Genomic DNA, 57,671 nt, shown 5'->3' on the forward strand with positions numbered 1-57,671 from the left:
TCCATCATCGGAAGACCTCGACCCCTATCCGGCCAACGACGCGCCCACCCCCGCTACACCCTCAAATGCGATGAGCCTGTTAAGGCTGCCGAGGCTGTAACTACGATCTACGGTGGAAAGCCGCCTGCGGTTTCGCTGCTACGGCCGGTGGTTTCGTCCAACCAAACTCCTGCCTCAAAACGTGAGGCAGGCCACAAGATACGTCAGTTGACCGATATTCCGCTGGCGCAGCGGAGCCTAAGCTCGCCGTATGAACAACCCCCAATTCAACTACGATCAGAGCAACGACGCTCTCATCGGAAGTGCGGAAAGCAATTCCCCCTCCACGCGAAGCCTCGGCTTCGCCGTACTGTTCGCGTTAGTTTACGCCACCGCCTTAGTGCCACCGGTGTACATCGCGTTATCTAAACAGCACGCCCTGATTGCCGCCATACCAGGGACGATGTGGTATTTGATACTGGTTTCGGCCGCGGCAATTGTGATCGCCTTCGCGCTGTGGGTCACCGAGGGCCGGCGGGGAGGCTTGGACTGATGATCATCACCTTCGGCGTTCTCATTGCCTTTTTCTTGCTCTTGGTCGTCGTACTGCAGACATCGAAGCGCCGCAGCGCCGTTTCCTCATTCAGCAATTACGCAGTCGGAGAGCGCTCGTTTTCCAGCTGGTTCGTCTCAATGGCATACACGAACTCGTGGTGGCCCGGATCGACGTTCACCGCTTTCGTTGGACTCGCAATAACAAGTGGCGTGATCGGGCTCTATGCGCTCGTTTATTCAGTGCTCGGTGTGCTTGCGATGTACTTCATCGCTCGCCCCGTTTGGAGAATGGGCAAGAAGTTCGACTTGCGCACCCAGGCCGACCTGCTCTCGTTACGCTTCAATAGCAAACCACTGAAGCTGATAGCCAGCGCCATTAGCGTGGTGGCCCTCCTGCCCTGGCTGATCCTTGGACTCATCGCGATGGGAGGAGTCATCCAATGGGCGTCGCTGGGCCACCTTTCAATCGCAGAGTCGATCCTCATCGGCATCGCCGTTCTCGTCGTCCGTCAGTTCTGGACGGTCCAGATGGGCATGCGGGGCCTGATCATTACCGACATGGTCCAGGGGATTGTCGCCTATGTCGGCTCCGCGGTGCTGTGCCTGGGTCTCATAATCTTCTATTTCGGTGGAATCGGAAATCTCGCGCAGCTAAGCGATGCGCAACTGAGCCTGCCGGACTTCAGTTCTCCGAGCGGTGGCTGGTACTACTTCGGCATAGTCGCGGCCGGCATCATCGGCAGTCTGTGCTGGCCGATGATCTTCACTCGGATCTATGCCGCCGGGAGCGTGCGAGAGGTTAAGAAGGGCTCGCTCCAGACCATGATCATCGGCTTTGTGTTCTACGTGCTGCTGATGGTTTTTGCGCTCTGTGCTGCGTCGTCGCCTCTTGCGGCGAAGGACCCGGCATCCGCCTTCTTCGCCATCTCCCAGGACGCCGGCGGCACCTGGCTGCTTGCCTTCGCCCTGCTGATCGTTTTTGCCGCCAGCATGGGCTTTGTCGATGGTGTTGTCCAGACCATAGGTACGCAGTTCGCCAACGACATCGTCGGCGTCATCCGCCCACTTGGCGACAAACAGGAACTCTACATCGCCAAGTGTGCAATGGCGGTGGCCGTTACCGGTGCTGCGATCGTGGCCTATCAAATCTACGACGAGCCGAACCTCGTAAGCGTCGCCCAGCTCTCCTACCAGGCGATCATTCAGCTGGCTGTGCCGATCTTCGTCGGGCTTATCTGGCGACGGGGAAACAAGACCGGAGCAGTCTCAGGGCTCATCGCGGGTATTGCCGTCGCGGTCGCCCTGACGATCCCGTACCTCAGTGTCGGCGGCGCTGTGCCTTGGCTCGGAGGGTTCGGTTCCGGCTTGGTGGGACTCGTGGTCAACCTAATCGTTTACGTCGCTGTCAGCCACTTTCGGCCGAGCAACCGTGCAGAGCTTGAGCGTGTATCGGAGCTGTTCAAGGAGGCCCGCTCCCGGACTGCCCTGACAGGGTCCCCGACTGCACGGATCGGGACCTCTGAAGTGAACACGTCTGAGGCGATCACCGACCCGGTCTGAACGGCTTCATCCTGCAGCCGCTTCTTCGACTCAAGCCGACCCTGATAGCAAGGCCATCCTGTGCCGAGGGGTGCACCAGTCACGGGGTCTTGATGCCGAAGCGGTCTTCCAACTGTGAACAATTCCAACTCCGCTGCGCGACAGAACGCACGGGAAACTGATTTCTCGAGAGAATGTGAAAGAACATGACTACCACAGAAGAGCGTACGGCTATCTCTGGATCCGACGCGATCTGCTACACGACGGCCACCGAAGCCATCGATCTTTTCCGTCGGCGTGAACTATCGCCCGTCGAGCTACTAGAGTCTGTGATCGACCGCTTTGAGGCAGTCAATCCGAAGGTAAATGCGGTGACAGCCACCCACTTCGAACGAGCGAGGGAGCAGGCGAGGGCCGCCGAGAAGCGCTACTTCAAGGGCGAAGAGACCCGTCCTCTCGAGGGCATCCCTACAGCGATCAAAGACCTGCACCCGATCGAGGGTGAGGTCGTCACCTGGGGGTCGCGAGTCTACGAAGGAGTTCGGGCCGAAGTGACGGTGCCTACCGTGCAGCGCCTGCTTGACGCCGGCGCGATTGTGCACATGCAGACGACCACTCCGGAGTTCGGACACGCTGGTCACACCCACTCGCCCCTGTGGGGCACCACACGCAACCCTTGGAACCTCGAATGCAGCCCGGGTGGGTCCTCCGGAGGATCTGGTGTCGCCGTCGCTACGGGAATGACGACGATCGCGGACGGTACTGACGGCGGCGGATCAATCCGCATCCCAGCTTCGTTGAACGGCATCTTCGGGCTTAAGCCGTCTTTCGGGCGCAACCCTTCTGGGCTTCTTCCCTCTAATTTGGAGGAATTTCTGCACTTCGGGCCGCTCACCCGCAGCGTCGCGGACGCGGCATTGATGCAGAACGTCATGTCCGGTCCGCACCCCCGCGACATCTCCACGGTGCGCCCCAAGCAGACGTTGCCCACGACCTTCGCCGCTGACACGCTGCGCGACTGGAAGATCGCCTTCTCACCGGACCTGGGCTACTACGAGGTTGACGATGAGGTCGCCGCGAACACCCTGGCCGCAGTCGAAACCTTCCGGGAACTCGGATGTCGGGTTGACGAGATCGACCTGGGCTGGGACATGTCCGCCTACGACGCCTGGATGGTCCATTGGGAGGCGATGTTCGCAGCTGCCTGCGGTGAACTTCTGCCGCGATGGGGCTACGAAATGGATCCATTCACTCGTGGGCTGCTGGAGCGGGGCCTCAACCATTCGGCTGTGCGAGACATTCGCACTCAGTACGTGCGGACCGAGATGTACAACAAGCTCGGACCCGTTCTCGAGGAGTACGACGTGCTGATCTGTCCGACTGTCGCTGCTTCAGCGCTGAAAGCCGAGCACGCCAACGACGATCGGGACTTCAAAATCAACCGCAAACCAGTCGATCCCTATGTGCAATGGTCGCTGACCTATCCGTTCAACCTGCTCAGCCAATGTCCTGTTGCCTCGGTGCCGTCGGGTTTCAGCTCAACTGGGGTGCCAACCGGCCTGCAGATCGTCGGCAAGACCTATGACGAGCTCAGCGTAATTACGGCTGCTGCTGCTTTCGAATCAGCCCGCCCATGGCGATCCCACGTTCCCTCGGTTTAGCAGCCATGACGACCTCGACCTTCCGTCGGCCCTTGCCAATGGAAGGTCGAGGTCTTGGTGCGCTGCCCTATCACGGGCGATCTAACCGACTAAATCTTCCTCGCCTTAGCGGACCCCCAAATCCGGATGACGGTGAACAACCGAAAACACAAGATCTAGCACAATCGGGAGGGCAGCTTGGAAGGACAAGAAGCAAAGAGTGACAAATACTTCGACGGTATGGCCATTCGGGAGAAGGTGATGGGAAAGATGCACGTCCAGCAAGCATTTGACCAAGCCAGCGATTTCTCCCGTCCCGTTCAAGAACTCGTTACGGAGTTCGCTTGGGGGGAAATTTGGAGCAGACCAGGACTGGACCTGAAAACGCGCAGTATGCTCAACGTCGCCATGTTGACAGCACTTAATCGGTCCACCGAATTGGCAGGACACGTTCGTGGAGCGCTGAATAACGGTGTGACAGAAGACCAAATTCAAGAAGTTCTGTTGCAGGCTCTTATCTATTGCGGTGCCCCGGCTGCACTGGAATCTTTCCGAATCGCAGAACAGGCTATTTCGGCGCATAAGGAACTAAATATTTCCCTCCATGGCCAGTGACGCTCGTTGGTATGAGCTGGTCAAGGACATCTGGAGTGGCTTTGACTTCCGGACACCGAGTTTCGCCAACTCAGCCCGGGAACCTCTGTCCTCTCGTCGATAACGGTGCCGTATTTGTCTTGCCAGCTGACTCGATGAGTCCCGCGGCGACGAGTCTGGTCCGGTACTTGGCCGCCAGCGTCGGCCGCGAACCGGTCCATCAGGTCGGAAGCTGTTGACGTGTTCTCGTCCACGGCCACGGCGCGCTGGAACTCCAGGTCCTTGCGGAGGCCGTGGAGAGGGCCGCTTCAATCATCACGCGTTCGTTGCGGTGGACGGCTGCCCCAACGGCTGATCATTCTTGCAGTTCGGCGTGTCAGACCCGTCTCACGGGCGGCACCGTGCCGGAGAGGTCAGCAAGCAGCAGGTCAGCCCGGGCGCCGGGGGCGATCCGTCCGCGGTCGGTGAGTCCGGCGGCGTCGGCCGGTCCTGTTGTCAACAAGCGCGCGGCTGAAGGCAGCCCTACGGCATCGGCCAGCCGGGGGAGTGCGCACAGCATGCTCGCGGGCAGGTAGTCCGAGGCGATCGTATCGCATATGCCGGCTGCGACGAGCTCAAGGGCGGAGGCGTTGCCCACGTGTGATCCGCCGCGCAGGACGTTCGGCGCTCCCGTCACGACTGGCAGGCCGAGGCTTCGGGCGGCAGCGGCTGCTTCCCGGGTGGTCGGGAACTCGGCGACGGAGGCGCCTGCCGCGTATGCTGCGGCCACCTCGCCGGCACTGGAGAGATCGTGGGCCAGCACGGGCAGTCCGGGGCGGGTGCGGGCCAGCACGGGCAGCCGGTCCAGTCGCTGCTGGTCGCTGTTATCTGATGGGCTGACGTCTGGATGGCACTGCCATGCGACCATCATCCGGCTGGCCGCGGTGTCATTTGGTGCTAGTCGGTCCAGCACGTCCCAGCCTGCCGGACTGTGCGCTTCCAGACGCAGCACCAGCCGGTGGTCTCCCAGGAGGCGGTTCCGGGCCAGCAGTTGCTGGACCAGTGCCCGGGCGGGCCGGTGTCCCGCGCGCGTCCTTGGGTGGAGGCGAACGCCACCCCGTGGTTTGCCGTGGTAATGCCGGCTCCGGTCAACTCGCCGGCGGCGGCGGTCAAGGCGACGTCGCTTGGCATTGCCGTCCCGGGCCTGGGTAGAGCGGTGCGCTCGATGACGTCGCTATGCAGGTCAACCAGTCCGGGCATGAGGACCAGTCCCCGTCCGTCCCTGTCAGGCTGTCGCTCCCGGATCCGATGATCCGGTTGGAGATAGGGCCCGTGGTTTGGCGTGCAGGAGTGTGGAACCGAGAGATCGATCTGATCGAGCTGTACCTGCACTGGGACGCGGGCCGCTCAGAGAGCGGGCGCGATGTCGCTGGGCATGGACCGCAAGACGGGACAGAAGTATCTGGCCCCGGCAGAGGCGGAAGGTCTCGCGCCCGGGCTCGGACTCGCTGCAGGGGAGTGGGGGGAGTTCGCCGAGCACTGGGCCGGGCGGTCCTTCACTTCGCTGGCGTAGATGCGCGCCGGGCTATGCGGTAGGTAGGTGTCGAATCGGAAGGTGCCCCTGCAGCCTTCTCGCCATACGGTGTGCTCTGGAACGATTGGTCGTCCAGATTTCCGCGGACAGTCCGTAGCCGCTGTCCTTCGTCAGTCAGAGTCCCTCAGTTTCAACGGCATGATGGCTGCGACGGGTCCGTAGGTTTCATGCCTGACCACACGCATGGAATTGTCGACGCTGGCGAACTCCGTCGATACCCTAGGCGCCGGTCCCGCGGACGAGCAGCTTCGGTGGCATCAGACGCGCCGGAACAGGTCGGCTTCGAAACGGTATGCGTCTCCGCGATAGTTGTTTACGCCGAGTAGCACCGGGGTGCCGTCTGCCGTGTAGGCGATCTCGGCTCCGACGAGCACCGGAGCGCCGATCGAGGTTCCGAGCAGCCTTGCCAGGGTTGCGTCGGCTATGGCGGCCGTGACGCTGTAGGCGCTGCGGTGGATGTTGATTCCGCATTTCTCGCGCAGCGTCTCATAGAGGGATACGTCGGTGAGATCTGCCGTGGAGAGTGCGGCGGCGCGGCTTTCGGGGAGGACGACGACGTCGAAGCAAACCGGTGTGCCGTCCATACCCCGCAGTCGATCGATTTGAATCACTGGCGATGTGGGTGCGATTCGGAGTTTTTCGGCTTCATCCAGTGTTGCAGGACGAACGTCCTGCCGCAGCACGCGTGCAGTGGCCCGCAGTCCACGGGCTCGTGCCATTTCGGTGAATGATTGCAGGGTGCTCGGTGGCTCCCCGACCACTTGTGAGGGAACGAACCAGCCGCGCTGAGCCGACCGGCGCAGCCGCCCATCCTTCTCCAGGGCGCCAAGTGCTGCGCGGAGTGTGGCGCGACTGACTCCGATCTTTGCGGAGAGGTCGCGTTCGCCGGGCAGTCTGGAGCCCGGGGCGTAAACGCCGGAGTCCAGGTCGTTGGAGAGATCGGCGTACGCCTCGGCTGATGCTGCGGGAAGGGTCATAACCAGAGAGTACCACATTGCTCAACTGGTCTGAATATTTCGATATCTGGTTTTTATCTGGTATAACTGGTTCGGTGGTGGTAGCGTTCAATACGGCTCGGTTGATTGTCATCAGCCGCAGGTAAATCCCTACGACCACAACGGAGTGACTATGTTCTCGAAGAAGGTGCGTACCGCGGCGGCGGCGCTGCTAGGTTCCGTGGCTCTTCTCGCCATGACTGCTTGCGTCCCAGGGGCCGGCGGCGGGGGGCCAACAGCACCTGCTGCTGTGTCGTCGGATGTGGCAGGGGCGGGCAAAGTGACGTTGAAACTGTCAGATTTCTGGGGCTCGGCAGAGGAAAAATGGGTACAAACCCTCATCACGGATTTCGAAACCAAATACCCGAATGTCACTATTGAGCGCACCCGTGAAGACTGGGGGCAGCTTACAAGTACGTTGAACCTGCAGCTTCAGGACCCCAACGGTCCGGATATCGCCTCGGCAAACAACGGCTGGTCATCGCTGGGCACACTGGCCAAGGGAAACCTTGTCCGGAACCTGGACGCCTATGCGCAGTTGTACGGGTGGGGCGACAAGGTCCCGGCGACCATAGCGCGTCAGAACCAGTTCACCACGGACTTCAGGGCAATCGGCGAGGGGTCCTGGTTCGCCACGCCACTCGCCAGAGCTTCATTGATCGGCATTTACTACAACGCCGACAAGCTGAAAGCACTCGGCATCAAGGCTCCGGCCACGCTGGCCGAGCTCGAATCGGCTGCGGCCAAGGTCAAGGAAGGCGGCGAAGTCCCGTTTAGCTACAGCGGTCTGGACGGTAACACGGCAGCATTGCTCGGCCTCCAGTCGCTTTTTGGGGCGCAGGGGAGCATCAACGATTTCGTTTACGGAAAGTCAAAGGTCGACGCCAGCTCCGCCGGTATTGAAAAGGCCGCCACGACCCTGCAGACGTGGGGAAAGAACGGCTGGTTGTCGCCGAATTTCGAAGGCCTTGACTACCAGACCTCGCTGGCGAATTTCCTCGATGGGAAGGGAGTCTTCCGCTTCGAGTACACCGGAGCCCTGGGCCTGTCGGGCGATCAGTTGAACAAGTTCGGCTACATGCAGCTTCCCCAGGTGAATGGCAACTCCACCGTCGGCATCGGTGCTGCCCCCGGCGCGATGGTGATCTCAGCCAAGTCTCAGCATCCCGACGTTGCTGCGGCGTTCCTGGACTTCCTGATGTCCAAGAAGGCCAGTCAGACAGCGGTAGATCTTGGTCTCGTGCCGATGCTCAATTCAGGCCTGTCGACCCCGGACACACTGAGTCTGAAAGGCGAAGCTACCGCTACGGCAAAACTCGACTCCGGGGATGGTTACGTCCCGTATTTCGACTGGTCGAGCCCGACGATGCTTGACACCCTCACCCAGAACACCCAGCTGCTGCTTGCGGGCAAGACCACCCCGGAACAGTTCACGAAGGCCGTGGACACCGACCGCGACGCATTCCTGGCCTCCCACGGATCCTAAAACGATGACCATGACCAAAGCCCGGGCCGCACGGCCCGCCGTCGGTGCCGTACGCCGCCCGCGCAAATCGTCCGCGCGCCGACGGACCCGCCTCACAGGGCTCTTGTTCGCGGCTCCTGGCCTGCTGCTCTACGCCGCGGTGGTGCTGTGGCCGATGCTGCAGTCGCTCCAATACTCGTTCTACAAGTGGGACGGCGTCACCGCCGCGGTCTGGGTAGGATTGCAAAACTACACCACCTTTTTTACCGACCCGGTGCTGCAGTCCACCCTGGGGAACGTGCTGGTACTGCTGTTCTTTTTCTCACTGCTTCCAATCGCCCTCGGCCTCGTCTCCGCTGCGCTCATCACACAGGCAAAGCAGCGGGGAATGGCAGTGTTCCGCTGGATTTTCTTTCTGCCACAGGTCATGACGAGCGTGGTGATCGCCTTGCTGTTCAAGCGCATGTATGCCCCTGAAGGCCCGATCAATGAAGCACTGCGGGCCATTGGCCTGGACACGTTGGCGAAGAACTGGCTGGGTGATTTCACGTGGGCGCTGCCGGCAGTCGGACTCATCGGCACCTGGGTGACTTTCGGTTTCTGCATGGTGCTTTTCATTTCCGGGGCGGCGTCCATCTCCCCGGATCTTTATGAAGCGGCGCGCATGGACGGGGCCGGACCGATCAGGGAGTTCTTCTCGGTAACCGTGCCGGGCCTGCGGGGCCAGATCGCTGTGGCGCTCACCCTGACAGTAACGGCGGCGCTCCGCGCGTTCGACCTGATCTGGATCACAACGCGCGGTGGCCCGGGGACATCGACACAGACCCCGGCCGTGGCACTCTACAAGGCAGCGTTCGTCAATCCGAACGTGGGCCAAGCTGCAGCTATCGGAGTCGTCATGGCAATCCTGTGCCTCGCCATTGCCTTGGCCATCACCCGTGTGTCTGAGAAGGAGTAACCATGTTCAACCGCATGAACAAGACCTGGAAGTACTTCGTCCTCGTCCTGATGGCACTGGCAGTGCTGTGGCCTGTAGCTACCTTTGTTGCGGCAGCCCTCAGCCCGGACCGGGCAGGTCGTCCCTCTGCCGACCTGCGATGGGCAAACTTCGTCACTGCGTGGAACGACGCAGACTTTGCCAGGTCCATGACTGTTTCGGCAGTGATCACCCTGACCGTCGTGGTTGTGGGTGTTCTGCTGGCACTTCTTGGTGGGTACGCGTTCGGCGTGCTCGGCGTGGCCGGCAACCGGGTCCTGTTCCCATTGATTCTTCTGGGAATGATGGTCTCTCTTGAAGTGATCATCGTGCCGCTGTACTACCAGTTCCGTTCCTTCGGTCTCACCGACAACCTCCTGGGCGTGATCCTCATCCAGCTGGGCATGGGCGTTCCCTTCGGGGTGTTCTGGATGAGGGCTGCGTTCCGGTCCCTCCCGCGGGCCGTCTTCGAATCAGCCGAGCTCGACGGGGCCGGACCGTTCCGCGTGCTGTGGTCCATAGCCGCTCCGAACATCATGCCCGCCGTGTACACGCTGATCCTGCTCAGCTTCATGTGGACATGGAACGACTACTTCCTCTCGCTGGTGTTCCTCCACGGAGAAAACCAGACGGCGACCGTTGCCCTCGGAGTGTTTCAGGGCAAATACGTCACGCAAATAAACCTCATGGCCGCGGGCGGCCTCATCGTCGCAGCACCGGTCCTCATCCTCTACGCCATCTTCCAGCGCAAGTTCATCTCCGGAATGCTCGCCGGAGCCATCAAAGAGTAACCGCGGCTGCGCTTGGACCACCACCGAACAAAGGCAACAACCAGATGCAATTGACTCCGCAGATCCTGCCCGACGCCAACTCCATCGGCACCATCATCGCTGACCTCATCCTCGAACGCATGGAGAGGAAGGCCGGGCGCCCGTTCCTGCTCGGTTGCCCGAGCGGTCGAACCGCGGCACCCGTCTATGCAGCGCTCGCCCGGAAGGCCGGCAAAGGGGCGGACCTCTCCAAGCTGACCATCGTCATGATGGACGACTACGTACTCCCGGACGGGGACGGCAGCTTGCGGATCGTCGACCCCGAAGCGTCATACTCATGTCTGGGCTTCGCCCGGCGCGAGATCCTGGCGCCCATCGCAAAGGCATGCGCCGACGCCGGCACAACCCCGCCCACCGAAATCTGGACGGCAAATCCTTCGGATCCTGGCGAGTACGATTCACGTATCGAAGCAGCCGGTGGCATCGACCTGTTTCTGCTGGCATCCGGTGACACCGATGGGCACGTCGCCTTCAACCAGCCCGGAACCCCGCGGAACGCACGCACCCATATCGTCGAACTTGGTGAGGCGACCCGTCGGGACAACATGAACACGTTCCCGGAATTCACGGATCTCCGCATGGTTCCCCGCCACGGAGTCACGGTCGGTGTCGACACCATCGCGCGCCTCTCTACAGAGGTTGTCATGATCCTCTGCGGCCAAAACAAGCGGGAGGCATATTCCCGAATAGCCAACGCCCACCAATACGAGCCCGACTGGCCAGCCACCATTGCCACCGAATGCCGAAACGCGGCATTTCTCGTAGACCACGACGCCGCAACCGTTCGCGTCTGAACCCGCTGCCACCCAGCCATTCAACAACCAAGGAAGTACACAGTCATGTCAGCAATCAAGCTTGTATACATCGGTGGAGGTTCCTCCCGCGGCGCAGGAACCGTCGCGTCAATCCTTGAGCACGGAGAGGAGTTCGACGGTTCAGAGATCGTCATCCAGGATGTCAATCCCGAACGGCTCAAAGCCGTGGAGACCATCGGCAACAAGATCGCCAAGGCCAAAGGCCTGGACATCACCATCAGCTCCACCACGGATCGTCGTGAAGCACTGACCGACGCCGACGCGGTGCTGGCCAGCTTCCGGCCCGGGGACTTCAATGCGCGGGCGTTGGATGAACGCATTCCCCTTAAGCATGGCGTCATTGGGCAGGAAACCCAGGGTCCTGGCGGGTTCTTCATGTCGCTTCGCTCGATCCACATCTACGAAGACATCATCCGTGACCTGGACGCCGTTGCGCCCAACGCGATCATCTTCAACTACACCAACCCGATCAACATCGTCTCCCAAGCCGTAACCCGCTTCACCGACCGGACGATCTGGTCCATGTGCGAAGGACCGATCGTTTTCCCGAACACCGTGCTGAACGCTGCCGGGCTTGACCCGAAACGCGCGAACATCATCATGGCCGGCGTGAACCACAACTGCTGGTCCACCGAACACACGTACGACGGCGAAGACCTCATGCCGCTTCTGGACCAGGCCTGGCACGCGCGCAAGGACGATCCAAGCTTGGGAATTCACGAGAAACGAATGCTCCACCTCGCGGTGACCATGCGCTCCGTGCCGGCGGACTACTTCCAGTACTACTATTTCCGCGAGGAAATCCTTCGCCAGCTGCAGGGCGCCCCCACCACCAGGGCCGAGGACCTGCTGGCCGCCCTTCCGGGCTACTGGGAACACTACGAGGAGCAGTCCCACAGGGACGTCCCCCGGCTGGACCCGAAGCGGTCACGTGGCGGCATCCACGAGCTGGAGCTAGCAATCGACGTCATGAGTGCCTATTACAACGACAAACCCGCCAGCCTTCCCGTGAACCTGCCCAACATCGGTGGCGCACTGCCGGGCTTCGACGAGGACGTTGTCGTGGAAATGTGGTGCAACGTCGACGGCAAGGGCGTCACCCCACTCCCGCAGCGTCCGCTGCCGCACGCTGTCCGTGGAATCGTGCAGCAGCTCGCCGAATACCAGTACCTGGCCGCCGAGGCTGCCTGGAAGGGCACCCGCGCAGACGGAATTCGTGCCCTTGCAGCGAACCCCATGGTCCCAACCCTCCGGGTAGCGGAGGAGCTCTATGACGAAATGGCATACGCCCACCGCGCCTACCTGCCCCAGCGACTCCTGCGGTAGGCATGGAGAACCTCGCCACAACACCAGCTGACCCGGGACCAGGGCACCGGTTCCTAGCCGTCGACGCCGGCAATTCGAAGACCGTTGCCCTCATCGTCGATCGGACCGGCGCCGTCCTTGGGCGGGGCAGGGGCGGCCGCGGAGACATCTACGGGGCCGCAACCATCGAAGATGCCCAGGATGCCGTTTTCGGGGCGATCGACGCAGCGATCGCAGACGCGGGGCTTCATGCGACACAGATCCACTCCGCTGCCTTCGGGTTGGCCGGCGTCGACTACCCCGAAGACGCCCGATTCTGGGAAGAAGGCATCCGCGCACGCTACGACGACATCCGGCACTTGAGCGTCAAAAACGATGCGTTTGCCTCGCTGAGGCTAATTGACGGGACCGGCGTCGGGGCGGCGATCACCGTGGGCACCGGTCCCGCCGTCGCCGCGCGTTCAGCGGACGGGCGTGAAGAATGCTCGGGAATGTTCGTCTTCGACGACCTCGGAGGCCAAGGCCTGGGCAACAGTGCGCTCTCAGCTGTCTGCCAAGGATGGATGGGAACCGCTCCGACAACCCGCCTTGCCGAAGCACTCTTCAAGCTCTACGACGTAAAGGACGGCTGGGAGCTCCGGCACCTCTTCACGCGACGCTTCGGGGCCCTGCCCCGTACCGAACTGTGGAAAGCGGCACGTGCCGTCCTGGCCCTCGCGGACGACGGCGACGCGGTCGCCCGCCGCATCGTCGCCGAGCAGGCCGCGGCCTTTGTGCGTTACGCCCAGTGGTGTGTCGCCCGCGTGGGCGCGGACCTGAGCAGCGGGCAGGTGCCTGTGCTGTTGAACGGCTCTGTGGTGACATCCGAGCATCCGGCGATGCGGGACGCCCTGAAACACGAACTGCGGATGATGGCGCCGGCCGCCCCGGTCACCGTGGCAAACGCGTCACCGCTGCGGGGCGTCGTGCTGGACGCGCTCGTGGAAGGCGGAATCGGCCTCACCCCGGCACTCGTCAAGCACATCCGCGATGACGACCCCGACGGGTTCCTGACAACGTGACGCACCAGAAAGAAAACACCATGACTCTCCCGCAGTTCGACGTTGAAGAGGTGCTGTCAGCACTCACGCTTGAGGAGAAAGCCTCGCTGCTTTCCGGCGTCAACGACTGGTACACGCAAGCCATCGACAGGCCCGGGCTACCGGCGCCCATTCCCGCGATCGAGGTCGGCGACGGACCGCACGGGCTAAGGAAGGAGACCGGCGTCGACATGGTCTGGGTCCCCGCTACCGGGTTCCCGACAGCCTCAGCGATGGGAGCCTCCTGGGACCGGGGCCTCGTGCGTCGCGTTGGTGAAGCGCTGGGGGAGGAAGCCCGGGCCCAAGGAGTGCAGGTGATTCTGGGCCCCGGGGTCAACATGAAACGCTCGCCACTGTGCGGGCGCAACTTCGAGTACTACTCGGAAGATCCCCTGCATTCCGGCGAGCTCGGCGCCGCCTACGTTGACGGTGTGCAATCCACCGGCGTCGGCACGTCGCTGAAGCACTTCGCAGCGAACAACCAGGAAATCGAAAGAACACGCATCTCGGTTGTCGCGGACGAACGCACTCTCCGCGAGACCTACCTCCCAGCGTTCGAGCGGGTCATCCGGCTGGCAAATCCCTGGACGGTCATGTGCTCCTACAACAGGCTCCTTGGAGTCCACACCTCACAAAACAGGTGGCTCCTCACCGAGGTGCTCCGTCAGGAGTGGGGCTTCGCGGGAGCGGTAATCTCCGACTGGGACGCCGTTCATGACCGGGTTGCCGCCCTTCGAGCGGGCCTCGACCTTGAAATGCCAGGCACGAAAGGCCGCACAGACGCGGAGGTCGTTGCTGCCGTGCGCGCCGGCGAGCTGGACGAGTCAACAGTCGATCAGGCAGCGCGACGAGTGCTGCAACTCGTCTGCCGGACCTACCCTGGACCGGACATGGTCAACGGTCCGGTCATCGACCTTGGACACCACGCGGGCGACCGTCTCACACCCCCGCAGTTGGAGCTGTTGCGGGCCAGCGATCACCATGCGCTGGCGCGTGAAGCCGCAGCTGCATGCCTCACCTTGCTCCGGAACGAAACCCCGCCCGGCGCGGCGCGCCCGGTACTGCCTCTCTCCGAGAGTCCGCCCGGAACAATCGCAGTCATCGGCGCATTCGCCGAGCACGCCCGAATCCAGGGCGGCGGCTCATCCGGAGTGGACCCCACGCACGTGGACGTTCCCCTTGAAGCCATCCGAGCTATCGCCGGTGAACATGTCGTCTACGCGCCCGGCTACGTTTACCTCCCGAAAAACCCCTATCAAGACGACCACACCGCAACATTGGCGGCGCACGGACTCGCCGCCGTCGGCGACCGGCCGGCCGTGCCACGACGTTCCGCCACCCTCTCGAAGGATCTGCAACTCGCGGCAGCCGTTCAGCAGTCCGCGAAAGGACCACTGTCGCCCGCCGCGCTGCAGCTACAGGACGAGGCTGTCAGAGCGGCCGAGCACGCCGACACCATCATCGTGTTCGCCGGGCTCCCGCTGGCTTTCGAGCAAGAAGCCAACGACCGCGATACGCTTGCGCTGCCCTCGGAGCAATCAGCCCTGATCTCGCGCCTGGCTGACCTGAGGGATCGCACAGGAGCCGCACTGGTAGTGGTTCTTGCCAATGGCTCAGCCGTCAGCATGGACCCTTGGCATGACAGAGTCGACGGTATCGTCGAGGCATGGCTTAGCGGACAGGCAGCCGGAGCCGCCGTCGCCGACGTACTGTTCGGGCGGGTCAACCCGGCCGGCAAGACAGCGGAAACCTTCCCCCTGCGGCTCGAGGACACACCCGGACAACCCAACTGGCTAGGGGAACGGGGAACCGTTCTCTACGGCGAGGGCGTGTTCATCGGGTATCGCTGGTATGACGCACTCCACCGCGCCGTGCGCTACCCCTTCGGCCATGGCCTGTCGTACACCAGCTTTGCGTACTCTGATCTGACCGTCCAGATAGTTGACGAAAACTCCGCCCGTGTCCACGTGTCCTGCCTCGTAACCAACGACGGCCGACGCCCTGGGCAGGAAGTCGTGCAGCTGTATGTGGGCGATCCGGAGGCGGAGGTGCAGCGTCCGCTACGGGAGCTTCGAGGCTTCGAAAAGATCCACCTTGAACCAGGGGAAACGGCACGCGTCGAATTCACGCTGGAGAACCGGGACTTCGCGTACTGGGACGCCCTGGCCGACCGCGGCGAAGGCCGCCCAGGACTATGGCGCCGGGAAGGCGGCGAATTCCGTATCGAGATCGGGGCATCATCCCGGGACATCCGCCTCAACCAAGCCATCACGCTCCCCGATGAACCAACGATCCCGCCACTGATCCCGGATGCTAAGGCACAGCTGTCCACCACATCCCGTTTCGTCCAAGGACACTCGCAATGACCAGCTCCCCATGCCACATTGGCCCCAGAAATGGTGGTCACTGGTTGATATCGTCCGGGGATTTCACGGAAACGCACCGCTGCGAGCATGGACACTTTCGCGAATTTTCGCAGCTCTCCGACGGCCCCGGGCTAGGGATACCCTGAGGGTCTAAATTGCTCCCCACGCGAATCGCTGGGTATGTGTTCGGTAGTAGGTGAAGGTTTCAACCGCACGCACGCCAGGAATCGTGCGAATTCTGCGGTTGATGATTTCGTAGAGATCGTCAGGGTCGGTGGCGATGACCTCGACGAGCAGGTCGACGGAGCCGGCCGCCATGATCACGTAGATGACGGCATCCACTGTGCCGATGGCATCTGCTGCGGCGTCGATGTCCCCGTCGACCGTGATGGCGAGCATCGCCATGCTTCGGTATCCAAGCTTCAGCGGGTCGGTGACGCCGACGACCTGCAGAGTGCCGGTTTTCTGGAGGCGGAGGACGCGTGCACGTGCTGCGCCAGCGGATAAGCCTGTCGCCGCGCCCAGTTCTGCGTAGGCAAGACGCCCATCTCGTTGCAGCAGCGTGAGCAGCGTCCGATCGGTGTCGTCCAGAACGTGGCCGCGATCATTGCTGTCGATCGTGTCAGTCGTCATGGGTCCAGTATGGCCCATCGGGACCTAAAATGATGAAACCGTAGCGAAAGATGATATATACTGCCGAAAACTCAACAGGAGAGAGTTTTCGCAGATGAAACTTGCTCAGAACCCTTCTGCAGACCTTCACCGAGATCGACTCAACCGTGACCCGCGGAACACCGCTTTCACGTGCCTCAACGGGGAACGGTGGCGCCCGCTCCTGGACTCGACCGGCGCCCGGGCGACGCCGACGCTTTCCTCCGTTTGAGCGGACGTGTGGCCATCGCTGGTGACCACACCGGAACGGAACGATCGCTGTCTGGTGCCGTCGCCTCCGGATACCGGGCGGCATCAGCCATCGGAGCGCTCTCACATTGAGGACGTCAGAGTGACGCATGCACATGCATTTCGAAGACATATCAAACAAGGGACAGACATGAATTGTGAGAGGCACGAATGAGTGTGATCGATACGGTCGTGGTCGGAGCTGGCATTGCAGGCCTTACGGCGGCGCGCCTTCTACATCAAGCGGGACAAAAGGTGGTCGTCCTCGAGGCACGTGACAGAGTCGGGGGGCGAATCTGGACGGACCGTGACGCGGGCTTCTCTGTTGATCAGGGTGCCTCCTGGATACACGGCGTCGACGGGAACCCGCTGACTGACCTTGTAACGGCATTCAGCATCGAGACCGCCGAATTCACGGTAGGAAGCTTCCAACCTGACGGTCGCCCAATCGCGAACTACGACTCCGAGTTTCGGCTTCTGAAACCGGGCGAGGCGAGCGACCTGGCAAACAAGGTCCGTGCAGCAGACGATGAGGTGCGACGCGCCATAGCATCTTCCTCTCCGGGCGATACCTACCTGGACGTTACTGAACGCGCCTTGGACACCCTTTGCTGGTCTCCGGAAAGCACCCAAAGTGTGCGGGAGTTTTACGGCCATCGCACGGAAGAACAATGCGGAGCGGAAATTGAAAGGGTGGCGGCCGAAGGCCTCGACGAGGATGTCATCTTTGGTGAGGAAGTGATCTTCCCCGGCGGTTATGACCAACTCACGACAAACCTGGCTGGGGGACTTGACATCCGTTTCGGGCACCAAGTGACCGGAGTTGCATGGTCTGAGGCAGGCGTAAGAGTCACTACAGCCCGAGGCAACACAGAGGCCCGGTACGCGGTCATCACGGTGCCGCTGGGTGTCCTCAAGCGGAACTCAATCGACTTCAATCCGGAATTGCCTGACGTTGTCGTCAGTGCCATTGGGAGGGTCGGCATGGGAGTCTTCAACAAGGTTTTCCTGCAATTTCCGAAACGATTTTGGGAGGACGGGGTGTATGCCATCCGGCAATGGGGCCCGGCCGGATATCGCTGGCACACGTGGTACGACGTGTCGGTGGTCAGCGGTCGGCCAATGCTGCTCGCTTTCGCCGGTGGTCCGCGCGGCATCGAGACTGAAGCTATGACTGATGATGAGGTCGTCGCGTCGGCCGTTGGCGCGCTAAGAAACATCTACGGCGACGACGTCCCACCCGTGGTCAACTCTTGGATCACGCGCTGGGGGTCCGACCCCTATGCGCTGGGCTCATATTCGTATGTTGCGGTCGGGGCCACGCACAAGGACCACGACGCCATCGCTACGCCGGTGGGGAATGTTCTGCACCTCGCCGGGGAAGCTACCTGGAGCACTGAGCCCGCCACCGTGCATGGCGCCTTGTTGTCCGGTCATCGTGCTGCCGAGCGCATCCTGGGTCAAGTCGTCCCGCTGGAGGACCTCCATGCCGGGCTCGGCTGACCGAATGAGCCCGCGGAGTGCAACCATTCTGCCGGGCTGCACCAACCCCGCCTTAGGCTAAAGGTTTCTTCATGGACACTCCCGTTTTTCATAAGTCATTCGACTTCTTTTCGCATGGCGTACTTCCTGCGCCGCTGGTGACGGAAGATGAGGCCCAGCGTCTCGCTGAGTCGTTGACCGGCTCGGTACTGCGAGCCGCAACGCTCGGTAGTCAGCAGGACGCGAACTTCCTGTTGACCTCTCCGGAAGGCGAGATCCGGGGGGTACTCAAGGTCGCCAACCCGTCGTTTTCTTTATCGGAAATCGAGGCACAAACGCTCGCTGCTGAGCATCTAGCCGCGCGGTTGCCGCAAACTCGTTTTCCCGGCGTGATGAGAACTACCAAGAACGGTAGCTCACTGGATTCGGTGAACGCCCACGCGCGCGTTCTGGCCTACCTCGGAGGAGGAACGCTAACCGGCTCGCGGTACCTCCATCCGTCCGTCATATCTGCGTTGGGACGGATGGTTGCCAACATCAGCGTGGAGCTGAGGGACTTCCACCACGAAGGGGCCGTACGGGCGCTGCAATGGGACCTTCGAAATGCTAATCGTGTTCTCGGGCTCCTTGCTCCGGCGATTCCCGATGATCATCGACGAACCGTGGTTGAAGCGGTCCGACGGGAGGTGTGGCCGATTGTTCAAGGGCTCGCTAATGAGCTGCCGGAGCAGGTCGTCCACGGCGATATTACTGACGACAACGTCGTTTGCAGTGAGTCGGTCGAAGGGCTAAGGATCCCTGACGGCATCATCGATTTCGGAGACCTCTGCCGTAGCTGGGCAGTCAATGAACTTGCGGTCACCATTTCGTCCCTTCTTCATCACGACGGCGTAACTCCAATATCAGCTCTGGCTGCAATCAAGGAATTCGACTCCATCCGCTCACTTTCGGAAGCGGAGCTTGAGGCGCTGTGGCCACTGGTCCTTCTCCGGGGAGCCGTTCTGGTCGCCAGCGGAAACCATCAAGTCTTGGTGGACGGGGGCGTAAACGCCTACGCCGCCAGCGCGTTGGAGCGTGAATGGCGCATCTTGGAGTGCGCCTTGTCGGTACCACTTCGGGTGATGCAGTCGGCTATCCGAAACGCCGTGGGACGCGCTAATGCTGTGCCTACGCTGCCAAAAGGTCACGGACCGCTCGCGAATCTGGCAGCGTCGGCAGAGATTTCGACATTGAACTTGTCGGTTACGTCAGATGCCTTGGACGGCGGACTCTGGCTCGTGCCGGGGATGGAAGCCCAGCTGGCTAACGAAGCTCTTGTGAAGGGGGCCTCGGTTGTCGTTACGCACTTTGAGGAATTCCGGTTGACCAGGTCGGAACCCCTATCGACAGCCGCGCCCCGGACGGCTCCTACCGGCATCGATTTATGGTTCGACCAGGAAACCGAGATCGTCGCCCCTTGGGACGGTGAGGTGCTAATCCGTGACGGACGCTTGTTCTTGCAGGGCGAAGCGGCGGTACTTGTGCTGACGGGGCTGGCTGCGCGAGCAATCGAACAATGTGAAGGAAGAGTCCGCGCGGGAAGCGTCCTGTCGATGGCCAGTCCTCGAGAGCGGATTCATGTCACGGTCGTTACTGATTGGGTCTTTGGAGCAACGGATCTTCCGGATTTTGTCTCATCTGAAGAGGCACCTGCGTGGCGCAGCATCCTTGTGGATCCCACCGCATTGATTATCGGGGGAGACCCGCGTGGCGCAGTGCCGGGCACTTCCGAGGCAGACCTGCTGAGACGTCGGGACGCTGCCTTTGCCTCGGTACAAGAGCACTACTACAGCACCCCCCCTCAAATTGAGCGTGGCTGGCGCGAGCACATGCTCTCGGTGAGCGGGCGGAGCTACTTGGACATGATCAACAACGTTGCCGTTCTTGGTCACGGACATCTCGGCATGGCAGATGCCGTGGCGAAGCAGCTCAAACGCCTGAACACCAATTCGCGTTTCCACTACGAGTCGGTGGTCCGATTCGCGGAAGAATTGGCAGCCACCCTTCCGGATCCATTGGACACGGTCTTTCTGGTCAACTCCGGTTCTGAAGCCAACGATCTGGCCATCCGCATTGCAATGGCGGCCAGCGGGCACCGGGATGTCGCCGCTGTCGCTGAGGCTTACCACGGGTGGACCTACGCCGCAGACGCAGTCTCCACCTCCACTGCTGATAATCCCCACGCGCTGTCCACGCGGCCGGACTGGATTCATGTCCTGGACGCGCCTAATACCTACCGTGGCAGGCACCGCGGATCGGCGGCTGGCGCCTATGCAGGCAACGCCGTGGCGCGGATCGATGAGCTTGCATCGTCCGGCCACCCGTTGGCGGCGTTTATTTGCGAGCCCTACTACGGCAATGCAGGCGGAATGGCCCTCCCCGATGGTTATCTTCCAGCTGTCTACAAGGCTGTACGTCGCCATGGAGGCCTGGCTGTCGCCGACGAAGTTCAAGTCGGTTATGGCCGCCTCGGACAATGGTTCTGGGGATTCGAACAGCAAACCGTCGTCCCTGACATCGTGACCATTGCCAAGGCGATGGGCAATGGGCATCCCCTTGGTGCCGTCATCACGTCCAAAGCGGTGGCGGAGCGGTATCGGAGCAACGGATACTTCTTTTCCTCCGCCGGAGGAAGCCCCGTATCCAGCGTCGTCGGAAGCGAGGTCCTGGCCGAAATCCAGAACAAAGGCCTCATGAAGAACGCGCTCGAGGTTGGGTTGTACCTAAAAAAGCGGCTCGAAGCACTGATGGGCCGACATGACCTGATCGGCGCCGTCCACGGCTCGGGCCTCTACCTCGGGGTGGAACTCGTACGGGACCGGGTGACGTTGGAGCCGGCAACGGAGGAAGCGGTGAGGCTATGCGATCGGCTCCTGCAATTGGGCGTTATAGTCCAGCCCACCGGTGATCGACTCTGCGTGCTGAAGGTAAAGCCGCCTCTCATCCTGGATCGTGCTGGGGCAGATTTCTTCGTCAACGCCCTTGATCATGCACTGTCGTTTGGTTACTGACCGTCTTTCCCGTCGAGCAGGTGAGCGGCAGCGCACGGAGGTTGGCCGTGCCCGACGGCCGTTATTGTTTCTTCGGTGACTTCGATCCATACCGGGCTATCGGTTTGGTGGGGCGTAAGCACGGCGGAGGCGGCGATGATCATTGGATCCTCATGTTGCGCGGGCGATTCATTGGGATGTTGGGCGTCTCTCGGTTGTCCCCGCGATCCGGAGTGCTTTTGGCCGCCCCTGGGTCGGGGTCGGGATGTGAAGTCCGCCGGATCCCGGCGTGATGGAGCCGAGGATGCTCGCGTGCCTGGCGCCCGTGCAGCTGGGTACCGTGGCTGGAAGGTTATGAATCGACAAGTATCCGAGTACGGCGAAGGCACAGGCCTCTTTCATGGGAGATGGCATGCCCAGCTCGTCCGATCTGACCAGTTCAACGGCTCCCAGTTCGTCTTCCAAGGCCCGCATCAGGGTTGGGTTCAGGGTTCCTCCTCCGGATGCGACAACAGATGTTCCGCCTGCCGCGCGGACGGCGTCAGCGATGGTCCGGGCGGTAAGTCTGACGAGGGTGGCGATCACGTCTTCGGCTGCGAGCTCGTGCGTGCCGCTGTCCGCTAGCGCGGCATTGAGGTAGGGCAGATGGAATAGCTCTTTGCCGGTGGATTTGGGTGCCGGCTGGGAGTAATACGGATCTGCGAGCAGGCGGGTGAGTAGTTCTGTGTTGACGGTGCCGCGGGCGCCGAGTTCGCCGTTGTGGTCGTAGTGTTTTTGGCCGGCGGTCATGGACGTGACGGCGGCATCGATGAGGGCGTTGGCCGGCCCGGTGTCGAAGGCCGTCGGTTCGCCGGAGGCCACCGTGATGTTGGCGATCCCGCCCAGGTTCAGGGCCACCGGTGTTCCCGGCAGTCCGCGCAGCCACATCGTGTCAAACAGGCTGACGAGCGGTGCTCCCTGTCCGCCTGCTGCGACGTCGCGTGAGCGGAAGTTGGACACGACAGCACAGCCGGTTGCCTCCGCAATCCAGGCTGGCTCTCCGATCTGAAGGGTTCCATGGACCTTACCGGACTCGACCCAGTGGAAAACGGTCTGGCCATGTGAGGCGATGAGCTCGGCCTCGCCGTCGCACAGCTCGCGGTTGGCCCTAACAGCAAGTCGGGCAAATGCCTGTCCGATGCCCGTGTCGAGCCGGCAGATCTGCTCCATGGAGGTTGGTGCGGGCGGCATTTGCGCCGCCAATGCCGCCCGTAACTCCTCCGGGTAAGCCTCGCTCACAGTCCCCAAGGGAGTAAGCACCAAGGCATCTGCGTCCCTGGTGATGTCGACGGCGACGGCGTCGATCGCATCGTAGGACGTTCCGGACATCATGCCGATGATACGCATGGCACTCCTCCCTTTCCTTCTCGTTCAGTTAATCGCGCAGTGCGTTCTTGTGGGCGGAACCACGCAGCGTGGCCAACGCAAAGACGCTGACGATGCAGGTGGCCATCACGTAGTAGGCGGGGATGTCCTTGTTGCCGGTGGACGCGATGAGCCCGGTGATGATGAGTCCGGCGGATCCGGAGAACACGGCATTGGACAGCGAGTATGCGACTCCCAGACCGGTGTAGCGGACCGTGGTGGGGAACATTTCCGAGAGCATGGCGGGGCCGGGGCCCGCCATCATGCCCACGACGGCGCCGGCGATGAAGACACCGGACCCAAGCAGCCAGGGCGAGCTTGCCGGGTCCTGGAGGATCTTCAGGAGTGGCAGGGCCAGGACGGTGATGAGGATGGCGCCTGCCAGCATGACCGGCCGGCGGCCCCAGCGGTCGCTGAGCATGCCGCTGGGGATGATCGATACGGCGAAGCCTGCATTGGACAGCACTGTTGCAATCAGCGCTGCTTGGAAGGTGGCGTGAAGGCTTGTCTGAAGGTATGAGGGAAGGACCACGAGGAAGGTATAGCCTGCCGCCGACCAGCCCATGAGGCGTCCGATTCCGAGCAGGATCGCCTTGGCGGTTTCGGCCTTGCTGGGGTGCTGGATGACAACGCCGGGGGTGTGGCTTTTCTCTGCCGTCACCGTTCGCTGGAAGTTGGGTGTCTCTTCGAGTTTTAGCCGCAGGTAGAGGGCCACGAGGCCGAGGGGAAGGGCGAGCAGGAAGGGGATGCGCCAGCCCCAGTCGCCGAGGTCCGTTGCGGTCAGGACCGAGGACATCAGGGCCGCGACGCCGGCACCGGCCAGCAGGCCGAGAGCTACGGTGAAGGATTGCCATGAGCCGTAGCGTCCACGTTTCCCGGGGGGTGCGAACTCGGTCATGATGGCGACGGCGCCGCCGAATTCGCCCCCGGCGGAGAGCCCCTGAAGGATGCGCACGAGGGTCAGCAGGATAGGCGCCATGACGCCCAGAGTGGCGTAGTTGGGGAGAACACCGATGAGGGTTGTTGCCCCGGTCATGAGCAGCAGGACGATGATCAGCGTGGGGCGGCGGCCGATCCGATCACCGATCCGTCCGAAGATCGCGGCTCCGACGGGGCGGAAGAAGAAGGCAATGGCGAACGAGGCGTATGTCTTGATGAGAGCTTCTGTGGGTGACGCTCCCGTCGTGGTGAAGAAGTTGGCGGCGATGATGGTGGCGAAAGAACCGTAGATTGCGAATTCGTACCATTCGATGAAGTTGCCTACGGAGCCGGCGACGAGGGCGCGCCTGGCCTGCTTGGCAGGTGGTTGCTGGAGGAGTGTTGGGGTGCTCATGGTGTGTCCTTTTGTGTGGGTGTTGGTGGATGGTGCGTCGCTGGCGGCGGCGTCCGACGCTTCGATGCACCTTGTGTGGGGCGCTGTTTAGAGTCCTTGCCAGTGGGGCTTGTGCCGGAAGGAATGACGGTAGTAGTCGGCCAAGGCGAGCTTTGATGCCGCGGGCTCATCAAGCAGCACGGTCACGTGCGGGTGAAACTGAAGCACTGATGCCGGGCAAAGGGCGGTGACAGGCCCTTCAGCCAGCTCGTGGACTGCCCGGGCCTTGTTCGCGCCGGCGGCGGCAAGGAGGATGTGCTTGGCTTCCATGATGGTTCCCAGCCCCTGCGTCACTACGTGCCGGGGAACAGCATCAGGGCGGTCGAAGAACCGGGCGTTGTCACGCCGGGTTTGCTCTGTGAGCGTTTTGATCCGGGTGCGGGAGGCCAGGGAAGAGCCGGGTTCGTTGAAACCGATATGGCCGTCGGTGCCGATGCCAAGGATCTGCAAATCCACTCTCCCTGCGGCCCGGATCTTGTCCTCGTAGGCATTGCAGGCCCCGGGCACGTCAACGCCACTGCCGTCCGGACCGTGAACCATGGCTTCTGGAAAATCGACCTGCCCGGTGAATTCCCTGCGAATGACCTCTCGGTAGAGTTCCGGATGGTTGTCCGGGAGCCCCATGTATTCGTCCAGGGTGAACGCCTCGGCTTCGGCAAAGCTCAAGCTTCCGGAGAGGTGGCGGCGCGTCAGGTCCTGGTAGATCGGGAGCGGGGAGGACCCGGTGGCGAGTCCCAGGACCGCGTGCGGTTTGCGTGCAAGCAGGGATTCGATGACGTCTCCGGCCAGGCGGCCGATCCCGGCACTGTCCGGGAGTATGACGATCTCCATCAGAGGGTTCCTTTCTTTGGACTTGTGGCCTCATCCAGCAGCTCGAGGACGTGCCGGTACTGGTGGCCGGTGGCCTGGGTCATGCCCAATTCGCAGGTCCGGTTGGTTGATGCGTACGCCGAATAGAGGCGCTCATTGACTTCGGCGCCCTGGGTCGCTGTGGCGGAATCGGTCAGTTCGGGGTGCAGGAGGCCGCGGTCTCCGGCATAGGCGCAACACCCCCAGCTGGGAGGCACCATGACGTCCTCCGCCAGGGAGGCGGCAATGGCCGTGAGGTCTTCGTTGATGCCCAGCCGGGTGGATGAGCAGGTCGGGTGTATCGCCAGGCATTCCATGCGGTGGGAAACCTCAAGGTGCGGCATCAGCCGCTCGCGCGCGAACTGAACGGAGTCAACAAACCTGAGCCCGGAATACTCCGCAGGAACGTCCGGGGATGAAGCCGTGTCCCGCAAAGTCTCGAGCCCTTCAGTGCATGAGGAAGCATCACAGACCACGGGCAGCCGTCCATGATCGCTGGCTTCCCACAGGGCCGGAAGCACTTTGGCTCTCATGACACCGTATCCGGCGGTGAAGCCTTTGGACTTCCATGGCGTTCCGCAGCAAAGGTTCCCGATGCCTTCGGGAATGGCCAGTTCCAGGCCGGCACGGTCGGCGAGGTTCAGGAAGGCCTGGGTGACGCCGGTCCCGGTGCGTCCGCGGCCGTCGTCAACCGGGCCGAACATGGCGCCGATGCAGGCGGGGAAGTACACGGCGTCGGCGACTGATCCGGCCGGATCTCCCGTTCCGGCCTTTTCGCTGCCGGTTCGCTTGCGGCCTCCCTTGGGCAGGGCTGTGGCGTAGAGTGGTACGTTCTCAGCGCCGAGGAGCAGCCTTCCCGCGGCGGTGACGGCCTTTACCGCAGGTGCCGGCATCGCCTTGGCGGCGCTGAGGCCAAGGGAGCCGACGGCAGTGACCGCTCCCCAGTGCTTCGCGGCGACTGTCCAGCCCTTGTCCGCGACAGTGTTGTGGTTTTCTGCCCGGAGACGGCGCACCAAGTCACCGGTGTTAATGAGGACCGGGCACGCGTTCTGGCTCATCCCGTCCGCCGCGCAGGTCTGGACGCCATCGTACTCGTAATCCTTGCGCAACCGTTCGGCGAGTCCGTGGTCAGCCCGCTGTTCGGCGGCGGCAATTTCGCGGCGGATCACGATCCTTTGCCTGGGCGTCATGGTCAGGTCCTTGCTTGGACACACCGGTTCGCAGTAGCCGCACTCGACGCAGCGGTCCACTTCTTTTTCCACCACCGGCGCCGTCTTCAGGTGATCAAGGTATGAGCGTTGGTCATCCGACAGGACAACCCCGGGGTTCAGCAGCACCTTGGGGTCGATGAGCCGCTTGATGATTCCCATGATCTCGTAAAGTTCCGGCCCGTATTGGCGTGCAACGAAAGGTGCCATGATCCTGCCGGTGCCGTGTTCGGCCTTCAGCGTGCCTCCCTTGCCGAGGACAAGGTCCACCATGTCTTCCGTGAATGCCTCGTAGCGGTCAAGCTGGGAGGGGCCGTCGAAGCGCTCCGTGAGCATGAAATGGATGTTGCCGTCCTTGGCGTGGCCGAAGATGACACTGTCCTGGTACTGGTGCCGGTCAAAGAGGCCCAGCAGCTGTTCGCAGGTTTCCGCCAGTGCAGACACGGGAACGGCGATGTCCTCAAGGAGGGCGTTTGTTCCGGCCGGTCGGTTGCCTGCAACGGTGGTGTAGAGGCCCTTGCGGATATGCCACAGGGCTGACCGTTCCTTGGCGTCAGTGGAAAGCTCGAATGGGGCCGCCAGATCCAGGGAATCGAACAGGGCCTGGCTCCGTCGCAGCTTGTCGAGCAGTTCCTCCGGTGTTGGCGCCTGGTGCTCCACCAGGAGGGCTGCGTGGCGTTGGATCTCCAGCCGGGCCAGAGCGGCAGGTGTTCCTGTCTGACGCTGGGCCACACCCAATGAGGCGGCGTCCATCAGCTCCACCGTGGACAGGCCTGACGCGACCAGCTCGGGCAGGGTTGAGGCCGCCGCGTTGAGCGAGCAGAAGGTCATCAGCCCGGTGGCAGCGTAGGGCAGGGATTCGATGGTACGGAACGTTGCTTGGGCGATGAACCCGAGGGTCCCCTCGGAGCCGATCATGAGGTGTTCCAGGATCTTGGCTGGTGCCTCGAAGTCAAGGAAGGCGTTGAGCCCGTAGCCCATAGTGTTCTTCATGGAGAACTGATGCTCAATGGTGCGCACGGATGCAGGATTGATGCTGATCCTGCGGCGCAGCCGGATTAGCCCTTCATGCAGGTCCGGTTCCTTGGCGCGCAGGTGCTGGTCCGCCGCAGGGTCCGCGGTGTCGATCACGGTGCCGGACGGTAGGACGAACACCAAGGATTCCAGCGTGCGGTACGTGTTGAATTCGGTGCCGCACGACATGCCGGAGGAGTTGTTGGCCACGACTCCGCCAATGGTGCACGCGCCCTCGCTGGCGGGGTCCGGGCCAAGCTTGCGTCCATATTGGGCCAGCCGCGCATTCACGCTCCGCACGGTGGCGCCAGGCCCCACGCGGACCCGGGCGCCGCCGTCAAGAACTTCGACGGAACGGAAGTGCTTCCGCACGTCCACCAACAGGCTGTCCGTGACGGCCTGTCCGCTCAGCGACGTCCCGCCTGACCGGAAAACCAAGGGGAGGTCCGCCGAGGCAGCCGCCGCCATGATCCGTCCGACTTCGGCCGGATCCAGCGGCGCGACGACGGCCTGCGGTGACAACAGATAATGCGAGGCGTCGTGCGCCAATGCCAGACGGTCCAGATCCCGGACCGAGAAACCGGTAATGCCGCGGAACGCGGTGTATATGCCCTTCGAGGTCCCCTCCCGTCGCTGACTCTTACTCATCCAAGGCTGCTTTCCGGGCGTGATTGCGAAGTTGTCCATGTGTGGTTCCGACTGCGCGGGTTCAGTGCCGGCGAAGGGCTTCTGTGACGCACCGGACGTCACCGTTGGCCGACTCAAGCGCTTCGCGGGCGTCGGCGGGGGAAGCGCCGGTAAGCATAACGGCGAGAGCCACGTTCAGCGCACCGTCTGCGGACTCAAGTGCGCTGCGGCAGCTGTCTTCAGTGCCTCCGGTGGCCTCCATCAGGATCCTGACGGAGCGTGCCCGGAGTTTTTCGTTGGTGGCAACCATGGAAACCATCAGGTTTGACCAGGTCCTGCCGAGCCGGATCATCAGGGCGGTGGAGAATCCATTCAGCATGAGTTTTTGTGCCGTGCCGGCTTTAAGCCGGGTTGATCCGGCCAACGCCTCAGGACCAGTGTCCGCGGCAAGCACGAAATCGGCCAGTGGTCCGAGCTGCGGCGCTGTGGCGCAGGCAATAAGCGCTGTTGTGGCTCCGTTTTCTCGGCCGGCCGTCAACGCGCCGCCGACATACGGGGTCCGCCCGGATGCTGCAATACCGACGACGACGTCGCCGGAGCGGACATCCGAGGCGGCCTCGACGCCTGCTTCCCAGGAGTCTTCGACGTTTTCCACCGCCTGGGTCAGAGCCGCGGGGCCACCAGCGTGGTGTGCAATGACCACGCCTTCAGGAAGGTTGAACGTCGGTCTCAGTTCAGCGGCGTCAAGGACACCGAGTCGCCCCGATGTTCCAGCGCCGAAGTAGTGGACGCGGCCGCCGTTCCGGACGGATGCGGCGGCGGCCTCCACCAACTTGGCCATCTGCGGCAACGTGGCGCGAACCGCTGCCGGCGACAGTTGGTCTTCATCGTTGAGCGCTTCCAGAATCTCGATGGTCGTGCGCTGATCCAGATCGAGAGTACGAACATTCCGTGCCTCCGTGCTGATCTCGAGCCATGCCGAACTCTCGTGGCTGCGGTGCGGCTTCGTTCCCATCAATGTCCCTAACTGTCCGTCCTGTGACTTTCCTTACACCGAAGGTAGTGCCTCCATCGGATATATGTCAATCATTTACATAAAATCTCACTCTTGGGTAACATATATACATGGGTCTGTGGGCATGAACCCGGTACCTTGTTAGAGGAGTCAAGAGAAGGAGAATGGTGTGGAAGAGGCAGGAAACGCGGAATTATCACGAACTGTTCTGGTCAGGATCCGTTCAGCCCTTCCGTCGCTGCGGCCGTCCGAGCGCGCCATCGCCGACGTGGTCCTCGCCGCCCCCTCTCGAGTTGCCATGATGTCTATCGGAGAGCTCGCCGAACGATGCGGGACGTCGACTACCTCAGTCGTCCGCTTCTACAAGAAAATCGGTTACAGCGGATATTCCGATCTTCGCCTCGATCTGGCGCGGGAGACCACCCGCGAGAGTCTCGTCAACAACGTTCCGGCGGAGGTCTATGAAGACATCGACAAATCGGACTCCCTCCAGGACATAGTTTCCAAAATTGCCTTCAACGAGACGATGTCGATCGCTGACACTGCCCAACTGCTCGACATCCACAAACTGGCCGAGGCAGTCGCAGCGATCTCTGAGGCGCTGAAGACCGACATCTTCGGAGTCGGAGCCGGGGCGCTGGTCGGGCAGGACATGCAGCAGAAGCTGCACCGGATCGGCAAAGTATCGTTCAGCTGGTCAGAGGCGCACGCCGCGTGGACCTCCGCAGCACTTCTCGACTCCTCCTGCGCATCCGTTGCCATTTCGCACTCGGGAACGACAATGGACACCGTCGAATTCCTCAAACTCTCCAAAGAGGCCGGAGCAACCACCATCGCAATCACCAACCACGCCGAGTCCCCGCTGGGCCGTGCAGCCGACATTGTGCTCAGCACAGCAGCCCGAGAGACGCCCTTCCGGCCAGGGGCATTGGGCAGCCGCATAGCCCAGATGATGGTTATCGACTGTCTCTTTGTGGGCGTCGCACAGCGTTCATACGATTCCTCAATCTCGGCCCTGCGCAAGACACACGCAGCCATCCAGGGTCGGAGACTGCCCCAGGGAAATCCGCATGGATAGGCTCGCGCCAAGCGGGGCAGCCGGTTTTATCTCCCGCGCGCGGCCACTTCAACGCATCCATGGTGGGGGACTGGGGCCAAGCCGGAGGAGACGGATCCCGGCACTATCGATCGTATTATCGCGCTGATCGACACGATTAGATATTGACGGCGGCTAGGCCGCTGCTTGGGACCGAAGTCCTGCGAGCATGGCTTCAGCCATGGTTCGAGCGTCTTGTATGCGCTCTTGGGACAGATCAATATCCGTGATGAACATGTTTCCGATGGCCATGGTCAGCACGCCGTAGGCCGTCACCCGGCAATGCGTTTCGTCTGCATCCGGCTCGGCCGTCTGGAGTATTTCCATCATTGAGGAGTGCATCCCCAGGTACGCGCGGACGACAATGTCATGGATGGCAGGTATCGATCTGCCGGCGTCGATGAATGCGAACGCCGCCGGGTTTTCCTCGGTGGGTTCAGCGAACTCGCCGAAGAGGTAGTCCAAGGCTTCGGGCAGGCTCAGGCTGGGATCCAGGATCGGCGTTTCCTTGGGGGGTATCCCTGGGGCTTGTTCGTCCGCCCCGGGATCGCCAAAGAAGAAAGTTTGCGCGGCATCGGTTAGCAGCTCGTCGCGGTTGCCGGCAAAATGCCGCATGTGGCCCCGCGCCATGCCAGCAGCGTCCGCTATCCGCTCCAAGGTGGTACCCCCGACTCCATGCGCGGCCATGCACTGGACCGTCGCCGCGATGATCTGGCGACGGCGTTCGATGGCTACGGATCTGCGTCCCACTCAAGCCTCCATTCCTAGACAAGTTTGACTACAAATTACTCGCAGTCTCCTGCTCGGGCCGTAGTTGGCGTGAAACCCCATGAGCTGGTCCTGAGTTTACTGCTGCCAAGAGCTATCCATTTTCAGCCCGATAAGTACATGGTCAGTCTTGACTAAATAAAAAACAAGTCCCAGACTGTAAGGACGAGCGGCGCCTGTGAGGCCCGTCACCATCCCACCCGTAGTTCCCTGGAACGAAAAGGAACCCCTATGACTTTAGGTAGAGCCACTGCCGCGACAGCCGGCGCCGCTGCTGTCGCCCTCTTCCTCGCTGCCTGCGGCGGCGGTGGGGCTACCACTGCTGCCTTTGAACCGAAGATCACAACTGACGTGCCAGCGGCCAAGTCTCCGGTTGCGTCGATCACGTGGAATTTGCCCTACGGGGAGCCCGCCAGCCTGGATCCTGCCCTGTCTGCCTTGGAGTCAAACAGCACAATCGTGTCCAACCTGTGCGAGTCACTGCAGACGCAAACTCCTTCCGGCGAGGTCAAGCCGGGACTGGCTGAATCCATTGGTAAGACAGATGACCGAACCTACGTCATCAAGCTCCGCGCGGGAGTGACTTTCTGGGATGGGCAGCCGATGACCGCAGAGGATGTCGCTTACAGCATCAATAGGGTGCTCGATCCGGCTACTGGATCGTCGTGGGCGATGTGGGCGGGACCCGGCGCTACCGCCTCGGCTACGGGTGACAACGAAGTCACGGTGCGTTTGAAACAGCCGAGTTCGATGACGGCCTCCTTCTTTGCCACTCCGGCCTTTGCAGTCGTGGAAAAGGCGTATGCCGAGAAGGCAGGTGCCAACTTTGGTACTGCTGCCGGCGGGGTTATGTGTACAGGCCCATACAAGTTGGACAAGTGGTCGTCAGGGCAGAACGTTACCGTACTCAGGAACGATTCCTGGTGGAACTCAGCTGAAAAGCCATTGGTTCAAGCAGCGAAGTTCACCTTCACCACCGACTCGTCCGCTCAAATTGCTGCTCTTAGGGGTGGATCCGTTGACGGTTCCTTCTCTGTTCCGATTTCCGGATTCCAGAGCTTGAGTACTTCGGGGAACCTTCTTTTCAATAACAGCTACGGCACTGATTACCTTGCAGTCACCAATCTGCAAGGGGGTCTGGCCGACGTGAAGACCCGTGCCGCACTCCAAGCCGTTATTGACTACGCCGGTATAGCAAAGAGCATTTATCTCGGCGCGGCCGAACCCTTGCGGGCTTTGGTTCCACCGGCTACTTGGGGCTACTCCCAGGGCGTATTCCAAAGCGCATGGGACAAACTCCCGGCGGCCAACCAAGACCTGACCAAGGCTAAACAACTGCTCAGCGAGTCGAGCTATGCGAAGACCGAGATTGTGCTCGCCTACCCTGGTTCCACGGAGGAGCAATCCAAGGTGGCGACAGTTATCGCCGACAGCGCGAAGAGCATCGGGCTTAACGTACAACTGAAGCCGCTCCAGCAAGCAGACTACGCCGCGCTCTTCGGCGGCCCGCAAGCAAGAGCCGGAATCGACGCTTTTGTGTCCATCGGGTATCTCGATTTTCGCGAACCTGCGGAATACTACCAGTACTGGACGACCGGTAATTACTACAACTTTGCGAATTACTCGAATCCAAAGTACGACGCGGCGGTCAACGCAGCGCTCTCCGAGTTTGATGATGCAAAGCGTGCCGCCTCTGTCGCTGAGGCCCAAGCCATTCTGGCCAATGACCTGCCGGCGATTCCCTTGTTGACTGACCGTCTGAGCGTCTTTTACTCCGGCAAGCTGACCGGGCTGGTTCCGTCGCCGTCATACCTCTACGCGCCTTGGCTCGCAAGCCTTGGGGGCAAGTAGCGATGAAAAGAGGTCGCTCGATGACACGGTGGATCGTGTCCCGGCTGTCCGCGGGCATGGTGACGATGTTCGTGGCATCCTTCATCATTTATTCTTCGCTCAAGCTTGTGCCCGGCGATCCACTTGCGGCCCTCACATCAGGTGTCAAACTCAATCCTGAGCAGAGGGCGGCCCTGCGGGAAAAGTTGGGCCTTGACCAAGATCTACTCAGCGGGTTCGCGCAATGGCTTGGCGGGATCGCCAAGTTCGATTTTGGCCAGTCGCTGCTCTATTCAACACCGGTGACAGATCTTGTTGGTGCCCGCCTCCCGGCGACTGCGGTGCTTGTGAGCTATTCGGCGATCCTCGCTCTGGTTGTGGGGTTGGGCATCGCCATGGTTTCCGCTACCCGACCGGGAATCCTGGACCAGTTAGGGCTCATTATCACGAGTGCGTCGATTGCGACTCCGTCGTTTATTGTGGCACTTGTCCTCCTGGGCGTCTTCGCGGTCCAGCTCCGGCTGTTTCCGGCTACAGGCTCCGGCTCCGGGTTCGCGGACATGCTTTATCACCTCACTTTGCCCGCCATCACCCTCGCGATTGTGACTTTCGGTCTGCTGGCAAGGGTGGCACGGACTGCGTTCAAAAAAGAACTGAGAGCCGAGCACGTTGAAGTGGCCAGGAGCCGTGGCGTGCCCCCATGGGACATTATGCGCCGCCACGTGGTGAGGAACTCACTTGGACCGGTTGTAACGCTCGTCGCCCTGGTGCTCTCATACCTCTTTGTCGGAACGGCGGTGGTGGAGATTGCGTTTGGCGTCGAGGGTCTGGGTTCCTTGCTGGTGACCTCCATAGCGCGCCGTGATTTCCCCGTCGTCCAAGCTATTTCCCTGATGGCTGTTGCGTTGTTCGTCGTGACCAGCACGGTTACAGATCTCATCACACCCTTGATCGACCCACGGGTCCGCACCGTTGGAGGACTGTCATGACGGTTACCGCTCTCGCTGTCACCAGGGCCGGATGGGTTCGACGACGCCGCCCGCCTGTGCTGGTCGTCGCCGCCATCGTGACACTATCCATAGCGTCGTTGGTTGCGGTCTTGGCCCCGGTTCTTGCCCCATTCGATCCTGACCAGACGGACCTCCTGTCGGCACTTTCTTCCCCGTCCGCAACTCACCTTCTTGGCACCGACGGCATGGGGCGGGATACCCTGTCACGTCTCCAGCATGGAGCTCGCCTGAGCCTGTTGGCGCCACTTGCTGTAGCGGTGTTAACCATGGTGGTCGGGTCCGCATTGGGCTTGCTCGCGGCCCGTGTCGGCGGCCCGATCGATCTTGTCATTTCCCGCGGCATGGACATTGTGTATGCCTTCCCCACGCTACTGCTTGCCTTGTTGTCCGTAGCTATTTTCGGTCCTGGCTTGGTGGCTCCCATCTGTGCCCTGGCAATTGGATACGTCCCTTTTATGGGAAGAATTGTCCGATCGGCGGTCCTTCAAGAGCAGGTGCGGCCGTACGTGGGCAGCCACGCAGTGATGGGATTCAGTTCGATCTGGATCACCCTGCGCCATATCCTGCCCAACATTCTGCCGGTGCTTCTGGCGCAGGCCACCCTCGCCTTCGGTTATGCGATGCTCGACCTTGCTGCCTTGTCCTACCTTGGACTGGGTGTACAGCCTCCGGCAGCCGACTGGGGTTCGATGATCGCATTCAGCCAAAGCGCTGTCTTGCAGGGCAACCTCTGGAGCATTATCTTTCCCGGCGCGGCAGTCATTGTCACTGTGCTGTCGGTCAATGTCATCGGAGAGACCATCTCAGACAAGGTGAGCGGATCGTAGTGAAGCAAATAATGAAATCGGACCTCGCGCCGCTGTCTCACCCAGCAACTTCAGAGCCGTTGGTCATCCGCGGGCTGTCCATGGTGGTCGAAACTGACCAAGGTCCGCGGCCCTTGCTCGACGGGATCGACCTGCACGTCGGGCCGGGAGAGATTGTGGGCCTCGTGGGTGAGTCAGGGTCAGGTAAAAGCCTGACATCACGTGCGGCAATGGGCTTGTTTCCAAGCCGCACAAAGGTCTCGGGTTCAGTCACTGTTGATGGAATAGATGTTGCCGCGGCCAGCCGGGCTGATCTGCTAGAGGTCCGACGGCGGCGGGCGTCCATGATCTTTCAAGATCCACGCAGCTCAGTCAACGCGGTGCGCAGAGTCGGTGATTTTGTCACCGAAGGGCTCCGTGCCCAGGGCGTACGGAGCGGAGAGGCGGCAATTCGGGCAATTGAATTGCTCCGGGACGTGGGAATCCGTGATCCGGAAACTGCGATGCGCAAGTACCCGCACGAATTTTCGGGCGGCATGCTTCAGCGCATCGTCATTGCGGGCGCCTTGTCCACTGAACCGCGCCTTGTCTTAGCCGACGAGGCGACAACTGCATTGGACGTGACAACTCAAGCAGAGGTTGTCGCGCTGCTGAGGAAACTCCAGGCACGGACCGGCGCGGGCCTCTTGTTCGTCACCCATGACTTGGAGTTGGCAGCCGCTATGTGCGACCGCGCCTATGTAATGTATAGCGGTCGTGTGATCGAGACCGGACCAGCGCAGGGTCTGTTCAGCAATCCGCAGCACCCGTACACAATTGGTCTTTTGAATTCCAACCCCAAGCTGACGGGGGAGCGGATGTCCCTGACGCCGATTGCGGGAAGGCCCCGCGCCTTGGCAGAAGCACCTTCAGGCTGTGCGTTTCGGGACCGCTGTCCTCTGGCGGTACCTGAATGCGCCGACGACGTTCCCGCATTGTCGCGGCATGGATTGTCCACGGTCGCGTGCGTACGCCCCGGCGAAGCGAAAGCGGCTTAAATGGAAGAACATCTGACAGGCACCGGCGCCTTGCTTCAGGCACGGTCCCTGACCAAGAAATTCAAGGGATTCACGGCTGTGGACGATGTGTCGTTCAGCCTCTTCCGTGGCGGGTCGCTTGGAATCGTGGGTGAGTCGGGATCAGGTAAGTCGACCACGGCGCGGATGATCGTTGGTCTGGAAACGCCTACATCCGGAGAAGTGTTGCTTTCGGGCGCGGCTCAACGCGGTCGGCGTGAAACGGCACGTTACGTTCAAATGATCTTCCAGGATCCCTATCATTCCTTTGACCCGCGGCTCACAATTGGCCAGGCAATCGAAGAACCTCTGCGCTTGCACTTTGATTTGACTAAGGAGGAGCGGCGCCTGAAGGTCAGGCAACTTCTGGATCAAGTTGGACTCAGTTCGCGGCAGGCCGAAGCCCTTCCACGAACGCTGTCCGGTGGGCAAAGGCAGCGGGCTGCCATCGCCCGAGCGTTGGGCATTGCGCCTCAAATACTCGTGCTTGACGAGGCAGTGGCAGCCTTGGACGTCTCGATTCAAGCCCAGGTTCTGGTCCTTCTTGAGCAAATCCGGAAGGAGACGGGCATGGCTTACGTGTTTGTTAGCCATGACCTTGCCGTGGTCCGTTACGTCACCGAGCAGGTCATCGTGATGCGCAAAGGAAAGATAGTGGAACGAGGGCACACTGAAGAAGTCCTCGCTCATCCTCAACACCCCTATACCCGGCTACTGCTCGATTCCGTACCCCGTCAGGACTGGGACCTGGGCCGCCTCCGGCAAGACCGACTGCGACTTGAGGCCGCAGACTTGCTATAACAATGGGCGCCCTGTCCCCCCGGACGTGCCGGGCCCTTGGCAGGATCCATTCGCCCCGCTCCGAGCCCCAGGAGATCTGCGCAAATTTCTAGTCATTTTTGACTAATTAATGTCTCTCGCTATCCCGTTGGGACATGCCAACGGTGCAACAATGAACGGAGATCCACCATGGGAATGGTGCTGAAGAATGCAAATATCTACACCTCGGATGAGCACCAACCACGGGCTGAATTGATCGCTGTCGAAGGCGGCCTTATCACCTACGTCGGCGACCAGGCTTCCTTTGAGAACACGGACGGACTGGTGGAGTACGACCTCGGCGGGCGGGCGGTAGTTCCTGGGTTCATCGACTCTCACACGCACCCGAGCATGGTTTCACAGAGCCAGTGGCACGTTCGCCTGCCGTGGACCAGCAATGTCAGCGAGCTTCTGGAATTCATCGCCCAATACGCCGAGGACCATCCGCCGGAAGAAATGCCGTATCTCTACTTTGAGTACTACCCAACAGATGCCTTTACAGAGATGGCGCCGACCAAGGAACTTCTGGATTCCGCGGTTTCGGATCGTCCCGTTCTCTGCCAAAACTTCAGCGAGCACGAACACTGGGTGAACAGCAAGATGCTTCAACTCATGGAAGTCACCGGTGACACTCCGGATCCGGTCCCCGGATTGGAGATGTTCGTCCGTGACGAAAATGGTGAACCGACAGGACTTTTACGCGACTTCGTGCACCTGCACTTCCTTGAAAAGATGTTTGAAAATCTCGGCTGGACACCGCCGGAGCAACTAACCCCCGAAAGGGTCGCCGGCTTCTTTAGGTTCATGACTGAGCACGGCGTAACCTCTGTCTTTGAGGCGTTGGTAGAGGACGAGGAGATCTTCGAATCCGTCAACGACCTTGATAGCCGAGGCGAACTCAACATGTACTACGAAGGATCACTTCGCTTCCGCCACGCCGAGGATTTGCCTTATGTAATCGCCCGCCTCAAGGGGTGCCAGAAAAAATACGGTACCGAGCATATAAACATCAACACTCTTAAACTCTTTCTGGACGGCACCAACGAGACCGGCAACAGCGCCCTCCTCAGCCCATTGTGTGACCACTCAACGGGCGGAGAGCTGGGCGAGATCGGAATGGATGCGGATGAACTTCAGCAGTGCTTGGTTCTGTGCAACAGCGAAGAGGCGGATCTGCACATCCACGTGGTCGGTGATCGCGGCTTCAGGGTCGCATGCGACGCCGTCGAGGCAGCCCAGAACAGCGTGAGGGGAGCCGGCGGCACTTGGACAACCCAGGTCACGCTGGCGCACTGTGAGCTAATCGATCCGGAGGACATGTCCAGGCCCGCGGAACTGGGGATCGTCATCAATTGGACGGCTCACTGGTCGGGCGCCTACTTCGGGGTGGTCGCAAAGAAGCTTCTGGGAAGAGAGCGCTGGAACAGAATGTACCGTTTCAACGAGCTTGCCGACAGCGGCGCGTTGCTGACCTTCTCCAGCGACGTGGTCACGGCATACGAGCTACATCGCGGAAATCCGCTGTTCGGAATGCAAGTAGCGCATTCTCGAATCGACCCGGAATACCCGCTCGACGGGGACGCCCACCCGGGCAGCATGCGACCGGATGCGTCCGCCCGGATTTCAAGGGAACGGCTCCTTGAGGGCTATACGATCAACGGAGCAAAACAGCTGCGCCTGAACCACAAGATGGGGTCTTTGGAAGCTGGAAAGATCGCAAACTTCAGTGTCTTGGGCGAGGATCCGTTTACAGTAGACCCGGCCTCGATCAGCAATATAACGTTCGACGCCGTGGTCTTTGAAGGAGCCGTCGTGGCTGGCTCGCTGGGAGGGCGGGTCCATGCCAACTAATAACTTGAACCGAACAGCGTTCGTCGGCGGAAAAGTCTGGACGCCTGGATTCGCCGCGCCCCGGTCGCTCGACGTCATGGTTGAGGGTGAGAGAATCGCGGACGTCACGGTGGCAGGTGCTCTGGACACGCGGGCCGCGGACATCGTTGACCTGACCGGAAAGCTCCTGGTTCCGGGCTTCCAAGATGCGCACATCCACATGGGGATTGGCGGGCAGGATCTCCTGACTTGCGACCTCTCAGGCCTGGAGACCCCCGAAGAGGTCTACTCAGCGATAGCCCTCTACGCATCCAGACACCCTGGCCTTGCCTGGGTGACCGGAGGAGGGTGGAACAGGGACGTCTTCGACGGTCACGGACCAACGCGACAAAAGCTCGACGAACTCGTTGGTGGCCGGCCGGCAGTGTTCAGCCCGTATGACCGCCATGGTGCGTGGGTCAGCACCGCCGCCTTGACCGCGGCAGGTGTGCACAACGGCAGCCCGGACCCGTTGCACGGCTTCTTTCAACGCGACCACAACGGTGATTTGACCGGGATGGTTGAGGAGGAAGCCGTTGCTGTCGTGCGCCGGGTGATGCCCGAGCTCTCGACGCGGGACCGCATGAAGTTCATCCTCAAGGCTCAGGACCACGTGCTGCAAATGGGAATCACATCAGTCCAGGACGCCCTGGTGGGAGAAGGGCTTGGCATGCCGGATCAGCTAGAGGCGTACCGCGAAGTACTTAAGGACGGCAGTCTCCGGTTGCGCCTGACAACGGCACTCTGGTGGGACCAGGCCCGAGGACTGGAACAGATCCCTGAAATACAGCAACGGCGCAAGCAACTCGAGGACGCCGCTGAAGCGGACAGGGTCATCGCGGACACCGTGAAGATGATGGTGGACGGCTCGAACCTGCTATTCATGACCGCCGAGCAGATCCGCGAGGCGACGGTGGCCCTGGACGCGCTCGGATTCACTGTTCACTACCACTCCTTCGGCGACGGCACTACGCGCTGGATTCTAGATGCTATCGAGGCCGCTATCGAGGAAAATGGTCCGAAACCCCGCCGCCATCACATTGCACATTTGTTTGTCGTAGGGCCAACTGACTTTGAGAGATTCGCCAAGCTTGGCGTCACCGCAAATGTCCAGGGATTCTGGGCCGGTTCTTCGGTGCCGCACGACCACCTGCACCAATCCACGCTGATCGAACATCCGGAACGGTTCGAATACCCGCTGGGCCGCTTGCAGGCGGCCGGGGCTCGTCTGGCGGCAGGAAGTGACTGGCCTGTCACGACGCCGGATCCCCTCGCCTGTGTAGGCGCGGCCGGAGGGAACTCCCATTACCTGGACACCCGAAACATCTCGGAACTCGATCGCCTGGATCTGGCCGCAATGCTCACGGCGTACACCTCGGGCTCCGCCTTCGTCAATGGACGCGACGGCCGGACCGGGCGTATTGCCCGAGGATTGCTCGCAGACCTTGTTGTCCTGGACCGTGACATTTTTGAGGACGAACGGGCGCTCATTCAGGCCTCAGTTGTTGAGGTCTGGATTGGTGGTCACCGGGAATACTCACGTGCGTGAGCTGGCCCGGGTGCGCGTGCGCGTTCGAGCCGCGGGCGAGGGTAGAAGCAGGCCGCTTAGCTACTACCGACGCCCCATCCATAAGCGAGCTTATGTGCCTCAAGGACAAAGAACGTTTCCGTGGACTGGACCCCAGGGACGCGTTGGAGTCTGTCATAGAGGAACTCCGTGTAGTGGGGAAGATCCCGACAGACCACCTCGACCATCACATCGAACGTACCCGCGGTGAGGATGACGTAGCTCGTCTCAGGAAAATCGGCCAGGCTCGCACAGACGTCGCGCCCGGTTCCAGGTGCGCATTTAATGCCCACCATAGCCAGCCTGTCGAAGCCGATTGCCAGCGGATTGGCGATTCCCACAATCTGCAGGATCCCGGACTCTTCGAGCTTCTGGACCCTGTAACGGACGGAGGAGGCAGGAATTCCCGATTCCTCGGCGATGTCCTTGAACGGTTTGCGTCCGTCGAGCTGCAGCGCAGCTATGATCCTGCGATCAACGTCGTCCAAGCGAACTGTGGTATTGACCTGTGCCGGTGCTGCTTCCCTCATGTCGTTACCTCGGGCCCGGCTGGAAAATTCTGGCTTAGCATCTTCGACCATTGAGCCAGTGTTACCTGCATTCCAGTGCCGGTCAACTTCGCCCCGGCTTCCATGCGAAGCCGGGGATTGGGGCCGGAGGAGAATTCCCGACCGAGGCTTGGTCGCTCCTCGGGCAACGAACTACATCGGGGAAGGCTGTTCTAGAAGCAGTCGTATGGCGCTAAATTTGTCTTGAAAGCAACTTTGTCGGGATTCGGTTGCGATTTCAGCAACAGCTTGCCTCCGCCGCCAAGCGTCGGGCATGCGCCGCCAGAATAGGGATTGGAAAAATATGCATTGGCTCTTCTTGGCAGCAGCGATCGTGTGCGAGGTTGTTGCCACCGTCCTTCTGAAAGCTTCGGAGGGCTTCACTAAACCCTGGCCGACTGCGGGAATGGTGCTGGGTTATGCCATTTCCTTCTTCTTGCTCAGTTTGGTTCTGCAGTCCCTCGCCGTTGGCACCACCTACGCCATCTGGTCAGCCGTAGGAACAGTACTCATAGCGGTCCTGGGCATCGTCGCCTTTAACGAACTGCTGGGTGTCCTTCAAATAGTTGGAATCCTCGTGACCATTGCTGGAGTCGTCCTGATCAACTTGGGTGGCTCCGCAACCGCAGAACCGACGCCGACTGCATTGTCTTCGAATCAGCTTTAGCCACCACCTCCCAAACATGCACTAACCAAGGAACCGGCAAATGATCAGTTATGACCGCGCCGAGGCAGCAGCCTCACCTGCTCAAATCGACAACGCGCTGGCCTCTGCAGCACCACGCCCCTATTGGCTCGACCACCCGGACCGGCCGGAGGCTTTGCCGCCGCTGCTGGCGGACGCCTCGACAGACCTGGCAATTGTCGGTGGCGGCTACACCGGACTTTGGACCGCCATCCTGGCCAAGGAACGCGATCCCGACAGGAGGGTAGTACTGCTTGAAGGGCGTCGCATTGGCTGGGCGGCCTCGGGACGAAACGGCGGATTCTGCGAGCCATCTTTGACACATGGCGAGTCCAACGGCCGCCAGCACCTGCCCGACGAAGTGCAGCTGCTGGAGCAATTGGGTCGTGAGAACTTAAGAGAGATCCAGGAGTCCATAGAGCGGTACGGGATCGACTGCGACCTCGAAGCGACGGGCGTCCTGAAGGTGGCTACTGAACCGCACCAGGTCCACTGGCTTCTGGAGTCGGTCGAAGAGGACCACTCTGAGTACCTTGACCGTGCCGCCGTCAGCAAGGAGATCGCGTCACCCCTCTACCACGCGGGTTTGTGGGAGCGGGACGGCGCACTGATGGTCCACCCGGCAAAGCTAGCCTGGGGTCTGCGCAAGGTGTGCTTGGAACTGGGAGTCGAGATCTATGAGGACGCGCCGGTTGAACGGGTGGAACCCGTGCGGGGCGCCATACTAGTCTGCACTGCAAATGCAACTGTCCGGGCATCGAAAGTGGCCTTGGCAACCAACGTATTCCAACCGCTGCTTAGACGGGCGCGTCCTTTCACCGTCCCTGTTTACGACTATGCACTGATGTCGGAACCCCTAAGCGACGAACAGTTGCAGTCCATTGGCTGGCAAAACCGGCAGGGAGTCGCGGACCTGAATAACCGCTTCCACTATTACAGGTTGACCAAGGACGTCGAGGGGAGGAGCAGAATTCTTTTCGGCGGTTATGACGCTGTCTACAATTTTGGGCGGCGAGTAAAACCCGAGTATGAACAGAATATTGCAACGTCCCGCAAGCTCGCCGCGCACTTTTTCGCCACTTTCCCGCAGCTTGCGGATGTGAAGTTCACCCACCAGTGGGGCGGGGCGATTGATACCTGCAGCCGGTTCTTCTCGTTTTTCCTCACCGCATATTCCGGAAGGGTCGTTCACTCCGCCGGATACACAGGACTCGGCGTAGCCGCAACCCGGTTCGGTGCGAAAGTCACGCTGGACCTTCTTTCGGGGGAAAAAACGCAGCTGACTGAACTTCAATTGGTGAAGAAGAAGCCGCTTCCGTTCCCGCCCGAACCCATCGCGTGGATCGGCGTTCGACTTATGACAGCTGCCATGGTGAAAGCAGACAGAAATCAAGGTAAACGCGGGCTATTCCTGAAGGTCATGGACGCTATCGGAATGGGATTCGACTCGTGAGCGCAAAGGACTTGTGCGCCGGCCAGGCGCTGGACGTCAACACCGTCGCTTTGAAGCGTGAGGCCGTCCCGGGGGACCAAGTGGCTCAGGGCTCGCCCACCACTGGCCTCCACGGCCTCGGAACGTTCGGCGGTCTCACGCTCGGTATCTGGGAGATGACCAGTGGAGGTATGTACGACGTCGAGGCGGACGAGATCTTTTTGGTTACCGCCGGACGGTCTACTTTGGCGCTGCAGGATCCCGGAGGCACGTCTTCATCGCTTGAGCTGCTTCCGGGAACCGTCGTCAGGCTCGCCGCAGGGATGCGCACCACCTGGTTGGTTCATGATCGGCTCCGCAAGCTCTATCTGGCCCCCAGCCAGTAGTACCGCACGCCCGTCGTCAGGGATGCCCGTGGTGGCTCCTGACCGACCACGACAATAGGAGTTTCCTGATGCATCAATTCATCGATGGCCAATTCCGCACGGGATCCGGCCTGGAAGCCAAAAGGATCAGCCCGGTGACTGGCGGGGCCTCGGAGATCATCCGTTACGCCGACGTCGGGGATGTCGACCACGCAGTATCGTCAGCCAAGCGGGCGTTCATTGATTGGTCTCGGTGGGCCCCGGCGGAGCGCTCCGAAGTGCTCCATCGACTGGCCGGAGAACTCCGGGTCCGCAGCAACGAGCTCGCTGTTGTTGAAAGCGGACAGACGGGCAAATCCATCCGGTTGGCTGCGGGCTTCGATGTCCCGGGCACCGTCGACAATGCGAGCTTCTTTGCGGGCGCCGCCCGGCACTTGCCGGGTCTTGCCGCGGGGGAGTATGGCGCGGGCGGAACCTCAATGATCCGGCGCGAAGCCATCGGCGTCATTGGCTCCATTGCTCCTTGGAACTACCCTCTGCAGATGGCAGGTTGGAAGATCCTGCCGGCCATTGCAGCGGGCAACACCATTGTGCTCAAACCCTCTGAGCTGACCCCCGGTACGAGCCTGATGTTTGCCGAGGCGGCCAAAGTTGCAGGCATCCCGGATGGTGTCATTAATATCGTCACTGGCACCGGGGACGTGGTGGGGGAGCACTTGGTGAGGCATCCGGACGTCGATATGGTGTCCTTCACCGGGTCCACCGCCATCGGCCGGCACATCATGGCAGCAGCAAGTGCCACGGCTAAACGTGTGCATTTGGAGCTCGGCGGCAAGGCGCCGTTCCTGGTGTTTGACGACGCAGACATCGAAGCTGCGGCTCACGGTGCAGTCGCCGCATCAATCATCAACGCCGGCCAGGACTGTACGGCCGCGACACGGGCGTACATTCAGACGCCCGTGTACGGGGATTTCATCGAGAGAGTGGCCGAGTTGATGGACCGGGTGGTATTAGGTGACCCAATGGAGGCCTCAACCGATCTGGGCACTCTCATTACGCACACGCATCGGGACAGAGTGGCCGGTTTCGTTAGCCGTGCCCGTCATCACGGAGCGCGTGTCCTTGCCGGCGGCCATGCCCCCGAGGGGGAACTCTCAGCAGGCGCGTTCTACCGGCCTACTCTCGTGGTGGACGCTGACCAAGCGTCGGAAATTGTCCAGGAAGAAGTGTTTGGGCCGGTGCTGACCGCGTTGCCATTCGACTCTGACGCTAACGGAATCACGTTGGCCAACGACACGCCCTACGGACTGGCAGCCTCGGCATGGACAAACGATGTGGGGAGATCCCTCCGGGCAGCCCAGGATATTCAGGCTGGGTGCGTCTGGATAAACGAGCACATTCCTATCGTGTCGGAGATGCCCCACGGAGGGGTCAAGGGCTCTGGCTTTGGGAAGGACATGTCAACGTACTCACTTGAGGAATACACCAACCTCAAACATGTCGTGATGACTGGCGACCGGACTGCCCGCAAGAAGTGGCAGGACATTGTTTTCAACACGCGGCACGGCCAGTGATTCTACTTTGGCCGCGACCTCCCGTCATGGACAAATGTCGGGAACAGGCAACAGGGCTCGACATATATCGATCACCGAGCATGAACCTGAAATGCCTACAGTGGGAGGGAAATTCTCCGCATTGTCCAGCCTTATCCGAAAGCGAGAACATTCGTGTCCACTCTCCAAGAACTTCCTGTACTGTCCCACTGGATCGGGGGAGAAGAAGCACTCTCTTCCGGCGACCATACCGCCCCGGTCTTCGATCCCGCTCGCGGTGCCGAGACAAAGCAGGTGGCCTTGGCCAACGGCGCCGACATACAGGCGGCCATCACTTCTGCCCACAAGGCATTCCCGGCGTGGCGCGATACGTCCATTACCAAGCGCCAGCAGATCCTCTTCCGCTTCCGCGAACTATTGAACGAGCGCAAGGGCGAACTGGCCGGGATCATCACCTCCGAACATGGCAAGGTGGTCTCCGACGCCTTGGGTGAAATCACCCGAGGCTTGGAAGTGGCCGAACTGGCCACAGGCTTCCCGCACCTGATCAAGGGTGAGCATTCAGAGAACGTCTCCACCGGCGTCGACGTCTACTCCACCAAGGCTCCCCTGGGCGTCGTCGGCATCATCAGCCCCTTCAACTTCCCTGCCATGGTGCCGCTCTGGTTCTTCCCGATCGCCATCGCCGCCGGCAACGCTGTAATCCTCAAGCCAAGCGAAAAGGACCCCAGCGCCGCGAACTGGCTGGCCTCCCTCTTCACCGAGGCCGGTCTTCCCGACGGTGTTTTCAACGTCCTGCACGGCGACAAGGAAGCCGTGGACGGCCTGTTGGCGCACCCCGACGTCAAGGCAATTTCCTTCGTCGGCTCGACACCGATCGCCCAGTACATCTACGAGACTGCCGCCCGCAACGGCAAGCGCGTCCAGGCACTCGGCGGGGCAAAGAACCACATGCTGGTACTGCCCGACGCCGACCTGGACCTGACCGCCGACGCCGCCATCAACGCCGGCTTCGGTTCCGCCGGTGAACGCTGCATGGCCATCAGCGTAGTGGTCGCCGTCGAGCCCGTCGCTGACGAACTGATCGAAAAGATCACGTCCCGCATGTCCACCCTCCGCATCGGCGACGGCCGCCGCAATTGCGACATGGGGCCGCTGGTCACCAAGCAGCACCGGGACAAGGTCGCGAGCTACATCGACCTTGCGGCCGCCGACGGCGCCACGGTGGTCGTGGACGGCAGGAATGTTGAGGTCGACGGCGACGAGAACGGCTTCTGGCTCGGTCCCACGCTGATCGATGACGTCCCCGTCACCTCACGCGCCTACAAGGACGAAATCTTCGGCCCCGTGCTGTCTGTAGTCCGGGTGCGCAGCTACGAAGAGGGCCTGAACCTCATCAACTCAAGCGCCTACGGCAACGGCACGGCGATCTTCACCAACGACGGCGGCGCCGCCCGCCGCTTCCAAAACGAGGTGGAAGTGGGCATGGTCGGCATCAACGTGCCGATTCCGGTTCCCGTGGCCTACTACTCCTTCGGCGGCTTCAAGGACTCCATCTTCGGCAGCTCCAAGGCATACGGCTTGCAAGGCTTCCAGTTCTTCACCCGGGAGAAGGCCATCACCTCGCGCTGGCTGGATCCGAGCCACGGGGGAATCAACCTGGGCTTCCCGCAAAACTAGTAGCCAGAACTAAACAGGTGTCAGGGCCATCTGCAGTGGGTTCTGAAAGCCAAGGCCTCCGGTGCGTGCCGCATCCCGAACGCGCCGGAGGCTCGCCCTCTTTCCAGGCATTTCAGACGCGCAGATATCCTCCGAAACCCCTAACTCTCCTCCAGAAACTCCACTGCCGCGAACAGTTCCAGCCTGTCCCGCAAGACATCGAGGTTGAGCCCCAGGACAGTTCCGGCGGCGTCGATCCGGTTCCTAAGGGTGTGCCGGTGTATCCCCAACTGGCGGGCGGTCAGGTCCCAGACGCAGTTGTTCCGCAACCACGCCGAAACCGTCGGCAGCAGTTGCGTCAGCTCAGACTGATCGTGCTGAACCAAAGGTTCAAGGAGCCTTCGGGCCACCGATTCAGCTTCTTCCCGCCGCAGCAGGCCCAGCATTCCGCCCTGGGTCATCTCCTCGAAGGCCACCATCGGGCGGGACAACTCCACCGCCCTCTGCAGGGATCGCTCGCCTTCTTTCAGCGCCCCGGCCAGATTGCCGAAGTCCGCCTCACCAGAGGATCCAGCGGTCGCGCCGTACCTTTCCAACAGGCCCGCGACCTTTTGATGGAGTGCCGGCCCCGCCAGGACAACGACGTTCTCGTTACGCTGGGCATAGAAGACGGCACCGCGATGATCGTCAGACAACAGCTCAAGGGCCTCAAGGAGGTTCTGGCCTTCGCCGGGAGGCTGTGCCACCGTCACCACCAGCGGCTCAACAGGCAGCCTTCCCCACACTTGGCGCGCGGTCCGGTCCGCCACATCCGTGTTCCCAGCTAGCAGTTGCTCGAATACGCCCGCACGCAGGTGCCGCCGTGCCGTGTCCAGGGTCCGCGTCTGCTCTAGCGCCAGGCTGGCCAACGCAATCACGCTGTTGATGATGTCCGTTCGGGCCGGGTCCAACGGCTCGATGGCGCCAAGCACCAGCACGCCCCTCAGAAAGTGCCGTCGTCCCAACGTCTGCAAGGTGATCTGCTCCCCTTCAACCGTCAGCTGGGAAACAGACCGGGACCCTTGATCCAGCGCCTTCCTGACCGCCTCTTCCACCCCCGGCATCAGCGCCGAGGGCACCGGGCGGTTGTTGGGCATCAGAATGTGGTTCCCCGCGGCGTCGAACAAGGCAACCCAGCCCTGGAGCTGCCGCTCAAGCTCGGCGAGGATGGATCTCAACCCGTCAGGCCGCAGCGCGGCCCTTGCGATGGCCCTCTGCGCCTGGAGCGACCATTCCGAGCGTGCATTCTGCTCCCTCGCCAGCCAATCGGCCACGAAACGGATGATGGCAATGAAGGGCGTGCGGTCGGGAACCTCAACCAGCGGCAGGCCGTGGTGGCGGCACGCATCCACCAAGCCTTGCGGCAAGACCCCGTGGATGACCTGCGTGGCGAATCCGAGCCCGCTGATCCCGTGTTCTACGAGCCGCTCCACATACGCGCCGTAAAGATCATCACCGGCGTTGTCGACCGGAAACTGCGTCCCGTCTGTCAGGAGGAGCTGCCCAGGGTCCAGGAACGGCGTCGGGTCATCAAGGTCGGAACTGTGTACCCACGAAACCTGGGCGTCAACGGCCGGACTGGCGTGGTCTGGGGTGACCAACCGCAGCCTGAGGGAGCGGTTGTGAAGGATTGTGTTTAACGTTGGCGGCACACTCTCAGCCTACTTGGAAAAACGTAGAGCATCGCCTCATGGATTGGACAAATGTCGAAGGACATTATTACCCCGCCCAGAACATCATGAAAGGGAAGGCCACATGCTCCCGCAATAAGAGGCCCCGATGAGAGGACGTTCCCATGAACCCCGGCCGGACGGCTTTGGCCGCACCCATCACCAACTTCGACGTCGTGGCCTTGGACAGGGCCAACGTCTTCCATTCCTGGTCCGCCCAGAAAACGTTGAAGCCGTTGGCGATCGCCGGCGGGTCGGGCAGCACCGTTTGGGATCACGACGGACGGACGTACCTCGACTTCTCCAGCCAACTGGTCAACACCAACATCGGCCACCAGCACCCCCGCCTCATCGAGGCCATCAAGCAGCAGCTCGATACCCTCACCACGGTTGCCCCGGCCCACGCTAACTTCACGCGGGGTCTCGCGGCAGAAAAGATTCTCTCCCACGCGCCAGGCACCATGGACAAGGTGTTCTTCACGAACGGCGGCGCAGACGCCAACGAGAATGCCATCCGCATGGCGCGCCTGCACACCGGCCGTGACAAGGTCATCTCCCGCTACCGTTCGTACCACGGCAACACGGGGGCGGCGATCGTGGCGACGGGGGACTGGCGCCGTATCCCCAACGAATACTCCCGCGGCCACGTCCACGTCTTCGGCCCATACCTCTACCGCTCGGAGTTCTGGGCTGAGACACCTGAGCAGGAGGCCGAGCGCGCCTTGCGGCACTTGCGCCGGACCATCGAACTGGAAGGCCCCCAGTCCGTGGCCGCCGTGCTCCTCGAGACCGTTCCCGGTACCGCCGGAATCCTGGTCCCGCCGCCCGGCTACCTTGAGGGCGTCCGCGCGCTGTGCGACGAACACGGAATCTTCCTCATCCTCGACGAGGTCATGGCCGGCTTCGGACGCACCGGCGACTGGTTCGCCCTGGACGCCTTCAACGGCCGCCCGGACCTCATCACCTTCGCCAAGGGCGTCAACTCCGGCTATGTCCCGGTGGGTGGCGTCATCATCTCCAAGGAAATCGCGGGCACGTTCGACGAGCGCGTCTTCCCCGGAGGCCTGACCTACTCCGGCCACCCCTTGGCCGCCGCTTCCATCGTGGCCTCCATCGATGCGTTCGAAGAGGACAACATTGTCGAAAATGCCGGGCTCATCGGCAGCGACCACCTCGGGCCCGGCTTGGCCACGCTTGCAGCAAGACACTCCGTGATCGGTGAGGTCCGCGGACGGGGCGTCTTCTGGGCCCTGGAACTCGTCGAAGACCGCCAGACCCGCAAGCCCGTCACCCCCTCGTTCATGGGACGAGTCAAGGCCGAGCTCATAAACCGCGGACTGCTGCCCTTCATCGCCGACAACCGCATCCACGTGGTCCCGCCCGCCGTGGTCACTCCCGAAGAAGTGCACCAGGCACTCGCGATCTACGACGACGCCCTGACCGCCGTCAGCTGAAAGAACTCAGCAGTTCTCGTCGGGAGCAGCCGGGTCCCCGAGCGAGGTCCGGCTGCGGGCAGCGACGAGGGCCACGCGGACGGTCGGGGATTTCGCTTCCGAGCATGCGCCGACCGTCCGCCAACCCGGATTGCCTGCCCATGGAAGGGACTTTGAAACAGTCCTGTGTATCTTCGGCGACGGCCCGTCTGTCCGTCCTCGCCACGGTCCGTAAACGGAGCGACCAATTTAATAGCAACCTGTCGCCCAGCCCAAATGGAACATCGGCCGTCAGATCCAGGGGAGTTCCTGGGCCAGGAGGCCGTGGCGCCTGTGTGGGCAGCCGGCCTATCCAGCTTTAGCACACGCGCCGATCGAAGCGCCTCAGCTGCCCCGGGCATCAAGAAGCAACTTGTTCAGGAGGTGTTCCAGTGCCCTGTTTGCCTTCTCGTCGGTCCATATGTCCGGATCCTCGACAGACTTGACGTGAAAACCACGGCAAAACAGATACAGGATGTCCGCAATCTGCTCCGCATGGGCCAAGCCGGCGTCATGCGAGGATCGCAGGAACTCGGCATACGTGGTGTCCGTGACGGTCTTGACTACCTCATATGCCGCGTTTGCCCCCCGCACATCAGCGATGGCCTCAATCCAGAGCGCGCGCAGCACAATGTCCTCGGCTGAAGTGGTGCACATCCAACGCGCTACGCCAACCATACGCTCGATCCCCACCGTCCCGGACAGCCGTTCTTCGCGGTCGGCTCCCCACCCGGCGCGAGCATGCTCCAGTGCATTCACCATCAGTTGCGCGCGCGACGGAACAAAGTTGGTGATGAAGGCGGTGGACCGGCCAAGATGTTCTGCCACTGACCGCAGTGTCACGCCGCGGCTGCCCCGCTCACTGGCAACCCGGATGGTTGCCTTGGCGATATCCGACAGGCGGACGGACTCGTTGACATCGATCGGCACGATCGGCACCCCTTTCGGTACGGCACGGAGAACTGCGAGGACGCCTTGCAGCCCGGCTCTTGACGTGTTCCTTCAGTAAGGATAGCTTGGTAAAACAATGTTGTAAAACATGTGAATATCTCAACGAGGCTCCTGAACTGCAGCTGCCTCAGCTGGCTCGAGTCAGACGCCAAAACCAGAACCACGTGGGTTCTGCGTCGAAACACGAACAGCACCCCTCCCGCATTCGTACGGGCAATCAGTCAGGCAGCGTGATCCGCTGGGGTGGCCGGGGGAACATGCAAACCATTCCTTAGCGCAAACGCGCTGATGCCTCCACCCATGGGACAAAGCAGTCCTATCTTTCAAGGAGAAAACAGATGTCACATCGTAAACGGAGTGCGGCGGCAGCAGCCGCTCTGGCTCTCCTTCTAGCTGGCTGCGGCGCCTCGGCGTCCCCTGATGCTGCGTCCAGCTCGTCATCCGACACGGGGAAGCTGACTTTGGTCACCTATGGAAGTGCTTTCCAGGACGCACAGCAATCATCAATCATTGGTCCGTTCGAGAAGGACACCGGAACCAAAGTGACGGTCGAGAGTCCTGTGGACCCGGCCAAGCTCAAGGTCATGGCCGAGACCGGGAACCCCACATGGGACGTGTACGTGGCCGGCCAGCAGGATGTTCCCGCTTATTGTGGCAAGTATTTTGAAAAGCTGGACCTGAGCAACATCAAAAAGAGCGATTTTGCGGAAGGTACGGTCGAGGACTGTGGCGTGCCTTTGGACACGTATTCCTACACGATCGTTTACAACAAGAACAAGTACGGGAACAAGCCGCCGACGTCCATCGCTGACTTCTTCGACACGAATAAGTATCCGGGAAGCCGCGCGATGTCCAATGACCCTTCCGAGGGCAACCTTGAGCTTGCGCTGATCGCGGACGGCGTTTCGCCGGACCATCTGTACCCGCTCGACTATAACCGGGCGTTCAAGGTGCTGGACCGCGTCAAGGCCAACACGCTCTTCTGGTCCTCGGGAGCCGAACAAGTGCAGATGATGGAGCAACAGCGCGCGGACATGATGCTGATCTGGTCAGGCCGAGGCTATGAAGCTGCACAGGCCGGAGCACCCTACGCCCCGGTCTGGCAGGACAACATCTACCACTGGGCCTCGCTCGCTATCGTCAAGGGCTCGCCGAACAAGGTTGCCGCCCAGAAGTTCATCGACTACGCCGTATCCAAGGAGCCACAAACCCGCTGGGCAGAAAGCATCGCCTACGGCGCGGCGAATCTCGCGGCAACTCCCAAGCTGGACCCCATAAAGTCCGCCTGGGATTCATCATCCAAGGACCATCGCGCTGTCTCCCACCAGGTGGACAACAGCTGGTGGGCCCAGAACCAGGACGATGTCGTTTCCCGCTGGACGGCCTGGACGGCCGGCTGACCCAGCCAGGCGTTCCGCCGGCGGGCATTCGTCCCGCCGGCGGACACATCCCTTTTTGAAAGGCAACCGTGCATTCCATAGCACTGATTAACGGATCCGTGAGCACGCTCAACGAGCATGGATCCCGGAGCGAGAGCATCCTGATCGAGGACGGAATCGTCACAGTCCTCGGCACCACCGCCGAAGTGCTCGCAAAGACCAAGACCCTGCCGGGCATCCGTGTCGTCGATGTCGACGGCGCAACGATCCTGCCGGGACTTATCGATTCCCACACGCACGTCGAATTCTGCGCCTTGAGCCGTGAATGGCTCGACGTCCGGGGATTGCACCCGCAGGACACGCTCGAGCGTCTGCAGCAGAACCTCGGGCAAACCGTTGATGGCTGGCTGATCGCGCAGGGGACATTCGGGCAAGATCTTCCGAACCGTTCTGAACTTGATGCCGTTTCAGGCACCGTGCCCATCCTCGTTCGGGAGAGCATGCACCGGCTCAGCGCCAACTCGGCCGCTCTTGAACGGGCCGGAATCGTACGAGGGTACACATCACCGCGCGGCACCCTGGTCGAACTTTCAGACGACGGAGTTCCTACCGGACGGGTTGACGAAGGGTTCCACCTGTTCCCGGTGCCGGCGACCTCACCGGAACGACTTCAACACATTCTCGAACTCGAACTGACGACGTCATTCGCCAGGCACGGCGTCACCACCGTCTACGAGTTACCGGCCACCGCCGAGGGAGTCAGTGCCTACCAACGGCTCAACGCCGACGGCCGCCTCCCCGTTCGCCTCAGCCTGACGCTCACGGTTGCGCCCGGATTGAACCCCATTCTGTCATCCGTCAGCCAGCTTGCGGGCATCGGGATCGGGAGCGGCTTCGGGAATGACCACCTGTGGCTCAACGGCGTCAAACTCTTCGTCGATGGCGATGACTCGTCGTCCTTCGATTCCCGGCATCTCGCCTTGAGCCCCAGCAAATGGGGTGCCGTGACCAGGCACTACGCAGACTTGGTCGAAGAGCTCGTCATCGCGGACAGGGCCGGCCTTCAAGTCTGGATTCACGCGATCGGAGACCTGGCACAAATGGTGGCCCTGGACGCCATCGACGAAGCGGGGCGGGTGTCCGAACCACGCGACCGGCGGACCCGGCTGGAGCACGTTGCGAACCAGTGGATCGACGAGGCCATGATCACCCGTCTTCGCGATTTGAGCGTCATCCCTGTGCCCACTGCCGGCTTCATCCATGCAGACGACGGCGCCGGGGTTTACGCCTACCGATCACTGGTACAGGCCGGTCTGATGCCGCCGGGGAACTCCGACACCGGAGGGACCCAACCATTTGCCACCAACCCGTGGTTCGGTGTGGCGGCAATGCTCGACCGGAAGAACCGCGACGGGCTGGTGATCGACGCCGGTGAATCCGTGGATGTGGGAACCGCGATCCGCACCTACACGGAGTTCGCGGCCTATGCAGGCGGTCTTGAAGGTCAGATCGGGGTACTGCGCGTCGGCGGCCGCGGTGACTGCGCTGTCTATCGGCAGGACCCGCGGCACATGACACCGAGGGAGCTACGCGGGTTGGAGTCCGATCTGACCGTCGTCGGCGGACGCGTTGTTTGGAGCGATGGAGCACATGATGACTAGCACGTTGGCGAGGTCCGGAACCAAGCTGCACGGATCCCTGCTTGCAGTACCGGCGGTGGCCGTCGTCGTGGTGTTCTTTCTGGTCCCGCTCGTTGTTCTCTGTGCCCGGAGTTTCCTGGAGCCTCAACCAGGCTTCGGACAATACGCGCGTCTGTTCAGTGACCCAACCTCGATCACCATCCTCGTCCGGACCATGATCGTTGCCCTGCTGGTCACCGCCGTGACCCTGGTTCTGTCTTACCCATACGCCTACCTCATGAGCATTGCCAAGCCAAAGGCCAGATCAATCCTGCTGTTTCTTGTCTTGCTCCCGTTCTGGTCGAGTCTCATGGCCAGGACCTTTTCCTGGATCGTGCTCCTGCAGCCCAACGGGCCTATCGCGAACTTCCTCAGATCAATCGGCCTGGGCGGAATACCCCTGCTCGGCTCCCAGGTCGGCGTCACGATCGCGATGGCACAGGTTCTCCTTCCCTTTATGGTCCTGCCGCTCTACAACAACATGACCCAACTTGACCGGAAGCTGCTCAGCGCGGCCTATTCGATGGGAGCGTCGCGCCCACGGGCGTTCATCAAGGTGTTTCTTCCCCTTTCATTGCCAGGCGTAACCGCCGGTTCGGTACTGGTATTCATCCTCGCCTTGGGGTTCTGGGTCACTCCCCGGCTGATCGGCTCACCCCAGCAATCACTCATCGGCCAATTCATCGAAACCAAGGTGGGCAGGCTGCTGGACTTCGCCGGAGCTGGTGCTCTCTCCTTGGTCCTACTGGTCATCACAGGACTGCTCCTCGCCATCGCTCGCAGAGCAACGAGGGGCATCATGCCCTCTGAAGGAGGGGACGGCAATGAATGAGGAAAACAAATCGGGCTGGGGCCTGCGCCTGTGGGCCGTTCTGGTCGGTGCGATCCTGATTGCCCCCTTGCTTGTTGTCATTCCGGTCTCCTTCGCATCGCAAGAGAGCTTCGCGTTCCCACCAAAGGGGTTTGACCTTCATTGGTACGCAAACATCTTCGAGAATCCACGCTGGATCAACTCCATCGGGACCTCGGTTCTGATTGGCGTCCTGGTGACCGTCATATCTACGATTCTCGGTACGACTGCCGCCCTTGGGATACGACGGATCCGGGGACGGGCCGCAACGATCATCACCGGAGCGCTCATGGCCCCCATGATCGTGCCCGGAATCGTCAGCGGCGTAGCCATCTACGCCACCTACCTTCGTTGGCACTTGACGGGCAACCTGCAAGGCTTCCTGCTGGCCCACACCGTTCTGGCAATGCCCTTCGTTGTCATTACGGTGCTCTCCAGCCTTGCCGGTGTCGATCCCGCATTGGAGCGGGCAGCCACAAGCCTGGGTGCCGGACCGCTGAGGACATTTTTCCGCGTCGTCCTTCCCGACATCTCCCGCGGGGTGGCCGCAGGAGCCCTGTTCGCATTCGTCACCTCATTCGATGAAGTGGTCGCGGCAAGCTTCCTACAGTCCCCACAAGTTCGGACACTGCCGATCGAAATGTTCGTCAGCGTGACCAACGAAGTGAATCCGACCATCGCGTCAGTCTCCACCATCATCCTGGCAGTGACAACGGTGGTTGTTCTGCTGCCCATGCTCGCCCGGAAAGGCGACCGGCGACAAAAGAAGGCAATGCAATGAGCACAAACACCTCCGGCGTTCGACTCGACGCCATCACCAAACGCTTCCGCACCGGCGCCGTCGGGATCGAGAACGCCACGATCGATGTCGCGCCCGGTGAGTTCGTGACGTTCCTCGGGCCCTCCGGGAGCGGGAAGACCACCACGCTGAACCTCATAGCCGGCTTTGCGAAGCCGACCTCGGGTCGAATCTGGATCGGCGGCAGGGACGTGACGGCGCTGTCCCCGGGCCACCGCAACCTGGGAGTCGTGTTCCAGAACTACGCCCTGTTTCCGCACATGTCTGTCCGCGACAACGTCGCGTTCGGCTTGCATGGCCGTGGCCTATCGAAGTCAGAGAGCAGAGACCGCATCGATGAAGCCATCGCCCTCGTTCACCTCAAGGGTTACGAAGACCGACTGCCGCGGCAGTGCTCCGGCGGCCAGCAACAACGCGTAGCCCTGGCCCGTGCTCTGGTCTATCGCCCCCCGGTGCTGCTTATGGACGAGCCACTCAGCGCACTCGACAAGGCGCTAAGGGATGAGATGCAGGTCGAGATTGGCCGCATCCATCGTGAAGTCGGCACCACGTTCCTCTTCGTCACCCACGACCAGGGCGAAGCGATGGGGCTGAGCGACCGAATCGTGCTGTTCAACAAGGGCTGCATCGAACAGATCGGTACACCCTCTGAGCTCTATGAGCGTCCCCGGACGCTGTTCGCCGCGCGTTTCCTCGGGGAATCGAACGTCTTCCACGGAAAGAGTTCCGGCACCGAGGTCGCCTACGGCAATCGCGTTTTGCGCGTTCCGTCCTCCGACGTGTCCGGCGAGGCAGCCTTGATTGTCAGGCCAGAGCACCTCACCGTTATCCCCGCGGGGCAACAACCGTCCGGGCACAACATCTTGCCGGCGGTGGTAACCGACGTGTCGTACTTCGGCAGTTTCCGTCGCATACTGATTCAACTTCCGGATGGCACGCGCGGGCGCCTCCATGAAGCGGCCGGTCAGGGCGCGCTCAGAGAAGGTGAACACATATCTGTTGGCTGGCACCCAGGGAACGGTGTCGTCGTGCCCGCCAACAGCGGAACGTGATGGGCCAGGAACGCAAGCTTTTCACTGGAGCAAATGCTCTCCTCGGAGGTAGGCAGACCCTGGTTCCGAGCGACGTGCTCGTGTGTGGGCCGCGTATTGAACAGATTGGACCTGCTGGAAGCATTGATGCGGCACGGGCTGATTCCGTGGTTGATTTGGACGGGTCTGTACTTCTACCGGGGTTCGTAGACGGGCACTGCCACCTCGAGCTGACTCTCGCGGGTCTGGAGCATCACGTTTCCGTGCATTCACCCCCCCACCGCAGTTTGACGGAGATTCTGGAGCATCTGGCGCATGCCAGGCAGTCCCAGCCACGGGGATGGATCATCGCGCGGAGCTCCTTCGGGCTACAGCACAAAGTCGCGGAAGGCCGGCTGCCCCACAAGGACGAGCTTGACTGGATCAGCCCACACGAGCCCATGGTGGTGATGGCCGGCCTGCATGTAGCTTGCCTCAACACGGCTGCAATCACTGCGCTGGGGCTCGATGACCTGCGGTCCCTACCGTCCTGGATGGATGTAGACGTCGACAGATCAGGGCCGACAGGCGTGTTCACGGAAGTCTGGGACCGCCTGCCCACGCACTCATCGGCCGAGGTCATGTCTGCGTTGAGGGCGCACGCTCGCCCTACGTTCTCAGCTGTTGGAACCACGAGCCTCAGCACCATTTCGACTTCCGCGGATGATGTTCGTGCGTTGCACCGCCTGGCGAAGGCGAATGAGCTGCCGTTCCGTGTGCGGTTCTTCGTTCACGTCCCGCGAACTGCGAGCCTGGAAGAAGTCCTGGCGTGGGGGCCGGAATCCGGCTTCGGAGACGACATGTTGCGATTCGGCGGCGCCAAGATCTTCATCGACGGGGAAGGGGCGACGGCCTATGGGGAACATAGAGACGATACGAAATGGGACCGGGCGGAACTTGAACAGTTCGTGGATGCCGCGGATCGTTCAGGCGTCCAGCTGCTCATGCACGCAGTAACCCCGCACGCCATTCGGCTCGTATGTGAGGTGATCAACTCCATTGCTTCACGACGGCGCATGAATATGCGGCACCGGATCGAGCACGGTGCCGACTTCATCGACCCCGAAGACATTCCACTCGTTGCGGCTACCCCGGTACGACTTGTGGCTACACCGCATTTCGCTGTATCGGACGAAGGACATCAGCAGGGATTCCAGCCCCTTCGCCAGCTGATCGACGCAGGGTTTGAGGTCATCGGAGCAAGTGATGCAACCGGAACCGTTCCAGATGGAATCAGCCCGCTCCGGAACGTCAGTCTGGCGGCCAGCCGAACGGCGGGCGCGAAGCCTTCACCTCACCGGATTTCAGCTCTCGAAGGACTGCGCATGTTCGGGGAGTGGGCCGCCAAAGGAGTGGACGAACACCATGAGAAAGGAACCGTAGAAGTGGGTAAGTTAGCGGATTTTGTTGTAGTGGACCGGGACCCCTTGAGTGTTGACTCCTCGGATGTCGAACACGTCAAGGTGTTGTCCACTTTCCTGGGCGGAACGTTGATTTCCGGAGCCGCGAAATGATGCGCAACGGGGACGTGTCTTTTTGGTGGGACCAAGTCGGTCTGCACGCGCCCAGACCCTCCCTGCCCGGGGACACCCAGGTGGACGTCGCGATCGTGGGGGCAGGCTACACGGGGTTGTGGACTGCGTACTACTTGAAGAAGGCCGTCCCCGACATCCGGATCGCGGTCCTTGAGTCCCGCTTCGCAGGCTACGGAGCCTCCGGCCGAAATGGCGGCTGGCTAACGAACTCCGTGACCGGAGGGCTGGACCAGTACGTCGGTACTCACGGCCGGCAGGCGGCCGTCAATCAGCAGCACGCCATGAACCGGTCTGTGGACGAGGTGATCCGGGTCGCGTCGGAAGAGAACATCAACGCCGACATCCGAAAGGGGGGCGAGCTCAACGTTGCGTACACCCCCGCGCAGGCGCAGCGGCTCAACGCTTCGTTCACCACGCAGCGCGAATGGCCCGGAACGGACGTCGTCCTGCTGTCCGCAGAAGAATCGGCGGCCCGGGTGGGTGTCAGAGGCACCCTTGCAGGTATCTGGCATCCGCACTGTGCCCGCGTCCACCCGGCGAAGCTTGCCGCTGGT

Annotated in this window: 48 protein-coding genes (1 of these 48 running past the window's edge); 35 read left to right on the plus strand and 13 right to left on the minus strand. The window is 61.5% G+C overall.

Translation table 11 applies throughout. The features are described 5' to 3' along the window. The first annotated feature begins 250 nt into the window (after positions 1–250). From AC3WJU_RS11860 to AC3WJU_RS11875, 4 genes are all read left to right on the plus strand, one after another. A complete protein-coding gene (locus AC3WJU_RS11860) occupies positions 251–532 on the plus strand; it encodes a hypothetical protein (protein ID WP_492259914.1) in 282 nt (93 codons plus the stop codon). Next, positions 532–2,094: a sodium:solute symporter family protein gene (locus tag AC3WJU_RS11865; RefSeq protein WP_492259915.1), complete on the plus strand. Its 1,563-nt coding sequence runs from the start codon at positions 532–534 to the stop codon at positions 2,092–2,094. Before AC3WJU_RS11860 ends, AC3WJU_RS11865 begins: the two co-directional genes overlap by 1 nt. Positions 2,095–2,279: 185 nt before the next feature. Then, positions 2,280–3,734 carry an amidase gene (locus tag AC3WJU_RS11870; protein WP_492259916.1) on the plus strand — a complete coding sequence of 485 codons (1,455 nt, stop codon included), beginning with the start codon at positions 2,280–2,282 and terminating at the stop codon, positions 3,732–3,734. Between the two features lie 177 nt (positions 3,735–3,911). After that, the gene (locus tag AC3WJU_RS11875; protein ID WP_492259917.1) at positions 3,912–4,328 is read left to right on the plus strand and encodes a carboxymuconolactone decarboxylase family protein; all 417 of its coding nucleotides are present in this window, start codon (positions 3,912–3,914) and stop codon (positions 4,326–4,328) included. 355 nt (positions 4,329–4,683) lie between these two features. On the opposite strand, the gene AC3WJU_RS11880 is transcribed toward AC3WJU_RS11875, so the two are convergent. Both AC3WJU_RS11880 and AC3WJU_RS11885 read right to left on the minus strand, forming a co-directional pair. Further along, entirely contained in the window at positions 4,684–5,259 is a 576-nt protein-coding gene (locus AC3WJU_RS11880) for an amidohydrolase family protein (RefSeq protein ID WP_492259918.1), read from the minus strand. Then, the gene (locus AC3WJU_RS11885) at positions 5,244–5,546 is read right to left on the minus strand and encodes a hypothetical protein (protein ID WP_492259919.1); all 303 of its coding nucleotides are present in this window, start codon (positions 5,544–5,546) and stop codon (positions 5,244–5,246) included. Before AC3WJU_RS11885 ends, AC3WJU_RS11880 begins: the two co-directional genes overlap by 16 nt. Positions 5,547–5,709: 163 nt before the next feature. Between AC3WJU_RS11885 and AC3WJU_RS11890 the strand changes: the two genes are divergently transcribed. Then, positions 5,710–5,859, plus strand: coding sequence for a hypothetical protein (locus tag AC3WJU_RS11890; RefSeq protein WP_492259920.1), 150 nt, complete (start codon positions 5,710–5,712; stop codon positions 5,857–5,859). 278 nt (positions 5,860–6,137) lie between these two features. Here the strand turns inward: AC3WJU_RS11890 and AC3WJU_RS11895 are convergent, their stop codons facing one another. Beyond that, positions 6,138–6,857, minus strand: coding sequence for a GntR family transcriptional regulator (locus AC3WJU_RS11895; protein WP_459342906.1), 720 nt, complete (start codon positions 6,855–6,857; stop codon positions 6,138–6,140). A gap of 151 nt (positions 6,858–7,008) precedes the next feature. Between AC3WJU_RS11895 and AC3WJU_RS11900 the strand changes: the two genes are divergently transcribed. The 7 genes from AC3WJU_RS11900 to AC3WJU_RS11930 are packed head-to-tail and all read left to right on the plus strand — an operon-like array spanning position 7,009 to position 15,711. Continuing rightward, positions 7,009–8,361, plus strand: coding sequence for an ABC transporter substrate-binding protein (locus tag AC3WJU_RS11900; RefSeq protein ID WP_492259921.1), 1,353 nt, complete (start codon positions 7,009–7,011; stop codon positions 8,359–8,361). Positions 8,362–8,365: 4 nt separating this feature from the next. Further along, positions 8,366–9,298, plus strand: coding sequence for a carbohydrate ABC transporter permease (locus tag AC3WJU_RS11905; protein WP_492259922.1), 933 nt, complete (start codon positions 8,366–8,368; stop codon positions 9,296–9,298). Between the two features lie 2 nt (positions 9,299–9,300). Next, positions 9,301–10,107 carry a carbohydrate ABC transporter permease gene (locus tag AC3WJU_RS11910; RefSeq protein WP_459342903.1) on the plus strand — a complete coding sequence of 269 codons (807 nt, stop codon included), beginning with the start codon at positions 9,301–9,303 and terminating at the stop codon, positions 10,105–10,107. Between the two features lie 44 nt (positions 10,108–10,151). Beyond that, positions 10,152–10,940, plus strand: coding sequence for a 6-phosphogluconolactonase (locus tag AC3WJU_RS11915; RefSeq protein ID WP_459342902.1), 789 nt, complete (start codon positions 10,152–10,154; stop codon positions 10,938–10,940). A 45-nt stretch (positions 10,941–10,985) separates the two neighbouring features. Further along, entirely contained in the window at positions 10,986–12,287 is a 1,302-nt protein-coding gene (locus AC3WJU_RS11920) for a family 4 glycosyl hydrolase (RefSeq protein WP_492259923.1), read from the plus strand. A 2-nt stretch (positions 12,288–12,289) separates the two neighbouring features. Then, positions 12,290–13,327: a BadF/BadG/BcrA/BcrD ATPase family protein gene (locus AC3WJU_RS11925; protein ID WP_492259924.1), complete on the plus strand. Its 1,038-nt coding sequence runs from the start codon at positions 12,290–12,292 to the stop codon at positions 13,325–13,327. A 20-nt stretch (positions 13,328–13,347) separates the two neighbouring features. Further along, a complete protein-coding gene (locus AC3WJU_RS11930) occupies positions 13,348–15,711 on the plus strand; it encodes a glycoside hydrolase family 3 C-terminal domain-containing protein (protein WP_492259925.1) in 2,364 nt (787 codons plus the stop codon). A 150-nt stretch (positions 15,712–15,861) separates the two neighbouring features. Here the strand turns inward: AC3WJU_RS11930 and AC3WJU_RS11935 are convergent, their stop codons facing one another. After that, the gene (locus AC3WJU_RS11935) at positions 15,862–16,344 is read right to left on the minus strand and encodes an Lrp/AsnC family transcriptional regulator (protein WP_492259926.1); all 483 of its coding nucleotides are present in this window, start codon (positions 16,342–16,344) and stop codon (positions 15,862–15,864) included. Positions 16,345–16,782: 438 nt separating this feature from the next. Here AC3WJU_RS11935 and AC3WJU_RS11940 point away from each other — a divergent pair, with 438 nt between their 5' ends. Next, positions 16,783–18,114 carry a flavin monoamine oxidase family protein gene (locus tag AC3WJU_RS11940; RefSeq protein ID WP_492259927.1) on the plus strand — a complete coding sequence of 444 codons (1,332 nt, stop codon included), beginning with the start codon at positions 16,783–16,785 and terminating at the stop codon, positions 18,112–18,114. A 71-nt stretch (positions 18,115–18,185) separates the two neighbouring features. Next, the gene (locus AC3WJU_RS11945; RefSeq protein ID WP_492259928.1) at positions 18,186–21,143 is read left to right on the plus strand and encodes an aminotransferase; all 2,958 of its coding nucleotides are present in this window, start codon (positions 18,186–18,188) and stop codon (positions 21,141–21,143) included. 168 nt (positions 21,144–21,311) lie between these two features. Here the strand turns inward: AC3WJU_RS11945 and AC3WJU_RS11950 are convergent, their stop codons facing one another. The 5 genes from AC3WJU_RS11950 to AC3WJU_RS11970 form a co-directional block, all read right to left on the minus strand. Then, entirely contained in the window at positions 21,312–22,508 is a 1,197-nt protein-coding gene (locus AC3WJU_RS11950) for an anhydro-N-acetylmuramic acid kinase (RefSeq protein ID WP_492259929.1), read from the minus strand. 28 nt (positions 22,509–22,536) lie between these two features. Beyond that, entirely contained in the window at positions 22,537–23,859 is a 1,323-nt protein-coding gene (locus AC3WJU_RS11955) for an MFS transporter (protein WP_492259930.1), read from the minus strand. 87 nt (positions 23,860–23,946) lie between these two features. Beyond that, positions 23,947–24,729 carry a glucosamine-6-phosphate deaminase gene (nagB, locus tag AC3WJU_RS11960; RefSeq protein ID WP_492259931.1) on the minus strand — a complete coding sequence of 261 codons (783 nt, stop codon included), beginning with the start codon at positions 24,727–24,729 and terminating at the stop codon, positions 23,947–23,949. Beyond that, positions 24,729–27,617, minus strand: coding sequence for an FAD-binding and (Fe-S)-binding domain-containing protein (locus AC3WJU_RS11965; protein ID WP_492259932.1), 2,889 nt, complete (start codon positions 27,615–27,617; stop codon positions 24,729–24,731). The genes nagB and AC3WJU_RS11965 overlap by 1 nt, the downstream gene beginning before the upstream one ends. Before the next feature lie 61 nt (positions 27,618–27,678). Next, the gene (locus AC3WJU_RS11970; protein ID WP_492259933.1) at positions 27,679–28,611 is read right to left on the minus strand and encodes an N-acetylmuramic acid 6-phosphate etherase; all 933 of its coding nucleotides are present in this window, start codon (positions 28,609–28,611) and stop codon (positions 27,679–27,681) included. Between the two features lie 169 nt (positions 28,612–28,780). On the opposite strand from AC3WJU_RS11970, the gene AC3WJU_RS11975 reads away from it, so the two are divergent. Then, entirely contained in the window at positions 28,781–29,689 is a 909-nt protein-coding gene (locus AC3WJU_RS11975) for a MurR/RpiR family transcriptional regulator (protein WP_492259934.1), read from the plus strand. A gap of 153 nt (positions 29,690–29,842) precedes the next feature. On the opposite strand, the gene AC3WJU_RS11980 is transcribed toward AC3WJU_RS11975, so the two are convergent. Further along, positions 29,843–30,457, minus strand: a complete 615-nt coding sequence (locus tag AC3WJU_RS11980) for a TetR family transcriptional regulator (RefSeq protein ID WP_492259935.1) — start codon at positions 30,455–30,457, stop codon at positions 29,843–29,845. Positions 30,458–30,706: 249 nt separating this feature from the next. On the opposite strand from AC3WJU_RS11980, the gene AC3WJU_RS11985 reads away from it, so the two are divergent. The 7 genes from AC3WJU_RS11985 (at position 30,707) to AC3WJU_RS12015 (ending at position 39,413) form a co-directional block, all read left to right on the plus strand. Next, positions 30,707–32,326, plus strand: coding sequence for an ABC transporter substrate-binding protein (locus AC3WJU_RS11985; RefSeq protein ID WP_492259936.1), 1,620 nt, complete (start codon positions 30,707–30,709; stop codon positions 32,324–32,326). Between the two features lie 20 nt (positions 32,327–32,346). Then, the gene (locus AC3WJU_RS11990; protein WP_492259937.1) at positions 32,347–33,294 is read left to right on the plus strand and encodes an ABC transporter permease; all 948 of its coding nucleotides are present in this window, start codon (positions 32,347–32,349) and stop codon (positions 33,292–33,294) included. After that, entirely contained in the window at positions 33,291–34,142 is an 852-nt protein-coding gene (locus AC3WJU_RS11995) for an ABC transporter permease (RefSeq protein ID WP_492259938.1), read from the plus strand. The genes AC3WJU_RS11990 and AC3WJU_RS11995 overlap by 4 nt, the downstream gene beginning before the upstream one ends. A gap of 11 nt (positions 34,143–34,153) precedes the next feature. Further along, positions 34,154–35,158, plus strand: a complete 1,005-nt coding sequence (locus tag AC3WJU_RS12000) for an ABC transporter ATP-binding protein (protein ID WP_492259939.1) — start codon at positions 34,154–34,156, stop codon at positions 35,156–35,158. A gap of 78 nt (positions 35,159–35,236) precedes the next feature. Beyond that, positions 35,237–35,977, plus strand: coding sequence for an ABC transporter ATP-binding protein (locus AC3WJU_RS12005; RefSeq protein ID WP_492259940.1), 741 nt, complete (start codon positions 35,237–35,239; stop codon positions 35,975–35,977). Between the two features lie 168 nt (positions 35,978–36,145). Next, complete coding sequence (locus AC3WJU_RS12010; protein WP_492259941.1) at positions 36,146–37,846, plus strand: amidohydrolase; 1,701 nt, start codon at positions 36,146–36,148, stop codon at positions 37,844–37,846. Further along, positions 37,836–39,413 carry an amidohydrolase gene (locus tag AC3WJU_RS12015; protein ID WP_492259942.1) on the plus strand — a complete coding sequence of 526 codons (1,578 nt, stop codon included), beginning with the start codon at positions 37,836–37,838 and terminating at the stop codon, positions 39,411–39,413. Before AC3WJU_RS12010 ends, AC3WJU_RS12015 begins: the two co-directional genes overlap by 11 nt. A gap of 56 nt (positions 39,414–39,469) precedes the next feature. Here AC3WJU_RS12015 and AC3WJU_RS12020 read toward each other — a convergent pair whose 3' ends face one another. Next, positions 39,470–39,961 (minus strand): Lrp/AsnC family transcriptional regulator, encoded by a 492-nt coding sequence (locus AC3WJU_RS12020; RefSeq protein WP_492259943.1) that lies wholly within the window; start codon positions 39,959–39,961, stop codon positions 39,470–39,472. Positions 39,962–40,283: 322 nt separating this feature from the next. Here AC3WJU_RS12020 and AC3WJU_RS12025 point away from each other — a divergent pair, with 322 nt between their 5' ends. The 5 genes from AC3WJU_RS12025 to AC3WJU_RS12045 all read left to right on the plus strand — a co-directional run bounded on the left by AC3WJU_RS12025 (position 40,284) and on the right by AC3WJU_RS12045 (position 45,694). After that, positions 40,284–40,646, plus strand: a complete 363-nt coding sequence (locus tag AC3WJU_RS12025; RefSeq protein ID WP_492259944.1) for a DMT family transporter — start codon at positions 40,284–40,286, stop codon at positions 40,644–40,646. 40 nt (positions 40,647–40,686) lie between these two features. After that, the gene (locus tag AC3WJU_RS12030; protein ID WP_492259945.1) at positions 40,687–42,117 is read left to right on the plus strand and encodes an NAD(P)/FAD-dependent oxidoreductase; all 1,431 of its coding nucleotides are present in this window, start codon (positions 40,687–40,689) and stop codon (positions 42,115–42,117) included. Next, positions 42,114–42,482 carry a cupin domain-containing protein gene (locus AC3WJU_RS12035; protein WP_492259946.1) on the plus strand — a complete coding sequence of 123 codons (369 nt, stop codon included), beginning with the start codon at positions 42,114–42,116 and terminating at the stop codon, positions 42,480–42,482. The genes AC3WJU_RS12030 and AC3WJU_RS12035 overlap by 4 nt, the downstream gene beginning before the upstream one ends. Positions 42,483–42,550: 68 nt before the next feature. Continuing rightward, the gene (locus tag AC3WJU_RS12040) at positions 42,551–44,035 is read left to right on the plus strand and encodes a gamma-aminobutyraldehyde dehydrogenase (protein ID WP_492259947.1); all 1,485 of its coding nucleotides are present in this window, start codon (positions 42,551–42,553) and stop codon (positions 44,033–44,035) included. A gap of 153 nt (positions 44,036–44,188) precedes the next feature. After that, a complete protein-coding gene (locus AC3WJU_RS12045) occupies positions 44,189–45,694 on the plus strand; it encodes a CoA-acylating methylmalonate-semialdehyde dehydrogenase (RefSeq protein WP_492259948.1) in 1,506 nt (501 codons plus the stop codon). Positions 45,695–45,834: 140 nt separating this feature from the next. Here the strand turns inward: AC3WJU_RS12045 and AC3WJU_RS12050 are convergent, their stop codons facing one another. Further along, positions 45,835–47,313, minus strand: coding sequence for a PucR family transcriptional regulator (locus AC3WJU_RS12050; RefSeq protein WP_492259949.1), 1,479 nt, complete (start codon positions 47,311–47,313; stop codon positions 45,835–45,837). A 194-nt stretch (positions 47,314–47,507) separates the two neighbouring features. Here AC3WJU_RS12050 and AC3WJU_RS12055 point away from each other — a divergent pair, with 194 nt between their 5' ends. Continuing rightward, entirely contained in the window at positions 47,508–48,836 is a 1,329-nt protein-coding gene (locus AC3WJU_RS12055) for an aspartate aminotransferase family protein (protein ID WP_492259950.1), read from the plus strand. A gap of 363 nt (positions 48,837–49,199) precedes the next feature. Here the strand turns inward: AC3WJU_RS12055 and AC3WJU_RS12060 are convergent, their stop codons facing one another. Next, positions 49,200–49,784, minus strand: a complete 585-nt coding sequence (locus AC3WJU_RS12060; RefSeq protein WP_492259951.1) for a TetR/AcrR family transcriptional regulator — start codon at positions 49,782–49,784, stop codon at positions 49,200–49,202. 359 nt (positions 49,785–50,143) lie between these two features. Between AC3WJU_RS12060 and AC3WJU_RS12065 the strand changes: the two genes are divergently transcribed. From AC3WJU_RS12065 to AC3WJU_RS12095, 7 genes are all read left to right on the plus strand, one after another. Beyond that, positions 50,144–51,205: an ABC transporter substrate-binding protein gene (locus AC3WJU_RS12065; protein ID WP_492259952.1), complete on the plus strand. Its 1,062-nt coding sequence runs from the start codon at positions 50,144–50,146 to the stop codon at positions 51,203–51,205. Positions 51,206–51,303: 98 nt separating this feature from the next. Next, positions 51,304–52,845 carry an amidohydrolase gene (locus AC3WJU_RS12070; RefSeq protein ID WP_492259953.1) on the plus strand — a complete coding sequence of 514 codons (1,542 nt, stop codon included), beginning with the start codon at positions 51,304–51,306 and terminating at the stop codon, positions 52,843–52,845. Further along, entirely contained in the window at positions 52,838–53,695 is an 858-nt protein-coding gene (locus AC3WJU_RS12075; RefSeq protein WP_492259954.1) for an ABC transporter permease, read from the plus strand. Before AC3WJU_RS12070 ends, AC3WJU_RS12075 begins: the two co-directional genes overlap by 8 nt. Further along, positions 53,688–54,494, plus strand: a complete 807-nt coding sequence (locus AC3WJU_RS12080; protein ID WP_492259955.1) for an ABC transporter permease — start codon at positions 53,688–53,690, stop codon at positions 54,492–54,494. The genes AC3WJU_RS12075 and AC3WJU_RS12080 overlap by 8 nt, the downstream gene beginning before the upstream one ends. Next, positions 54,491–55,564 carry an ABC transporter ATP-binding protein gene (locus AC3WJU_RS12085; RefSeq protein WP_492259956.1) on the plus strand — a complete coding sequence of 358 codons (1,074 nt, stop codon included), beginning with the start codon at positions 54,491–54,493 and terminating at the stop codon, positions 55,562–55,564. Before AC3WJU_RS12080 ends, AC3WJU_RS12085 begins: the two co-directional genes overlap by 4 nt. Continuing rightward, complete coding sequence (locus AC3WJU_RS12090; RefSeq protein ID WP_492259957.1) at positions 55,564–57,096, plus strand: amidohydrolase; 1,533 nt, start codon at positions 55,564–55,566, stop codon at positions 57,094–57,096. The genes AC3WJU_RS12085 and AC3WJU_RS12090 overlap by 1 nt, the downstream gene beginning before the upstream one ends. Then, on the plus strand, positions 57,096–57,671 hold the 5' end (the start) of the coding sequence (locus AC3WJU_RS12095) for an NAD(P)/FAD-dependent oxidoreductase (RefSeq protein ID WP_492259971.1). 795 nt of this gene lie beyond the right edge of the window; the window shows 576 of its 1,371 coding nt (coding positions 1–576); its start codon is at positions 57,096–57,098; its stop codon lies off the right edge, out of view. Before AC3WJU_RS12090 ends, AC3WJU_RS12095 begins: the two co-directional genes overlap by 1 nt.

The organism is Arthrobacter sp. FW306-1B-F12A, from assembly GCF_058781865.1.

Coding starts and splice junctions, on each gene's coding strand:
- AC3WJU_RS11860 (WP_492259914.1), top strand. CDS start 251: ATGAACAACCCCCAATTCAACTACGATCAGAGCAACGACGCTCTCATC.
- AC3WJU_RS11865 (WP_492259915.1), top strand. CDS start 532: ATGATCATCACCTTCGGCGTTCTCATTGCCTTTTTCTTGCTCTTGGTC.
- AC3WJU_RS11870 (WP_492259916.1), top strand. CDS start 2,280: ATGACTACCACAGAAGAGCGTACGGCTATCTCTGGATCCGACGCGATC.
- AC3WJU_RS11885 (WP_492259919.1), bottom strand. CDS start 5,546: ATGCCCGGACTGGTTGACCTGCATAGCGACGTCATCGAGCGCACCGCT.
- AC3WJU_RS11890 (WP_492259920.1), top strand. CDS start 5,710: ATGTCGCTGGGCATGGACCGCAAGACGGGACAGAAGTATCTGGCCCCG.
- AC3WJU_RS11895 (WP_459342906.1), bottom strand. CDS start 6,857: ATGACCCTTCCCGCAGCATCAGCCGAGGCGTACGCCGATCTCTCCAAC.
- AC3WJU_RS11900 (WP_492259921.1), top strand. CDS start 7,009: ATGTTCTCGAAGAAGGTGCGTACCGCGGCGGCGGCGCTGCTAGGTTCC.
- AC3WJU_RS11905 (WP_492259922.1), top strand. CDS start 8,366: ATGACCATGACCAAAGCCCGGGCCGCACGGCCCGCCGTCGGTGCCGTA.
- AC3WJU_RS11910 (WP_459342903.1), top strand. CDS start 9,301: ATGTTCAACCGCATGAACAAGACCTGGAAGTACTTCGTCCTCGTCCTG.
- AC3WJU_RS11915 (WP_459342902.1), top strand. CDS start 10,152: ATGCAATTGACTCCGCAGATCCTGCCCGACGCCAACTCCATCGGCACC.
- AC3WJU_RS11920 (WP_492259923.1), top strand. CDS start 10,986: ATGTCAGCAATCAAGCTTGTATACATCGGTGGAGGTTCCTCCCGCGGC.
- AC3WJU_RS11925 (WP_492259924.1), top strand. CDS start 12,290: ATGGAGAACCTCGCCACAACACCAGCTGACCCGGGACCAGGGCACCGG.
- AC3WJU_RS11930 (WP_492259925.1), top strand. CDS start 13,348: ATGACTCTCCCGCAGTTCGACGTTGAAGAGGTGCTGTCAGCACTCACG.
- AC3WJU_RS11935 (WP_492259926.1), bottom strand. CDS start 16,344: ATGACGACTGACACGATCGACAGCAATGATCGCGGCCACGTTCTGGAC.
- AC3WJU_RS11940 (WP_492259927.1), top strand. CDS start 16,783: ATGAGTGTGATCGATACGGTCGTGGTCGGAGCTGGCATTGCAGGCCTT.
- AC3WJU_RS11945 (WP_492259928.1), top strand. CDS start 18,186: ATGGACACTCCCGTTTTTCATAAGTCATTCGACTTCTTTTCGCATGGC.
- AC3WJU_RS11950 (WP_492259929.1), bottom strand. CDS start 22,508: ATGCGTATCATCGGCATGATGTCCGGAACGTCCTACGATGCGATCGAC.
- AC3WJU_RS11955 (WP_492259930.1), bottom strand. CDS start 23,859: ATGAGCACCCCAACACTCCTCCAGCAACCACCTGCCAAGCAGGCCAGG.
- nagB (WP_492259931.1), bottom strand. CDS start 24,729: ATGGAGATCGTCATACTCCCGGACAGTGCCGGGATCGGCCGCCTGGCC.
- AC3WJU_RS11965 (WP_492259932.1), bottom strand. CDS start 27,617: ATGAGTAAGAGTCAGCGACGGGAGGGGACCTCGAAGGGCATATACACC.
- AC3WJU_RS11970 (WP_492259933.1), bottom strand. CDS start 28,611: ATGGGAACGAAGCCGCACCGCAGCCACGAGAGTTCGGCATGGCTCGAG.
- AC3WJU_RS11985 (WP_492259936.1), top strand. CDS start 30,707: ATGACTTTAGGTAGAGCCACTGCCGCGACAGCCGGCGCCGCTGCTGTC.
- AC3WJU_RS11990 (WP_492259937.1), top strand. CDS start 32,347: ATGACACGGTGGATCGTGTCCCGGCTGTCCGCGGGCATGGTGACGATG.
- AC3WJU_RS11995 (WP_492259938.1), top strand. CDS start 33,291: ATGACGGTTACCGCTCTCGCTGTCACCAGGGCCGGATGGGTTCGACGA.
- AC3WJU_RS12000 (WP_492259939.1), top strand. CDS start 34,154: ATGAAATCGGACCTCGCGCCGCTGTCTCACCCAGCAACTTCAGAGCCG.
- AC3WJU_RS12010 (WP_492259941.1), top strand. CDS start 36,146: ATGGGAATGGTGCTGAAGAATGCAAATATCTACACCTCGGATGAGCAC.
- AC3WJU_RS12015 (WP_492259942.1), top strand. CDS start 37,836: ATGCCAACTAATAACTTGAACCGAACAGCGTTCGTCGGCGGAAAAGTC.
- AC3WJU_RS12020 (WP_492259943.1), bottom strand. CDS start 39,961: ATGAGGGAAGCAGCACCGGCACAGGTCAATACCACAGTTCGCTTGGAC.
- AC3WJU_RS12025 (WP_492259944.1), top strand. CDS start 40,284: ATGCATTGGCTCTTCTTGGCAGCAGCGATCGTGTGCGAGGTTGTTGCC.
- AC3WJU_RS12030 (WP_492259945.1), top strand. CDS start 40,687: ATGATCAGTTATGACCGCGCCGAGGCAGCAGCCTCACCTGCTCAAATC.
- AC3WJU_RS12040 (WP_492259947.1), top strand. CDS start 42,551: ATGCATCAATTCATCGATGGCCAATTCCGCACGGGATCCGGCCTGGAA.
- AC3WJU_RS12055 (WP_492259950.1), top strand. CDS start 47,508: ATGAACCCCGGCCGGACGGCTTTGGCCGCACCCATCACCAACTTCGAC.
- AC3WJU_RS12065 (WP_492259952.1), top strand. CDS start 50,144: ATGTCACATCGTAAACGGAGTGCGGCGGCAGCAGCCGCTCTGGCTCTC.
- AC3WJU_RS12075 (WP_492259954.1), top strand. CDS start 52,838: ATGACTAGCACGTTGGCGAGGTCCGGAACCAAGCTGCACGGATCCCTG.
- AC3WJU_RS12080 (WP_492259955.1), top strand. CDS start 53,688: ATGAATGAGGAAAACAAATCGGGCTGGGGCCTGCGCCTGTGGGCCGTT.
- AC3WJU_RS12085 (WP_492259956.1), top strand. CDS start 54,491: ATGAGCACAAACACCTCCGGCGTTCGACTCGACGCCATCACCAAACGC.
- AC3WJU_RS12090 (WP_492259957.1), top strand. CDS start 55,564: ATGGGCCAGGAACGCAAGCTTTTCACTGGAGCAAATGCTCTCCTCGGA.